Genomic DNA, 49140 nt, shown 5'->3' with positions numbered 1-49140 from the left:
GCTTCTTCAAAAACGACACCCACTCCATCGTCGTGAAGACCCTGCAACTCCTCGCGGCGAGGGGCGAGGTTGACCCGAGTGCGCCGTCGTACGCCATTGACCGGTACAAGCTCCTCGACGTGACTGCCGGAACCACCGGCGGTTCGGGGGGCGACTCCTAAACAGGTGCAAAAAGGAATCGGCGGTAGTGCTCCTTGAGCACTACCGCCGATTTGCTTTTACGCTCCGAGCGAGCGGTGATCCACCACGAATCCTGTGGCGGCATTCTCCCTGACTGCGTTGATACCGGCCACAAGGGCCGCAATATCCGGGAACTTTGGCGACACCGCCACTACCGTTCCATCATCAGCCTTCAACCGGAAACGGAACGATTGCTCCCCCGCCGTCAAGATTTCGAAAATGCCAGACATAAAACCTCTTTCCACCGCGGATGCGTCATTGCATCCCCTTCGATGACCACTGACTCTCGTGAAGTCCATAAGAGAATATCGGCCAAGGGAGCCTGCCAGAAGGCCTACCCACGGGTAATATTCAACCTTTTTCGGTAGACCTATATTGGAATGCAAGGTGAACCTAGAGACCTCGCGGGGGCGCATGGATAGTGTGAACCCCATGAACGATTCCAGCCCTGTTCCCACCACTGGTGTGCTGTTGGCCGGCGGCGCGGGGACACGCCTGGGCCTCGGCCCCAAGGCGCTGCTGCCCTTCCGCGGCCACACCTTGGTGGAGGTACTCGCCAGGACATTGCTCGACGGCGGATGCCTCAAGGTCGTCGTGGTGCTCGGGGCCGGAGCCGAGGATGTCCGACGCGGGACGGACCTGGGCGGGTATCTCGTGGTGGACAACCCGGAGTGGGCGTCCGGCATGGCCAGCTCGTTTCGTACGGGTGTTGCGGCGGCCACCTCTGGCCACAACGTCATGGTGGCTCTCGTGGACCAGCCCGGGTTGACCCCCGGCGTCGTCGCCAGGCTGCTGGCCGCGCACCAACCCGGCCGTGTGACCGCAGCAGGATACGCGGACACTGTCTACAAAGGCAGCAACACATCAAAACTCCGGCGCGGCCACCCCTTGATCCTCGACGCCACCCTTCGTGCCGACGTCGCCGAGTCCGCCGTCGGCGACGCCGGAGCACGCCGCTTCCTCAAGGCGCACCCCGGGCTCGTGGACGTCGTCGACTGCAGCGACCTCGCCGACGGTGCCGATGTGGACACGAAGGACAAGCTGCACCTCCTCAGCGACTAGCGCCCCCAACCGCCCAGCCACCCCAACTAGCTCGCAGTAGATGTCGTTATGAGGCTCCAAAACGACATTAAATGCGAGCTAGTTGGGTGGAGGCTTCGGCATCCTTGAGCGCCAGGTAGATCTTGTCCCGGGCGATGGGGAGCGCCGCGAACCTAACCCCGGTGGCATTCCGGATGGCGTTGGCCAGTGCGGGCGCCACGGGGTTGAACGGGCTCTCGCTCATGGACTTGGCACCAAGCGGCCCCATCTGGTCGTTCGTTTTCGCGAAGTACACCTCACTGCGTGGCACGTCCGCGAAGGAAGGGATGTGGTACTGCCGCAGGATGTCCGTGGTGACCTTGCCGGCGTCGTTCACGCGGACTTCCTCATACAGCGCGACACCCAACGCCTGGGCGATTCCGCCTTCCACCTGGCCGCGGCACTGCCGTGGATTGACCACGACGCCGGCATCGGCCGCCTGGACGCTCTGCAGGATCCGGAGTTCCCCCGTGCCTGTGTTTACGGCCACCCGGAATCCGTGGACGTTGAAGGCGACCGAACGCGGGGTTCCGCCCCAACGCCCTTCGGCGGCGAGTTCCATGCCCTGCTGCTGCGCGGCGTCGTACACCTCCGCGAGCGCCAAGACCCGCTCACCGCAGCGCGCCGCACCGTCCTCGAGCACGCAGTCCGCCTCCGGAACACCCGCGATTCCGGCCGCCACGGCCCGGATGCGCAGCGCGAGTTCCTGCGCCGCGAGCAAGGTTGCCTGCCCGGCCACCACGGTGCCTGCGGAGCCGAATGCCCCGGTATCGTGCTCCACGAGGTCCGTGTCGGACTGGCGCACGGCCACGTTCGGCGCCGTCGTGGACAGGGCGGTCGCCGCCAGTTGGGCGTGGACCGTGGTGGTGCCGTTGCCGAATTCGGCGGTCCCGACGGCGGCGTCGAAGGTGCCGTCCGGCAGGAGCCTAAGGCGAGTGTGGGCGAAGTGGCCGCGAGGCGGAACGGTGTCGATCATGGACAGCGCAGAACCGACGCCCGTGACCCACCCCGGGCCGAAGTTGTCGAGGCCGGCATCCCGGTAGCGTTTCTCGCCGCGCTCGAGGGCATCCCGGACCAACGCCACGCACTGGTCCAGTCCGTAGCTCCCGTAAAACACGTCCTCTTCCGGCTCGGGGTTCGTGGAGAGCATGTCGTCACCCGGCCGGACCATGTTTTTGAGCCGGAACTCCAAGGGGTCCATGCCGATACCAACGGCGAGTTCGTCCACGGCGGACTCGATCGCGAAGATCATCTGGCTCAGGCCGTAGCCACGGAAGGCACCCGCCGGAACCGTGTTGGTGTAGACGGCCTGCGCATCCACCTTCTTGTTGGCGCATTTGTAGACGGCCAACGACTCGCCGCAACCGTGGAACATCACTCCGGGCGCGTGGTTTCCGTACGCACCCGTGTTGGTGACCACGTCCAGCTGCATCGCCGTCAGGTGACCGTCCCGGCTCGCCCCGGCCTTGACCTTGATGGTGAAGGGGTGGCGTGTGGTGGTGGCAGTGAATTGTTCGGTGCGGGTGAACTCCACTTGCACAGGCCGGCGGAGCTTGAGGGCCGCCATGGCCACGAGGTCCTCGGTGAGTACTTCCTGCTTGCCGCCGAACCCGCCGCCCACGCGGCCGGCGACCACGCGGATGCGGTCCTCAGGAAGATCGAACACGCGGGCGAGGGTCCGCCGGACCAGGAAAGGGACCTGGCTGGAGGAACGGACCATGAGCCGGTCCTCTCCTGGATTCTCGGAGGGCTCCACCCACGCGATGGAACAGTGCGTTTCCATGGCGACGTGCTGTACGCGCTGGGTCTGGTACGTGTTCTCGTGGATGAAGTCGGCCGCTGCGAATCCGGCTTCAACATTTCCGAGCTCGGAATGGACCTCCGCCACGACGTTGTTCTGCGGGCGTGAAATCCGGGCCGTTTCCCCGTCCTTCTCGCCGTGGATCGCGGGTGCCCCGGGCAGCAACGCGTCCTGCGGCGAGAAGACAGCATCCAGGAGTTCGTACTCAACCTTGATGGCCCGGGCCCCGGCTTCCGCTGCGCCCACCGATTCGGCGACAACGGCGGCAACCCGCTGGCCGATGAAGCGCACCACGTTGTCGAGGACCCTGGTGTCGTCGGGATCATCGGTGTAAAGCTCGTGCTGGGCCGTTGAGAACAAGCGGGCCGGCGCGTCCTCATGGGTAAAAACCGCGACGACCCCGGGCACCTGGAGTGCCGCCGTCGTATCGATGGACACAATGCGGGCATGCGCGTGCGGCGAGCGCAGCAGCTTGAGGTGCAACAGTCCCGGGAGTTGTTCCGGGGGGACGTCGAGCGTGTACCGGGCGGTACCGGTGACGACGGCGCGTCCCGCAGGCGCGGGAACGTTGTCGCCGAGCTGGCCCGTGTGGGCTTGGGCGACCTCACCGCCGTCGGAGGTGTTTTGCCCGGTGCGGGCGTGACTGCCGCACACAGCGTCCGCAATGGAGCGGTAACCCGTACAGCGGCACAGGTTTCCCTTGAGGTTTCGCGGGAGGTTGGCTTTCTGTTCCTCGTCGAAGGTGGCGGCGGTCATCATCATGCCGGCCGTGCAGAAGCCGCACTGGAAGCCCTGGTGTTCCAGGAACTGCTGCTGCACAGGGTGCAGCTCTTCCCCGCTCGACAACCCCTCGATGGTGGTGACCGAGTGCCCTTCGGCGCGGACGGCCGGGTAGATGCAGCTGTGCACAGCTTTACCGTCCACGTGGACGGTGCACGCGCCGCAGTCGCCGCCGTCGCACCCTTTCTTGACGCCGAAGTTGCCCTGTTCGCGCAGGAACGTCCGAAGGCACTGTCCCGGGCGGGGTGCGGCCTCGGTGGCTGTTCCGTTGATCTCGATTGCCATGCTCAGGCCTCCTTCTGCTGCTCGGTGTTGAATGGTTCCGCTTGGGTGGACGGTTGCGGCGAGGTGGCGTGCGGTGGCCAGAAATCGCCAGAGACCGTGAGCGGTCCGCCCGGCTCCCCCGGGCCGCACAGCTCGGCGCGGATCTCCTCGGCAAGGCGGAAGGTCATGTCACGGCGCCATTCCGGAAGCCCGTGGATGTCGTCGTGGTACAGCTCCGAGGGGATCGAATGCCCGACGGCGGCGGCCAGCTGGCCGGCGTCTGGCAACTCGGCGGCGGCGAACCGCAGCTGCACGGGCCGCTTGGTGGCGGCGGTGATTGTGAGGACCAGGCCGCCATCGGCGTCGAGCCTTCCGATCAGCAGCACCCCCGACCGCCCGAGGTTGCTCAGCGAGAGCCGGCGGAAGGCCACCTTCGCCGCCAAAGCCGACGCCGGCAGCTGGATGCTGCGCAGGAGTTCGCCCGGTGCCAGGCAGTTTTTCCCGTCCCCGGTAACGAATTCGGCCACTGGAACGGTCCGGCTGCTGCCGTGCCGGCCAAGGATGGTGGCCCTCGCGTCCAAGCCTGCGCATAACGAAATCATCGGCCCGGCCGGGAGCGAGGTGCACACATTGCCGCCAACGGTGGACATGTTCCACACCTTGAAGGAGGCCACGAAAGAGTCGCAGCACGGGCGGAAAAGATCCAGTCCCGGCCAGTTCCGGCCGGCCACGGCGTCAGACACAGGAAGTGCGTAGAGCTCGGCGACGGTGCAGGTGGCGGCCAGCTCAACGCCGGCGTCGCTCACGGTGACGGCCGGCCAGCCTGCTTGGCCCAGATCCAAGAGTCGTATCAGCGGCTCTTCGCTGCCGACCGGACTGCCATAGGAGAACAAGACCGTACCGCCGGCGAGCCAGGCGTCGCCCTCGCGCCACTGGCCTGGATCCGTGGTCGCAACCACGGACTCGATGGTGTTCATGTCCATGGGGTCACCTTGCTTTGTTCGGGGTTGTTGTGTTCGGGAGCGTTCTGGTGGATCGGCCCTGTGCCGTCCTTGAGCGAACCCCAGCCGGAGGCTGGATAGGGTGCACAGGCCGAGGCCGGGTGCGGAGCGCGGGACGCGAGGATCTCGGCCGTAATGGACACCGCAACTTCGGCGGGAGTGACGGCACCAAGGTCCAGTCCGATCGGCGAATGCAGGCGTTCCAGGGCCTCGACCGGAATGCCGCGGTCCAGCAGTCCGTCGATGCGCTGCCGGTGGCTGCGCCTGGAGCCCATGGCTCCCACATAGGCGAGATCCAAAGCAAGGGCGGTTTCCAGCAGCGGAATATCGAATTTGGGATCGTGCGTGAGCACGCACACGACCGTGCGGGAATCGATCCGGGCTGCGGCTGCTTCCGCGGCAAGGTAGCGGTGCGGCCAGTCGGTGACGAGGTGGTCGGCGTCGAGGAATCGGCCCTGGCTCGAAAACACGGGCCTCGCATCGCACAAAGTGACCTCGTAGCCCAGGAGCTTCCCGGCGGGGAGCAAGGCCGCGCCGAAGTCGTTGGCGCCAAAGATCAGCATCCGGGCCGCCGGCAAGCGGCTTTCCACGAAGAGGGTAATGGGTTCGGCTTCCGGCCCGGAAACCCCGCAGCCTTCGGCCGGCGCGAGCCTCACCAGTCCTGTGCGGCCGCCATGCAGGAGAGGTTCGAGCTGGGCCGCGGCCGCGCTGATCAGGTAGTCATCCCCGCCGAGAAGGGCCGAAAGTTCCCGTGAACCAACAGCGGAGAACCGCGCCGGATCAGGAACGACGACGGCGCCTCCCGCGGAGTCGAGCCTGCGGATGAGTGCCAGGGAAGACTGCGGGCCGCTCGCGCTGTTCAACAAAGCCAGGTCCAAGCCGGCGGCCCCCGTCGGCTGGATGTGGACTTCCAGCTCGCCACCGCAGGTGAGCCCGACGGCGAACGCGTCCTCGGCGCTGTAGCCGAACGACTCAAGGCGACTGCCGCCGTCGTGCATTGCTTGAAGGGCAGCCTCCACCACGGCGCCTTCCACGCACCCTCCGGAGAGGCTGCCAAGAACATCGCCGTGTTCGGAAACCAGCATGGACGTGCCGAGGGGACGGGGCACGGAGCCTCCCGCGGCCACGATGGTGGCGACGGCGCATCGCTGGCCGGAGACCGCGGGCCGCCACGTGCCCAGCGAAGGCATCAAATCCAGCATGGCAACACCTCCTTTACCGAGGTCCCGGACCGGAGACCCGCCCGGGGCAGTGTGCGATCTTGCCTCATATTCTCATTCCTTGCGTCTGTACAGGAGAGCTTCGGGTAAACACGCACCCCGTTGCGTGAAGAGGACCGGGGCGGGCCTCTCATTTCCCACCCCGGTCCTTAGCGGAGCGGCCGCACCCCCACCGCCGCCCGCCGTCGTCGTCCGCTTGATGCGGTTGGTGACGATCGGCGGACGCCTATTCATTGCGGTGACTTGCGGCCGGACCGCCGTCTCAATGGCCGGCTACGCTAATGGCCGGCTACGCTCCCATGAGTGCGCTGATCGGCCCGCGGGCAAAGTAGATCAAGAAGCCCAGGGTCACCACCCACATGAGCGGATGGACTTTCCTGCCTTTCCCCGATGCCGAGTGGATGACGGCCCAGGAGATGAATCCGACGCCGATGCCGTTGGCGATGGAGTATGTGAGCGGCATGGTGACGATCGTGAGGAAAGCGGGCAGGGCCACGGAGAACTTGGAGAACTTGATCTCGCGGATCTGTGCCATCATCATGGCGCCCACCACCACCAGGGCCGCGGCTGCGACCTCGAGCGGAACCACGCTGGTGAGCGGGGTCAGGAACATCGAACCCAGGAACAGCAGACCCGTGACCACCGACGCCAGGCCGGTGCGGGCGCCTTCGCCAATTCCGGCAGCGGAGTCAATGTACACCGTGTTGGACGAGCCCGACGTCGCGCCGCCGGCTACCGCGCCCAGGCCTTCGACGATGAAGGCCGACTTGAGCTTGGGGAACGTCCCGTCGTTGTAGGCCACGCCGGCGCTCTTGGCGAGGCCGGTCATGGTGCCCATGGCGTCGAAGAAGTTGGTGAACACCAGGGTGAACACCAGCATCGTGGCCGCCAAGCCGCCGATCCGCGAGAACGAACCGAAGAGGTCGAAGTGGCCTACCAGGCTGAAGTCCGGGGCGGAAACCAGCTGGCCGGACAGTACAGGGGTGTTGAGGTGCCAGCCACCGGGATTGGCGGCGCTGCCAGGCCCGATATGCATGACGGCCTCGACGACGGCGGCGAGGACCGTGGTGGCGACGATTCCGATCAGGAGGCCGCCCTGGATCTTGCGGGCCACGAGGATTCCCATGACCAGCAGACCAACAATGAAAACAAGGGTAGGTATGGAGGTGATGGAACCATCGTTGCCTAGCTGTACCGGCGGTCCGCCTTTTGTGGCGCGGACGAAACCGGAATCGACGAAGCCGATGAAGGCGATGAACAGGCCGATGCCAACGGTGATGGCGGCCTTGAGTTCCTTGGGGACAGCCTTGAAGATCGCGGTCCGGGCACCCGTGACGCCGAACAGGACAATCAGGATGCCGTTGATGACCACCAGGCCCATGGCTTCCGGCCAGGTGACTTCATGGATGACGGCGACTGCGAGGAACGAGTTGATTCCCAAGCCTGCGGCGAGCCCGAACGGCAGGTTCGCGATGAGGCCGAAGAGGACCGTCATGACACCGGCGGTCAGGCCGGTGACTGCCCCCACCTGCGCTGCGGACAACCATCCGCCAGCCACATCCGTGGGTGCGTTCTGGGCCGAGAATCCGCCCAGGATCAGTGGGTTGAGGATGACGATGTAGGCCATCGTGAAGAACGTGACGATGCCGCCGCGGAATTCGCGGGCCAGCGTGGAGCCACGCTTGGTGATCTGGAAGAAACGATCCAGGAAGGAGTTCGACGCCGGGGGCCTGGGGCTGCTGCCCCGCTGTGCCAGTCCGGTTGCCGTGTGCTTTTCGCGTGCATCTGTCTGCCCTGCACCGGAAGGCACAGCCTGCTTTTCAGTTGCCGTTCGCATTTCTGCGGGGTCCAGGATTGTCATTTCAGCCACCGGGCCCTAGTAGTCAATCCTGGAGTCAAGCGTGTTCCAGGTGTTGAAGGGTTCCAGGATGGCCGGTGCCTGGGGGTCGCCCAGTTCCAGCTTGGTGACCGGCATGAGCGTGTCCCGGTCCTCGTTTTCGAAGTATTCGTAGAAGACGGCGTCGTCGAAGCCGACGGAGGCGGCGTCGTGCCGGTCGGCTGCGAAGACCACGTTGCCGATGCGGGCCCAGAGAGCCGAGGCCAGGCACATGGGGCATGGCTCGCAGCTCGTGTAGAGGGTGGCTCCGCTGAGATCGAAGGTGCCGAGCTCGCGGCAGGCATTGCGGATCGCGGTGACCTCGGCGTGCGCCGTGGGGTCGTTGCTTGCGGTGACCCGGTTGACGCCTTCGAAGGCGCGGCCATCCGCGGTGACAATGACGGCGCCGAACGGCCCGCCGCTGTTGAGGACATTGGCTGTTGCCAGCTCAATGGATGTGGCCAAGAAATGTTCGGCCGTGACGGTGGTACTCATGTGCGACTTCCTTAGTGCTGAGGAAGCCTGTAACCAGGGAGGCATCTGAACATGACAGACCAGTGCTGCGATTACCAGGCTTCAGCATGTGCTTGTGAAGGTTTCGCCTGGTAGATAGCTTCCCGGAAGTCCGGGTGCCCGCCTTTGGCAAATTGAGATTAGCACCGGAGATGTGAGCCGCGCCATAGTTTCTGGAAAAAAAGTTTCGACATGTGAAATTCGCGCTTGATGCCGGGCGGTAACCGGGCTTGGGGCGTCGGTCACATTGACGCACTTCGGCGAGCCACCTACGCTGGGTGCCATCGGCAGGGATGACCCGCCGGAACCTGGATCAGCAGACAGGAACCACTGAGCTGGAACGCAACTACGCCGACCAGACAAGGATTCCAGTGTCCCCTAAATCCGATTTCCAGCCGGCAGCCCCGGCAACAGATCCAGCCTCTTCCCGGCTCTGGATCAAGAATCCCCTCGATGTGTTCACCGCCAACGGGCTCGACGCCCGCGGCGGCATCGTAGTCAGCGATGGGAAAATCGCGGAGCTCGTCCCCGCCGGAAAGCGCCCTTCCGCGCCGTGCCATGAAACTTTCGACGCCGGCAGCCATGTCCTGCTGCCAGGTCTCATCAACACGCACCACCACTTCTACCAAACGCTCACCCGCGCGTGGGGTCCGGTGGCGAACGCTCCCCTGTTCCCCTGGTTGCAGAACCTGTATCCCGTGTGGGCGCGGTTGAAGCCGGACAGCCTCGAACTTGCCGTGAAAGTAGCGCTTGCGGAACTCCTGCTTTCCGGTTGCACCACGGCGGCCGACCACCACTACCTCTTCCCCGCGGGACTTGAGGACGCGATCGACGTCGAGGTCGGCGTCGTGCGTGAACTCGGCATGCGCGCCACGCTCACCCGCGGGTCCATGACGCTGGGCGAGGACGACGGCGGCCTGCCGCCGCGGTCCACCGTGCAGCGCCCGGAGGTGATCCTCGCAGACAGCGAACGGCTGATCGGGAAGTACCACGAACGGGGAGACGGAGCGGTCATCCAGATCGCCTTGGCCCCCTGCTCGCCGTTCTCGGTGACCAGGGAGATCATGGCCGAGAGCGCAGCCATGGCCGAACGGTTGGATGTCCGGCTGCACACGCACCTCGCGGAAACCATCGACGAGGAAGATTTCTGCCGCGAGATGTTCGGGTTGCGCACCGTGGATTATCTGGACAGCGTCGGCTGGCTCGGAAAACGCACCTGGCTTGGCCACGGCATCCATTTCGACGACGACGAGATCGCCCGGCTGGGTGCCGCGGGCACCGCCGTCGCGCACTGCCCGACGTCGAACATGCGGCTCGCGTCCGGCACCGCACGGGTGCTGGAACTTGAGGCCGCCGGGGTTCCGGTAGGGCTGGGAGTGGACGGTTCGGCGTCGAACGATGCCTCCAACATGATCCTCGAAGCGCGGCAAGCGCTGTATCTGCAGCGGCTGCGCTACGGTGCGCACGTCCCCGTGGAGCGCGCCCTCGGCTGGGCGACGCGGGGATCCGCTGCGGTGTTGGGCCGCACCGACATCGGCCAGATTGCTCCCGGAATGCAGGCAGACCTTGCCATGTTCAAGCCCGAGGGGCTGCGCTTCTCCGGGAGCCACGATCCCGTCGCGGCATTGTTGCTCTGCGCGGCAGACCACGCCGACCGCGTCATGGTGGGCGGCACATGGCGCGTTGTGGACGGCCAGATTCCGGATCTGGACATCCCGGAACTTATTGCCAAACACTCAGCCGCCGCACAGAAAATCATCAGCGGTTAGGAGTAGCCTCTCGATTAGGTCGTAGATCAGGAGGCACATCATGACCGTCCCCCAGCACAACTCGCCGACTCCTCCAGGTTGGTACCCGGACCCCTCGGGCTCCGGGCAACTACGGTGGTGGGACGGTAACGCCTGGACTGGAAACGCATGGAACCCACCCAGTCAGCCCGGCGCGGGCCAGCCTGGCACGGGTCAGCCCGGCGCGGGTCAGCCCGGCGCGGCGTGGCCCGCGGCCGCGCGGCCAGGGCAATACGGGGGGCCAGGGCAATACGGGGGGCCAGGGCAATACGGGGGGCCGGTCCAGCCCGCGCCGCGCCCGGAAATCAGCAAGCAGACGCCGGTCTACAATCCGTTCATCTGGCTCGTCACGCTGCTGCCGGTCATCACGCTGATTATCCTGCTGCTCTGGAATCCGGTCTTCCACCTGAGGTATGTCGGCGCCAGGCGCGTACCCACCCTCGATCCCAGCGCGTTCAGCGTTCCGTATTTCCTGCTGGTTATCTCATCTTGGCTCATCTACGGGGTCAGCGTTCTCTTGTCCTACCTCGACTGGCAAAAGCTGCAAAGGGACGGGGTGGTCCGCCCCTTCCACTGGGCATGGGCCTTCCTGGGCGCCGGAGTCTACGTCGTGGGCCGTTCAGTGATCGTCCACAAGGTCGCCCCGCAGCGCGGACTCGCACCGGTTTGGGCACTGATTGGCCTGACTGCCGTGAGCCTGATCCTGGTGTCCGTCAAAGTGAGCATGATCGTTTCGACTATCGCCAAGGCCCTGCCGATGTAGGGCTCTCCTCGCTCCACGTTGACCGAGATCGTGGGTGTGGCCCGGGTGCTGCGTTCTGGAACGCAGCACCCGGGCCACACTCACGTATTCGCCTAAGAAGAACGCTGCCGGCCGAATACCGGAAGGGCGCGCAGCCAACGGGAGAAAGTCCCGGGCATGCGGTCACAGTCGGCCGGAATATAGAAGTCAGGATCCGTAGCGCCGAACGGCAGGTACAGTTCCTGGCCGGGCGCCGGGAATTCCACGACGTTGTTCTTATCCTGCGAGTCCATCTGTCCTCCTACTTCATGCGCTCAAGTTCTCCGAGAATTTTCCGTATCTTGGAAAACATTTTTTGTTATATGGAAATGGTAGAGGGGATTCGCGAGCCTCGTCAAGGGGTGCCCACCGGACCACGCCCCCGCCACTAGTCGCCGTCGGTCACAATCAGAAAGTAGGTAACGATTCTCCGGAAGTGATGTACACCACTGGCAAACGTGGGCTACGCTTTCTTCAATTCGTGGCGCAGGTCACGTAACCTGGGAGCAGCAGGCAGGGTCGTAATGAGCTGGCATCAACGGATGCCGGCTCTTTTTTGTTGGGTCGGCTCCACCAGAAACGCGTATGAAACACGCGCTTAATTTCATTGGTGGACCTTAGTGGTTCCACCTCACAGAAGTTGGGATATGACCATGAGCAACAACATCGTCCTCGGCGACAACCAGTACGGCAAGGCAGAAGTCCGCGTCGTCAAAGTCACCCGCGACACCGACCGCCACCAGATCGAAGACCTTAACGTCACCTCGCAATTGCGTGGCGACTTCCAGGCTGCGCACCTCCAAGGCGACAACGCACACGTCGTCGCCACGGACACCCAGAAGAACACCATCTATGCCTTTGCCCGCGACGGCATCGGCTCCCCCGAAGCCTTCCTCCTGCGCCTGAGCGAACACTTCACCTCAGGCTTCGAGTGGGTCACGGGCGGCCGCTGGGAAGCCGAGGCCTACACCTGGGACCGCATCCAGGCACACGGCTCCGAACACGACCACAGCTTTGTCCGCAAGGGGCAGGAAGTCCGCACCGCCGTCGTGGTCCGTGAAGGCAACACAACGCACGTCATCTCCGGCCTCAAGGACCTGACCGTCCTCAAGACCACGCAGTCCGGCTTCGTGGGCTATCCCCGCGACCGGTACACCACCCTGCCCGAGACCACGGACCGCATCCTCGCCACCGATGTCTCGGCCCGCTGGCGCTACAAGACCGGGCTCGACGCTGCCGGAACCGACTTCAACAAGAGCTACGAGGACATCAAGGCACTGCTCTTGGAAGGCTTCACGGAGAACTACTCCCACGCCCTGCAGCAGACCCTGTTCGACATGGGCAAGAAGGTCCTGGAGGCCCACAGCGAAGTGGACGAGATCAAGTTCTCGATGCCCAACAAACACCACTTCCTGGTGGACCTCAGCCCGTTCGGCCTCGACAACCCCAACGAGGTCTTCTTCGCCGCGGACCGCCCGTACGGCTTGATCGAAGCCACGGTCCAGCGCGACAACACCACACCTGCCCCGGCTGCGTGGAACGGCATCGCCGGCTTCTGCTGACCCCGAGGTACCCGCCCAACTGACTCGCAGCAAGTGTCGTTTGGAGCCTCAAAACGACATCAAATGCGAGCCAGTTGGGCAATCACCCGCACCCAAAAACCACATTGTTAGCCAGACAAAGTTAGCCAGACAAAGACGTCTGCCATGAACCAAGAAAGTCTGCCATGAACACGAAGAATAAAACCCGCCCCGCAGCGTCCGGGCCTGCCCGCCCCGAGGACAAGCGCCTCTCGATCGGGAGCACGTTCGCCTACGGGTTCCAGCACGTCTTGACCATGTACGGCGGCATCATCGCCCCGCCGCTCATCATCGGAGCCGCCGCGGGCATGTCCTCGCAGGACATCGGGCTCCTGATCGCGGCCTGCCTGTTTGTCGGCGGCCTCGCCACCATTCTGCAGACTGTCGGCATCCCGTTCTTCGGATCGCAGCTGCCGCTGGTCCAGGGCGTGTCCTTCGCCGGCGTCTCCACCATGGTGGCGATCGTCCACGGCGGCGGCGGGATCCAGGCGGTGTTCGGCTCGGTCATCGTGGCGTCCCTGATCGGCCTGGTGATCACACCGCTTTTCTCCAAGATCATCAAATTCTTCCCACCCGTCGTCACGGGTACCGTCATCACCACCATCGGGCTGACACTCATGCCGGTCGCGGCGAACTGGGCCATGGGCGGCAACGCCGCCGCCCCCAACTACGGCAGCGTGGCGAACATCGGACTCGCCGCGGCCACGATGGGCATCGTCCTTCTCCTCAGCAAGGTTGGAAACGCGGCCATCTCGCGTCTTTCCATCCTCCTTGCCATGGTGATCGGGACCGTCATTGCCCTCGCCACGGGAATGGCCGATTTCTCCAAGGTCGGCCAAGGTCCGGTGGTGGCCTTCCCCACGCCGTTCGCGTTCGGTGCTCCCACGTTCGAGATCGCGTCCATCGTTTCGATGCTGATCGTCATCCTGGTCACCCTCACCGAGACCTCGGCGGACATCATCGCCGTCGGTGAAATCGTAGGCACCAAGGTCGATTCCAAGCGCATCGGCAACGGCCTGCGTGCGGATATGCTCTCAAGCGCCGTTTCGCCCCTCTTCAACTCCTTTACCCAGAGCGCCTTCGCCCAGAACGTCGGACTCGTGGCCATCACGGGCATCAAGAGCCGCTTCGTGGTCAGCGCCGGCGGGCTCATCCTGGTGGTGCTCGGCGTGCTGCCCATCCTCGGGCGAGTTGTCGCAGCAGTTCCGACGCCCGTCCTGGGCGGTGCCGGCGTCGTACTCTTTGGTACGGTGGCCGCGAGCGGCATCCGGACGCTTTCCAAAGTGGAGTACCGCAACAACATGAACCTGATCGTCGTGGCTGCGTCCATCGGCTTCGGTATGATCCCGATCGCCGCCCCGAAGTTCTACGACCAGTTCCCGTCCTGGTTCTCCACGATCTTCCACTCGGGCATCAGCTCGGCCGCCATCATGGCCATCCTGCTGAACGTGCTGTTCAACCACTTCAAGGCCGGCAACTCGGACAACCAATCGGTGTTCGTCGCAGGTACCGGCCGTGTGGTCAGCGAAGCGGACATTGCTTGCCTCGCGCACGGTGACCGTTTCGAGAACGGCAAACTGATCGACGCCGAAGGCAAGGAAGTGCCGCTCAAGTCGGACACACCGGCCGAGCACTGACACCTTTGCTCCGCCGAACTGGCAGGTGTTGCCCCTGATTCGCAGCAAGGAACGGGGCAGCACCTGCCAGTTCGCGCTGCATGCGTTTTTTGCCACCTCCACGTGAGACGGTTGTTTCATGAGGATCGATGAGCGAATCGAACAACACTATTCGGAACTTGGGCCGCAGGAGCAAAAGGCCGCAGACACCCTGCTGGACCGCCTCGGCGACTTGGCTGTCTACAATGCGGCCGAGCTCGCTCAGCTAAGCGGGGTCTCCAAGGCCACCATGAGCAGGCTCTTTCGCCACCTCGGATTCGCCGATTTCAACGAGGTGAAGGAACACACCCGGGGCCTGAGGTCCAGCGGAGTGCCGCTAGCCAAACAGGAGGCCGACGGCGGAATCCCCCTGCATCTGGCAACGGAACAGCAGAGCCTGAACCGGCTTTTCGAAACGCTCGACGACGGTCGCCTCCGCAAGGTGACGCAGCAATTGGCCGAGGCCAGCAAGGTCTTGCTGATCGGCTTCCGCAACAGTTTCCCTGTAGCCCTCCACCTACGGCAGCAGCTCCTGCAGTGCCGACCCTCGGTAAATCTGGCCCCACAGCCGGGCCAAAGCGTTGGTGAAGAACTGGCAGGGCTGGACGCGAACGACGTCGTGATCCTGCTGGGCTTCCGGCGCCGGCCGGACGGCTTCCACCAGCTCCTGAAGGCGGCCACCGCCACCGGCGCGAGCACCATCCTGATCGCGGACCCGAGCGCCCGATGGCTTGCCGTTGAGGCCTCCGTTTGGATCGAATGCCCTGTGGACGGCAGCGCCGCCTTTGACAGCTACGCCTCAGCCATGAGCCTCATGAGCGTCCTCGCGAACGGCGTACTGACCGCGCGGGGGCGTCCGGGAAGGGACCGCGTCAGGGAAATAACCGGCGTCTTCGACTCTCTGGGAGAGATCGAGCGGCGGTAAATCCACGCGACTCACGCGCGAACCGGCAAGTGTTGCCCCCAAAACGCGGGCAAAGGGGCACTAGCTGCCTCTTCGCGCGAGGAGGCAGCACCAAGCGTAAAGAAGAGTTAGCGGCCCGGAAACGGCGCTGAAACATCTGTTCCATTCAATTGAATCAGTGAAACGACTGCCCCTGTCGTGGATAACCCTGATTCGAGGAACCGATGGCCGAAGCACAACTCGCCCCAGAGCAAACGGGTGCACCCGGCACCTTCCTGGGCAGCCCGACTGACGAAGCCGCAGCACACCGCGATCCGCGGCTCAGCAACGAAGACCTGGCGCCCCTGAAGAACCAGCGCTGGAGCAGCTACAACCTGTTCGCCTTCTGGATGTCAGACGTCCACAGCATCGGCGGCTACGTGACGGCGGGCAGCCTCTTCGCCCTCGGCCTCGCCAGCTGGCAAGTGCTGGTCGCCCTGCTGGTGGGCATCGTGATCGTCCAGGTTTTCTGCAACCTCGTGGCGAAGCCCAGCCAAAAGACCGGCGTACCGTACCCCGTGATCAACCGAGCGGTCTTCGGCGTCAAGGGCGCCAACATCCCGGCTATCATCCGCGGCCTGATCGCCGTCGCTTGGTACGGAGTTCAAACCTTCCTTGCCTCCGAAGCCTTGGTGATCGTGTTCCTGAAGTTCTTCCCCGCCATGAAACCGTTGTACGACGTCCATCAGTACGCCTTCCTCGGCCTCTCTGCCTTGGGTTGGATTTGCTACGGAGTCCTCTGGGTGGCCCAGGCCGCATTGTTCTGGAACGGAATGGAAAGCATCCGCAAGTTCATCGACTTCGCCGGTCCAGCCGTATACGTGGTCATGTTGGTCCTTGCCATCTACTTGGTTTCCAAGGCCGGCATCAGCAACATCAGCCTGAACCTGTCCGCCGGCCAACCGCTCGACTTCGCTGCGTCCATCCCGGTCATGATCTCCGCGATCGCCTTGGTGGTGTCCTACTTCTCGGGTCCCATGCTCAACTTCGGCGACTTCGCGCGCTACGGCAAGAGCTTCAAGGCCGTCAAGAAGGGCAATCTCCTGGGCCTGCCGGTCAACTTCCTCTTCTTTTCGCTACTGACCGTCATCACGGCGTCGGCTACCATCCCGGTCTTCGGGCACCTCATCACGGACCCGGTCAAGACTGTTCAGGAAATCGATTCGGTGTTCGCCGTGTTGCTCGGCGGCCTGACCTTTGTCATCGCAACTGTGGGCATCAACATCGTGGCCAACTTCATCTCGCCGGCGTTCGACTTCTCCAACGTCAGCCCCCAGAAGATCAGTTGGCGCATGGGCGGCATGATCGCCGCGGGCGGATCCGTCATCCTGACCCCTTGGAACTGGTACTCGAACGACGACGCCATCCACTACACGCTCGGCGTACTGGGTGCGCTGATCGGCCCGCTCTTCGGCATCCTGATCGCCGGCTACTACCTGGTCGGCAAGCAGAAGGTGTGGGTTGAGGACATGTACACGATGAAGCCCAACGGCAAGTACTGGTTCCGCAACGGCTACAACCCCAACGCGGTGAAGGCAGTGGCCATCAGCGGCGTGGTGTCGATCGCTTCGGTCCTGATCCCCAAAGCGCTCCTGGACTCCGGAGCCACCACGGTCAACGCAACCTGGATCGGCAACTACAGCTGGTTCCTTGGCTGCGCACTGGGCCTGCTGACTTTCTGGTACTTCGAAAAGCGCTCCCCCATGATCAACCTGGAGCCGAACGGCGTCGAAGCGAACGACGGCGCCCTCGTCTAAGGAACCCCTCCGCCGAGCTGGCAGTTGTTGCCCCTAATTGCCGCAGGAAAAGGGGCAACAACTGCCAGTTCGCGCGAGAAAGGGGGCGTTAGTTCTGGTTCAGCTCGGCCGAGATCGCGAGGGCAGCCTCGCGCAGCAAGGGCACGGCGCGGTCGGCAAAGTGCTGGTCCACGCGGGACACCGGTCCGGAAACGGAAATGGCGGTCGGCGTCGGAGCGTTCGGGACGGCCATCGCGAAGCAACGGACGCCGATCTCTTGCTCTTCCTCGTCGATCGAGTAGCCGCGTTCGCGGATCCGGTTCAAATCGGCGAGGAGGGATTCGATGTCCCCGATGCTCTTTGCCGTGGGAGTCGGCATGCCCGTGCGGGCCACGATCCCGCGGACCACCTCGTCGTCCAGCTGGGCCAGGATGGCCTTCCCGACGCCGGTGTCGTGCGTATGGGCGCGGCGGCCTACCTCGGTGAACATGCGCATGGAGTGCAGCGACGGAACCTGGGCAACGTAGATGACCATGTCGGAATCCAGGACCGCCATGTTGGACGTTTCGCCAAGCCGGTCCACGAGGGACTTCAGCTGGGGACGGGCCAAGGCGCCGAGCTGCTTGTTGGCGCCTTCGCCAAGCCGGATGAGCCGGGGGCCCAGCGCGTAGCGACGATTGGGCAGTTGCCGGATGTAGCCGAGGGACACCAAGGTGCGCAGCAGGCGGTGGATGGTGGGAAGCGGCAGGTCTGTCGACGAGGACAGTTCGCTCAAGGTGACGTCTCCGCCGGCGTCGGTGATGAGTTCCAGCAGTTCGAAGACGCGCTCGACGGACTGCACGCCTCCCGAGGGCTTTTCAGCCATTCCGTTGTCTCCTATGGCTCGGAATCCGACAACTCTTATCCGCATCGTGAAAAGAATTGCTTAGAACACTCAAGATACAGCACGCGACGCCGGAATGCTTGCCCATCAATCAGGGCTTGTGTTTCCACTTTGTAGATAATAATATCCATAATACGAAAACATTCGGTTTGAGCGGAGGCCCACTACGGGCCTGTACGAGGAGGAAATTCAATGGCGAACCCGAGCCCCGGAAATTCGATCACCCTGCGCGTCGCCGCGCCGTCGAGCTTCACAGCCACGAGCGAGCTGGCCGCAGCCGTCGCCGCTGCCGGTGCGGCCGTCACCGCACTGGATGTGACCGAGTCGCACCACGACACCCTGGTTGTCGACGTCACCTGCAACACCACGGACGAAGACCACGCCAACCGCGTCAAGGACGCCCTCAACGCGCTTGACGGCGTCACGGTCCAGCACGTCTCGGACCGCACCTTCCTCATGCACCTGGGAGGCAAGCTCGAGGTCGTCCCGAAGGTGGCCCTGCGCAACCGCGACGACCTCTCGCGTGCCTACACTCCCGGCGTCGCACGCGTCTGCCTCGCCATCGCCGAGGACCCCGCCGCTGCCCGCAACCTGACGGTCAAGCGCAACACGATCGCCGTCCTCACCGACGGTTCGGCCGTCCTTGGCCTGGGCAACATCGGCCCGGCCGCAGCCCTGCCTGTCATGGAAGGCAAGGCCGCGCTGTTCAAGCAGTTCGCCAACGTCGACGCCTGGCCGGTCTGCCTCGACACCCAGGACACTGAAGAAATCATCATGATTGCCAAGGCCATGGCTCCGGTCTACGGCGGCATCAACCTCGAAGACATCGCAGCCCCGCGCTGCTTCGAAATCGAAAAGCGGCTCCGCGACGAGCTGGACATCCCCGTCTTCCACGACGACCAGCACGGAACGGCAATCGTCACGCTCGCGGCGCTCGTCAACGCGTTGCGCGTCGTGGACAAGAAGCTGTCCGAGGTCAAGATCGTGGTCTCCGGCGTCGGCGCCGCGGGCTCGGCGATCATCCAGCTCCTCAAGGCCCAGGGCGCGCAGCACATTGTCGCCGCCGGCCGCTCCGGCGCCATCCACTCGGGCGAAAAGTACGACGACGAGCACCGCTCCTGGATTGCCGCAAACACCAACGAGGCCGGCTTCTCGGGCACGCTGCACGACGCCCTCAACGGTGCGGACGTGTTCATCGGCGTCAGCGCTCCCCACGTGATCGGTGAAGAGCAGGTCGCCTCGATGGCCGAGGACGCGATCGTGTTCGCCATGGCCAACCCCACCCCGGAAATCGACCCGGTGATTGCCTCCAAGCACGCAGCGGTCGTCGCCACCGGCCGGAGCGACTTCCCCAACCAGATCAACAACGTGCTGGCCTTCCCGGGCTTCTTCCGCGGATTGCTCGACGCCGGAGCATCGGACATCATCCCGGAAATGCTCGTGGCCGCCGCAGAGGCTATCGCCAACCGGGTTGCAGATGATGAACTGAACGCGAGCTACATTATCCCCAGCGTCTTCGACCCCCACGTTGCCGCCGACGTCGCCGCAGCCGTTGCAAACGCAGCAAACGCAGCAAACGCGCGGCAGCAGCAAACGCAGGCCGCTAGCGCCCTCTAGGAAAGGACCATCCCATGGCTCTCACAGTCACAGACCCCCGGCCGATCGAACGAGCCGAGGAAATCCTGACTCCCAAGGCGTTGGCCTTCGTGGAGGAACTGCACCGCCGTTTCGCGGGCACCCGCACCGAGCTGCTGGCGGCGCGCGTCGCGAAGCGTGAAGAAGTGGCCCGCACCGGACGCCTCGATTTCCTGCCCGAAACGCAGGACATCCGCGACAGCGACTGGAAGGTTGCCGAAGCACCCCGCGCCTTGCAGGACCGCCGGGTCGAGATGACCGGCCCGGCTTCCCCGGCCAAGATGGCCATCAATGCCTTGAACTCCGGCGCCAAGGTATGGCTCGCCGACCTCGAGGACGCCAGCACCCCGACGTGGGCGAACGTCATTGACGCCATCCTCAACCTCCGCGACGCCGCCCAGGGCACGCTGAGCTACACCTCCCCGGAGGGCAAGGAATACCGGCTCCGCACGGACGCGCCGCTCGCCGTCGTCGTCGCCCGCCCCCGCGGCTGGCACATGGACGAACGGCACTTGCTGCTCGACGGCGAACCCACCGTGGGCGCGCTGGTGGACTTCGGCCTGCACTTCTTCCACGTGGCCAAGCAGCTCCTGCTCAATGGCCACGGCCCGTACTACTACCTGCCCAAGATGGAAAGCCACCTTGAGGCCCGCCTGTGGAACGACATCTTCGTCTTCGCCCAGGACTACCTCGGGATCCCGCAGGGCAGCGTGCGTGCCACGATGCTGATCGAAACCATCCCGGCAGCATTCGAAATGGACGAGTTCCTCTACGAACTGCGGGACCACGCGTCCGGCCTGAACGCCGGCCGTTGGGACTACCTCTTCAGCATCGTCAAGTACTTCCGCGATGCCGGCGAGTCCTTCATCCTGCCGGACCGCGCGTCCGTGGTCATGACTGCTCCGTTCATGCGCGCCTACACGGAACTGCTGGTCAAGACCTGCCACAAGCGCGGTGCGTTCGCCATGGGCGGCATGGCTGCCGTCATCCCGAACCGCCGCGAGCCCGAAGTCACGGCCCAGGCCTTCGAGAAGGTGCGCGCGGACAAGACCCGCGAGGCCAACGACGGTTTCGATGGTTCCTGGGTGGCGCACCCGGACCTCGTCTCCACATGCCGGGAAGTGTTCGACTCGGTCCTGGGCGACAAGCCGAACCAACTGGACAAGCAGCGCCCCGAGGTCTCCGTGACTGCCGAGCAGCTGTTGGACATCTCATCCGCTGGTGGCCACGTGACCGAGGGCGGGCTTCGCCTGAACCTCTACGTCGCCGTCGCGTACACCGCCGTATGGCTCTCCGGCAGCGGCGCCGTCGCGATCCACAACCTCATGGAAGACGCCGCCACCGCGGAAATCTCCCGTTCACAGGTGTGGCAGCAGATCCGCAACAAGTCCGTCCTTGCCGACACGGGCAACACGGTCACCCGCGAACTAGTCACCCGGATCCTCGGCGAAGAGACCGACCGCCTGCGCAGCGAGGTTGACGCCGAGTCCTTCGAGAAGTTCTACGAGCCCGCCAGCCGCCTGATCGCGGACATCTGTCTCTCCGAGGACTACACGGACTTCCTGACCACTCCCGCCTACGAGCTGGTGTAGGAATGGCCGCTTCCTCCTTCCCGGCTTCCCTGACTCCGTCGGATTTCGCCGCGATCGACTCCCAGCTGGCCGCCACCGACCAGCTCCTGGAGCGCAACTACCCCGGCGACGACGGCACCCGCCAGCCCGTGCACACGGTATACGTCCCGGCGGACCGTTTCACGCCGTCGCTCTCCGCGGAATGGGGCGCCCAGGCGATCACGACGGCGGAGGCCCACGGCGGTCTCGAAAGGCTCGGTGCGTTGCTGGGCCAGGAGCCCGAACTGGCTGCCTCCGTCGCCACCCGTGTGGCTGCCAAGCTTCGCAGCGAACCGATCGAGGACTTGCGACTCGACTTCGAGGACGGCTACGGCGACCGGGGCGACGAAGCAGAAGACGTCGCGGCCGTAGCGGCTGCGCAGGCTGTCAGCGAAGCCGTTGCGGCGGGTTCTGCCCCGCCGTTCATCGGCATCCGGTTCAAGTGCTTCGAGGCGCCCACCCGGGCACGTGGCCTGAAGACCCTGGACCTGTTCGTCTCCACTTTGGCCTCGGCCGGGGAGCTGCCCGAGGGCCTCATCCTGACCCTGCCGAAAGTCACCACGGTGGCCCAGGTACAGGCAATGGACTACGCGGTCTCCCGGCTCGAAGAGATCCACTCCCTTCCGGCGGGCCGGCTCCGTTTCGAGGTCCAGGTGGAGACACCGCAGCTGATCCTCGGCCCGGAGGGAACTTCCCCCGTGGCCCAGCTTCCGCACGCAGTTCCTGGCCGCATCAGCGCACTGCACTACGGCACCTACGACTACTCCGCTTCGCTGCAGATCTCCGCGGAGTACCAGTCCATGGAGCACCCGGTGGCGGATTTCGCCAAGGAAGTCATGCAGTTGGCCGTTGCGGGCACGGGGATCCGGCTCTCCGATGGCTCCACCAACATCATCCCGGTGGGCGACAACGTGGAAAATGCGTGGAAGCTGCACGGCCGGCTGGTCCGCCGTTCCCTTGAACGCGGCTACTACCAGGGCTGGGACCTGCACGCTGCCCAGTTGCCGAGCCGGTTCGCGGCAACGTATGCCTTCTACCGCGAGGGCCTGCCTGCTGCCGCGGCCCGCCTCCGCAACTACGTGGACCGCACCGAAGGCGGCGTCATGGACGAACCCGCCACTGCCCGCGCCCTCGCCGCCTTCGTCCTGCGCGGCGTCCAGTGCGGAGCGGTGGGTTCCGAAGAAGTGCTGGCGCTTGCCGGCGTCGAACTCTCCCGGCTGACTGCACTGGCGCATCCCCGGCTGGCACAATCCACCTCCAAGTAAGGATCCAATGATGGGAAAGTACTACTACCCCCAGGGCGGGCTGCCGCCGCAGACCCACCTCACCACGGAACGGGCCATCGTCACCGAGGCCTACACCGTGATCCCCAAGGGTGTCATGACCGACATCGTGACCAGCACCCTGCCGGGTTTCTCCAACACCCGTTCCTGGATCCTGGCCCGCCCGATTTCCGGATTCGCCACCACGTTCTCCCAGCTGATCGTGGAGATCGGCCCGGGAGGCGGCGCTCCGAAGGCCGAGTTCGAGGCAGGCGTCGAAGGCGTCGTCTTCGTCACCAAGGGCAAGGTCAACCTGACCCTCGACGGCGAACTGCACGAGCTCGAGGAGGGCGGATATGCCTACCTGGCCGCCGGCGCCTCTTGGGGCCTGGAAAACGTCTCCGACGACATCGTCTCCTTCCAATGGATCCGCAAGGCCTACGAACGGCTTGAGGGTTACGAGGCAAAGTCGTTCGTCACGAGTGACGCCGAGGTGGAACCCACGGCGATGCCGGACACCGACGGCGCCTGGAAGACCACCCGCTTCACGGATTCCAGCGACCTGGCCCACGACATGCAGGTGAACATTGTGACGTTCCAGCCGGGCGGGGTCATCCCGTTCCCGGAGACCCACGTCATGGAGCACGGCCTCTACGTGCTTGAGGGCAAAGCCATGTACCTGCTCAACAACGACTGGGTGGAAGTGGAAGCCGGCGACTTCATGTGGCTCCGCGCCTTCTGCCCGCAGGCCTGCTACGCCGGCGGCCCGGGCCAGTTCCGTTACTTGCTGTACAAGGACATGAACCGGCAGATCAAACTGACCTAGGGTTTCCCGTTTCCGTCTGAATCGTGGGTGTGGCCCGGGGGCTGCGTTTTGGAACGCAGCCCCCGGGCCGCACCCGCGTTCTCAACGTTGACCCCCGCGCTTCCGAAGAGGACGATCGAAACTACGGGGGCAAGGGCGCCAAGCCGTTGCCCGCAGCGTAGCTTCAGGAGGCAGCCATGGAGGCTGCGCGGGCCTCTCACACTTCCCGCGTATCCCGGGCGGGATTCCGGGTGGCCGTCGTCCTGGCTTTGACCTTGGCGTCCGGCGCTTGCACCTACCCTCTGACAAGTGAACCCCTGCCGGGTACCTCGACGTCCGATGCGCAAGCAGCACTTCCTGAATCCCCTGTTGCGGATTTCTTCGCGCATGAAATGCTCAACCGGGGCGCGCCTGCCGTTGTCGTCCAGATCAAAGTCCGGGGCCGGGAATGGTCCCAGGCCTACGGCAGCCAAGACGTCGAGACCGGCGAACCGGTAGCCGTGACCGACCGGATCCAGGCCGGCGGCATCACGCAGTCAATGGTGGCGGTCTCGGTGCTCAAGCTTGTCCAGGAAGGAAAGCTAGGCCTTGAGGACCCCGTCACGGAGTACTTCCCGGAATTCGAGCAGCTCGTCCACCCGCCCGGCCCCGTCACGATCCGCTCCTTGTTGAACCACAGCTCCGGCCTGCCCGACGCACCGCAAGCCATCTTGAAGGCCATGCCGCCCAAACAGGCCATCGACACCAGGTTCAGCATCGAGGAATATCTCCGGATGGCCGGGACCGTGCCTTGGGCACACGCCAACTTCCAGCTGTTCCGCTTCTCGGATGCCAACTACTTCGCCTTGGCAGCCATCGTACAAAAACTCCGCGGACAGCCGATCGAGGACGTCCTGAAGTCAGAGATCTTCGTACCGCTCGGAATGAGCCACACCTCGCTGTCTGCCGAGCCGGACCGGGATGCGCGCGACATGATCCAGAGCTATGAATTCATCGACGGCGAGCGCATCAATGCCTCGCAGCCGGAGTACCTGGTCGGTTCCCCCGCCGAGGGAGTCATCTCCACGGTGGGCGACATCAACACGTTCTATGCAGCGCTCATGCAGGGCCGGCTACTCACGGCGAACACCCTCCGCGACATGCAAACCCTGTGGCAGGCGAACCACGGCCTCGGGCTCCAGCGTTGGAATGACGAATGCACGAACGGCTTCTACTACGGCTACGGCGGCAGCACCTGGTTTGCGAGCATCGCGTTGTCCACGAGCGACGGGAGCCGCCAGATAACCATGAGCTTCGCGTATCCATCCGACACGGACAAACACATTGAATCGACGGACGGCAGCGGCCAATCGGAGTTCGAGCAGCTCCGGGAGGTGGCCATCGCGACCATGAACGGGCTCTGCTGAGTCGGGACCCTCAGCCCGTCGCTCGCCCGCCAGGTGCCCCTCCGCCTGCGAGCCGGTACGACTCCTGCAGCAGTTCGCCCAGTTCCTCGACGTCAATCCCCTCCAGGCGGACCAACACCAATTTCGGGGAGCGATCGTGGTGCGGCGTCCAGAAGTACGTGCCGGGATCGGTTCCTGCCAGCGCTTCCCGTTCCTCGGTTTTCACGGTGAGGACGCCGTCTTCCCAGATCCGAGCCATCAAGGTCTTACCGAACCACGCCGGTTGGCCCCAACTGGGCCGCTCGCTTATACCGGGCAATCCACGGCAAATCACGCGGACGTCTTCCTCCGTAGCCATGGTTTACTGTGGCACCGGCACCCCTGACCATGCAATGCCCCTCCTGCTAGGGTCTGTGCATGGATGAAAAATTGGGGAAATTCATCGAAGACTTCGCAACACTGACTCGGCTGGCCCAGTCCGGATTGGACCATGCCGATGACCGCGAGCAGCTTCTACAGGCGTTGACCGGGCACCTCGGTGTGCCCGCACATGAGCTATCCGTCGTGACGGAGGAGATTCCGCCGCACCGCTTGGTGAATGTGGACATCGTGATGGAAGGGCTGGCTGGCCGCGACCCGGACTGGCGACTGGTAGGAATCGGCGGCGGCGATCAGCGGCACCACATGTCCTTCAGCGACATGTTGCAGCAATCCATTAGCTACCCGCGTTTTCCCGTCGCCCAGGCGGACTACACCAACCTCGCCACTGGTCCGGACCAACAGCGCCAGGCCGTTGCACTGGGGCTCTGGCTGTTTAGCTACGCCGGATCACCCGTAGCGGTCCTCCAGCGCGGTGCCAAGTTGGATCGCGGCCGGCAGAATGCCTCGCTCGAAGTTCTGGCCACCCACCCTGACGTCGCTTCCGAGCTCTTGGGCGAGGTGCGGCGCGATATGGAGCACCAAAGTGTTTTCAAAGGCCAGATCATTGCCCTCGCAGTCAGCGATTATGGGCCGAGCATCAGTGGGGTGACCTTCATCAGGCGCCCGGAACTCGCCAGCAGCGATGTGGTCCTTCCGGATGGCCTCCTCGACAAAGTGGAGGGCCACACCCTGGGCATTGCCCGGCAAGCGGACATCTTGGCTGCGCACGGACAGCATCTCAAGCGCGGCCTCCTTCTCTACGGACCGCCGGGGACCGGCAAGACACACACGGTCCGGTACCTGCTAAGCCAAAGCGAGGGTACGACGGCGGTACTCCTCTCCGGCGGTTCGCTCGCCAGGATTTCCGAGGCGGCCAAGATCGCCCGGGCTTTGGCGCCGTCCATCGTGGTGCTGGAAGATTGCGATCTGATCGCCGAAGACCGCAGCTTCGGCCACGGGCCCAAACCGTTGCTCTTCGAGGTGCTAGACGCCATGGACGGGTTGGACAACGACGCCGACGTCGCGTTCGTGCTGACCACCAACCGCGTGGACCTTTTGGAGCGGGCGCTCGCCCAGCGGCCAGGACGCGTGGACCTGGCGGTGGAAATCCCACTTCCGTCCAAGCAAGAGCGGGTGGAACTTTTGCGTCTGTATTCGAACGGACTCGCGTTCTCCTCCGCGGCGATCGAAGCCGCGGCAGACCGGACGGCCGGCACCACGGCGTCGTTCGCGAAGGAGCTGATCCGACGCTCGGTGGTCGCGGCAGCGCTGGCGGGCGAGACTCCCGGCGACTCGCACCTGGGCTCCGCGGTGGGACAGCTCATGGCCGACGGAGAGGCCCTGACCCGTAGCCTGCTCGGAAGCAACGAGGGTGCGGGCGGACCTTGGGAGGGCGGCAACGGCCCTGGTGGCCACTCCGGCTTCCCCGGACCACACCCGGGCCCCTTACCCGTGGACGCAACAACACCATAAGCCGACGTTGTTCGCCGCCTAGGCATCCGTGGATTCGGGTTCCTGGTCCGCGGGCGTCCACGTGAGCTTGACCGTGGCTCCGCCGTTGTTCTCGTCGATCCTCATGCGTAGTTCCTCGCCATAGAGGAACTCGTGTTCAAAATGCCGTCCGTCAATGCGAGCCGCATCCAGGAGCTTCGTCATCGCCGTTGCCATTGCCCGGCCCCAGTCATGCGGATTCTTGCTGGACGCTTGTTCAAGGGCTGAATAGCTGACCATAAATCAATTGTTCTCCGGCGCGCGAACTTCTGCCAGCTTCAATCTTCGGTGGGCTCCGTCTTCGGTTGCCGTGGTGCAGGTGAGTTCGATGGCCATCGGCGCTCAGCCTGCGGACAACGCTTTGCCCAGTTTCCCGCTTCCCCCGGTTACCGCAATTCTCATGATGCGCTCCTCGGATCCGGCTGCAGGCGAAGTCCCGCTGCGGCCATGTCCGCCGCCAGTACACCACTGAGCTTGGCGTGCCCGGCAGCATTCAGGTGAACGCCGTCCACGAGGTCCCCGGCGACCTGATATTTGCTGATCCAGTCCCCGACGCTGAAGAAGGGAGCCCCGGCCTTGGCTGCAATATTGCCCAGTAGCGCGTCAACCTGGGTACGGCGCCCCCCGCCCGCGTTGGCACCCTTGGCAAGAGTCCCGATAATCACGATCTTCGCCTGTGGGTACCTCTTTTTGAGGGCAGCGAGGAGCCTGTTGGCGTTGGCGGTGATCTGCTCATCGCTGGCGGCATGGGAGGCATCGTTGCCTCCACCTTCGACAACGATGAGCGGCGGCGTCCCATAAGGCAGGACCCAGTCTCCTCGTTGCAGCGCATCGATGTAGTTGCCGCTCTTGCTCGTCGCGGCCACGTATCCCGTACCGCCCCGGGCCACGGAGTACACCTTGTAACCAAGCGAGCCCAAAGCCTCCCGCGGCCACGAGCCCATTGGCTCTGACTGGGAGTCCCCAATAAGGACGGCCGTGTGCCGGACATCCGCGAGGATGATTTCGTTCCGGTTGTTGCTTGGATTCTTGTACAAGGAACCCACGGGAAGCTTTGCCGGATCCGGCCCGGAATCAGGTTTCTTGGGACCTTGGCCCGCAGCCGCCGGACTACCCGACGGCGCAACGGGTGCCGCTGTCTGCCTGCCGCTGGATGAGTCGCTCGGTTCAGCGGGCGCCTGTGAACAGCCTGCCAAAAGCACTCCGGCGGCGATCACGGATGCAGCGGAGCGGAGTATGCGAGATTTGTGCATCGACCTGTCCCGGGCTTGCTTTCTGTTCGTTTAAGCGTTGTATACGCAACTTTGCATCGCTCATAGACCGGTGACGAAACGAGCCGGCAGCCTGCCTACGTCGGAGTCTATTGGATCGGGACCGGGAAGGTCACGGCAGCGTCGGAATTATCCTCGTCGGACGGCCAGTGTGGAAGAATTTCATTTCGCACCCCATCTTTCCGACGCACAGATAGGAACCCCGTGCACGCACCGGCGCCCGAGCCGGAAACCCACCCCGTCCCCGATGTCCGTTCGCGGCGATCATGGACGGGAAGACTGCGTTCAGCGCAGCTCACCTTGGGTTTTGTCATCGTTTTCTGGGGATTGGGAGCGCTGACCTCCAGTCTCGCCACGGGACCGGACGCGCAATTGCGGCTCAATTTCGCACTTACACCCCGCTCCGTACCTGATCACTGGTGGGCCGCCATGACTTCCGCCGTCTGGGCCAGGGACCTGACGGGCTACGTGCTGGAAACTGCTTTGGTGCTGCTGCTGGGCGTGCCTTTGGAACGACGAATGGGACGGCGGGCGTACGCAATCGCTGCTGTCTCCAGCCAGGTTCTGGGCGTTGGCATTGCCCTTGGATTCCTTGCCTTGGCCCAAGGATTGCTCGGTAGCTGGACTGCGGAGATAGGCAGCCACCTCTTCGTGGGTCCCAGTGCGTTCATCATCGGTACCGCCATGGCGGGAACTGCGTCCATGGCAACCCTGTGGAGGCGCCGGATCCGGCTCGTCGTCTTCGCCTTGTTGCTCCTCCTCGCCCTGTACAGCGGAGGGTTTGCGGACCTGGTCAGGCTCGGCGCCGCAGGTGCGGGTACGGTTCTCGGGCCGCTGCTGATGGGCCGTCGGCCGCGGTTTGCGCGCCCGGTCAGTTCCCGGCACGAGGGCCGGGTGCTGCTTTCGCTGCTCATTGCCGTATCGGCGATCGGTCCGGTAGTCGCCGGCCTCATCCCGCATGCGGTTGGACCGTTGTCCATCCTGCGTTTCCTGTTTACCAACATCCAGCCCGTCGATCCCCAAACGCTCCAGGGCCTCTGCTCGGATCCGGCGAAAGCGAAGGACTGTGCCGTCGCACAGCTGCAGTTGCGCGCCGGCGCCGGCGGGATCTTCATGGCCATTCTTCCGTCCTTCCTCCTGCTGCTGCTTGCGGAGGGCCTCCGCCGCGGACGGCGCTTTGCCTGGGTGGGAACCCTTTTGATCCAGGTGGGCCTTTCCGTCCTGGCCGGAATTGCACTCGCCGGAGTCCTGCAGCCGACTACTTCCGATACCGGTGCGAGCGAGGGGATTGCCGCAATCGAAGGATCGGCGCCCTCGCAGCCGTTCACCCTGGCCTTGCCGCTGCTCCTGCCCCTTGCGCTGACCATCATCCTGCTCGCGACCCGACGGCTGTTTCATGTCCAGGCGCCGAAAGGGACCTACAGACACCTCGCGGTCCGGGTACTTGCGATAGCGGCTGTGCTCAGTGTCGTCTATGTCGGTGCCGGGTTCTTCCTCGCGCAGGATTTCTCCCCTGTTCCGGGGCTGCCCGAGCTACTGGCGGATGTCCCTGACCGGTTCCTTCCGCTGGGCTTCGTCCTGGATGTGCCGCCGGCGATCTTCCCCCAAGGCACGGCCGCCGTTCTCGTGTACGAAGGCGTCGGGGTCGTCTTTTGGGCGATCGGGGGTGTCCTGATCTTCAGGACGTTCCTCCACCAGGCTCACACCCGGCACGACGCCAGTACTGAGCGTGCCCGGAAGGTCATCAAGACGTGGGAGGGAAGCTCGCTGTCCTGGATGACCACTTGGCCGGGAAACATGTACTGGTTCTCCGCTTCCGGACTGTCCTTTGTTGCCTACCGGGTCAGCACGGGGGTTGCGCTCACACTCGGCGGCCCGGTGGGACCCAAATCCGAGACGACCGCCGTCTTCGAAGAATTTGCCCGCTATTGCAGGGGCAACGGGTGGACGCCGTGTTTCTACTCCGTACCCCAGGAATTGCGCGACTACGCGGATTCCTCCGGATGGAGCTCTGCACAAGTAGCCCAGGAAACAGTCCTGCCACTGAATTCGGTCTCCTTCAAGGGAAAGAAGTTCCAGGACATCCGCACGGCGTTGAACAATGCCGCGAAGGCGGGCATTCGCTACGAATGGACGAGTTACGCCTCGGCTCCTTTCTCGGTCCAGGTCCAGATCGAGGAAATCTCCGAAGAATGGGTGGCAGACAGGAACATGCCCGAAATGGGCTTTACCCTGGGCAGCCTTGACGAACTCGACGACCCCGAGGTGCGCTGCCTGCTTGCAATCGACAAGCGCCACACAGTACACGCAGTCACCTCTTGGTTGCCCGTCTACCGCCACGGGCACATCGTTGGCTGGACCCTCGATTTCATGCGTCGCCGTAGCGGCAGCTTCCGTGCCAGCATCGAATTCCTCATCGCATCAGCGGCCCTCAGCCTCAAGGATGAAGGATGCGAATTCGTGAGCCTTTCCGGGGCACCCCTGGCACGTGTCGAAGAAGATCCTTCGGAGGTGCCGCGCCCAAGGCCACGATCCCGGCCGCCCGGCAGCCTCGACCGACTGCTCGACTGGTTGGGGGCGACTTTGGAACCGGTGTACGGGTTCAGGTCCCTCTTGGCGTTCAAAGCAAAATTCAGGCCCCGGTACGAGCCGCTCTACATGCTCTACCCCGATGCCGCTTCCCTGCCTGCCGTTGGGACCGCGGTGGCACGGGCCTACCTGCCAATGCTCAACCTCGGAGCGGGGCTGGCATTGGCAGGCCGGATCTTCCGCTGGCCCAAGCGCTCCGGAACGCCAGGTCAGAGCCGCCCCTGAAGCCGTCGAGGACGCCCCTCACGGGGAGCCTGACGGGGAGCCCGACCCTGCCGACGGCGAGCCCGACGCCGGGACCCCGCCGATCGGGACATTGCTGTGATGCGCTTTGCCGTGGTGAAGTTGCAAGGCACTGAGCACCAGGCCGAAATGACTGAAGGCCTGGGGCATATTGCCAAGTTGGCGGCCCGCATGTGCGTCCCATTCTTCGCTCAGCAGGCCCACATCATTGCGCAGGGCCAGGAGCCTCTCGAAGAGGGCTGTCGCCTCCGAACGGCGCCCTGCGCCCAAGAGCGCGTCCACCATCCAGAAGGAACACGCAAGGAAGACGCCCTCCCCACCCGGCAGTCCGTCGTCGCTGTCTTGCGGACGGTAGCGCAGCACAAAACCGTCTTCCGTCAGCTCACGCTGGATGGCGTCAATAGTGCCGATCACGCGCGGATCGTCGTGCGGTAGGAAGCCCACTTTGGGGATGAGGAGAAGGCTCGCGTCCAACTCCTTGCTCCCGTAGGACTGGACGAAGGTATTGCGGTCCGCGTCGAATCCGTGGGTCATGACTTCGTCATGGATGGTGTCCCGCAAAGCCTCCCAGCGATCTAGCGGACCGGGCATCCCGGATTCTCGGATTCCCCTGACCATCCGGTCAGCCGCAACCCAGGCCATCACTTTCGAGTGCACGAAGTGGCGCCGCGGGCCGCGTACTTCCCAAAGTCCGTTGTCGGGCTTGTCCCAGGTGCCCTCAAGGTGGCGCATCAAGGCGGTCTGGATAGCCCAGGACTCATCCCCGATGGTCATCAGCGATGCCCGGGTCAGGGACAGGCAGTCCAGGACCTCTCCCCAGACGTCCAACTGGAGCTGCTCGGCTGCCGCATTCCCGATTCGCACCGGCCTCGAACCCTGGTATCCCGCAAGCCACGTCAGTTCGGTCTCGGGCAATCGCCGGCGCCCGTGCAAGCTGTACATGATCTGGAGATCGGCCGGGTCGCCGGCCACTGCGCGCAGGAGCCAGTCCCGCCACGCGCTGGCCTCCTCGGTATAGCCCGCGGCCAGGAAAGCTTGAAGGGTCAACGTGGCATCGCGCAGCCAGCAATATCGGTAGTCCCAGTTCCGCGGTCCGCCGATCTGTTCGGGCAGCGAGGTGGTGGCGGCGGCAACAATGCCCCCGGTAGGCGCATACGTGAGGGCCTTCAGCGTGATCAAGGAACGCTGAACGGCCTTCCGGTAAGGCCCCCGGACGGTGCACCGCTTGGACCAATCGGTCCAGAATGCTGCGGTGTCCTCAAGCGCGATGTCTGCCTCGACCGTGCGTGGCCGCCGTTCGTGGCTGGGCGCCCAGGTCAGGACGAAGGGGATGTGGTCACCGGCGTTGACCGTGAACTCGCTGACCGTTGTGAAGTCCTTGCCTATCAACGGCGCCGGGGTCTTGAGGTAGACGGAGTCCGGACCGGCAACCGCGCGGAGGCCGTGCCTGTCACGGCGCACCCAGGGCACCACGTGTCCATAGTCGAACCTCAGGATCAGCTCCCCACGCATCTTGACCGTCCCGCGAATCCCTTCGACGATGCGCACGATGTCCGCGACGGCGTCGCGCGGCGGCATGAAGTCGATGACCCTGACGTGCCCTTCTTCGGTTTCCCACTCCGTTTCCAGGATGAGGGTTCCGTCCCGGTACTGGCGGCGCGTGCAAATGCCCCCCGATTCCGGCGCCAAGAGCCAGCGCCCGGCTTGAGGGCAATCCAGGAGCGCGGCGAAGCACGCAGGCGAATCGAAACGCGGGAGGCATAGCCAGTCCATGGAGCCCGCAGTGCTGACGAGGGCTGCGGTGTGCAGGTCCCCGATCATTGCATAGTCTTCGATTCTTTGGCCGGTAGCCGGTTGACCGTTCACAGTCCCTTTCCAAGTGCTGATTCAATGGCGGCTATTGCCTTGGCCGTGATCTCTTCCCGCTGGCCGGAGCCATCCACGGCGAGCACGATTCCGCGCTCGGAGTATCGCTCAACCACTGCCTGTGTCTCGTTACGGTAAAGCTCCAGGCGACGCCGGATCACCGGTGCTGTGTCATCGCTTCGGCCTTGCTCCTGCGCCCTGCGGAGCATCCGCGCGACGAGCTCGTCGTCGTCGACCGCCAGTTCGACGACGGCGTCCAGCTGCTGCTGGTTGCCGGCCAGAATCCCGTCCAATGCCTCAATCTGCGCCGTCGTGCGGGGATATCCGTCCAGGAGGAATCCGGCCACGACGTCGGCGTTGCCAAGCCGCTGACGGATCATGGCATTGGTGACGTGATCCGGCACGAACTCACCGCTGTCCATGTATTTGCTTGCTTCGGCTCCGAGTTCTGTCTTGCCGCCGACGTGCGCTCGGAAGATATCTCCGGTGGAAATGGCAGGTATGCCGAAATGCCCGGCGATGTGCTCAGCCTGGGTACCCTTGCCCGAGCCAGGAGGGCCCATGATGATCAATCGCAAATGTCACCTGTCCGTTCGTGAAGCGGTTTTGCGTGCCCCGGCATTGTGGCTAGAGCTTAGCAACTGTGGAGGGCTCGCGGCAGGGCCACGGCAGGCCGGTTCAGACTGTGGCGGGATCGGTATTGGCGCCACAGAGGATTACGGCCACGCGTTCCCCTTCTGCCGGAACATACGCTCCGGAGTTCACGGCCGCGAAAGCGGCGGCCGCGCCATGTTCCACGACAATCCGGTACTGCTCCCAGAGCAGGGAGCGCGCCGCGGCGATGTCGTCGTCGGACACCAGGACCGTCCGGACGCCAGTGCGGACGGCCACCTCGAAACCGATCCGGCCGATCTGCCGGGCCCCCAGGGAATCCGCGGCGATCCCGGAGACGGCAACGTCAACCGGTGCCCCTGCAGCGAGGGCCGAATAGAGAGTGGGAGCGTTGTCCGGCTCGACGCCGACAACCCGGGCGTGGCCTTCGACGGCGGCCGCGATTCCCGCCATGAGTCCGCCGCCTCCAACGGCCACCACCACGGTGTCTATCCCGCCCAGCTGCTCCAGGAGCTCCGAGCCGACGGTGCCGGCGCCAGCGGCGATTTCGGCTTGGTCGTAAGCGTGGCAGTAGACTGCGCCGGTTTCCGCGGCGTAGTCGAGGGCGGCCTCAAACGCTTCGGCGTACTCGGTTCCCCGCTGGACCACCGTGGCTCCGCTGGCCTTGAGCTTCTTGACCTTCACGGCAGGTGCGGTCTCGGGGACAAAAACGGTCGCGGGCACCCCGAGTTGCACCGCGGCATAGGCGTTCGCCAACCCGGCGTTGCCTCCCGAGGCGACGACGATTCCGACATCGTCCTTCAGCTCGCCGCGCTCCCGGGAAGCCAGCACGCGGTTGAAAGCGCCCCTCGCCTTGAACGTTCCCGTGTGCTGCATGAACTCGCATTTGAACCACAATTGCCCGGGCACCGTCCCGGCATCCGCCTCGAAAACGGGTGTGCGCCGGATCCTCCCCGCAATCCGGGCGGCAGCTTCATCGACGTCGACGCGTGTGATCATGGGAAGTCCTCGTTCCGTGCGGTCCGATCGTTGGTAGGCGCTAGCCTCAGGCTATCGCAGGGGCCCACGCCGGCGAGGGACCCGGCCTGGGGGCCCACCCCGGCGCGGGACCCGGCCTGAGCTTGCGAAGGCGGGGGAGCCGGTGGGGACTTGCGAAGGCTGGGAGCCGGTCGGGACTAGAGGGACTCGACGTCGGCCGTTCCGAGCTGCTGCCGGCGAGCCTGGCGGTTCCGCAACCAACGGCGGGCAAGGTCAACTGCGGCCCAGATTCCGGCGAGGGGAGACAGCACGACCACGCCGTAGATGAAGATCATCCACGTCAGGATGGCCAAGGGCTGCTGCGCTCCGCTCAACCAGGACAACCCGCCGAGCAAGCCGAGTGTCCAGAACAAAACCACGCCCAAGAGCACCGCTCCCGCCGGAAAATACTCGCTCCTCACAACAGCCATCAGTGTCTCCACCGGCTGCCACCTGCCTTCCATCACCGCGCCCGAATAACTTCAGTATGCATCCGGAAAAACGCCGGACAGGGTCAGCGCGCGGGCGAAGTGACGAACATAACCGCGGTGGGCGTGTCGCCACGGATTTCGGGGCCTATGTGACGCGTCGAATGGCGGCGTAGTCTATAAACACGCACGGTTGATAGCTGGAAAAATGGCGCCGAAGAACAACCCGAAAAGTGGTTTGGCCAGGGTCCTGCGAAGGGTCTTCGGATTCTTTCTTGTGAGTGCGGTTTGCGGCGTATTGGCCGCCGGGCTAGTAGTCCCCGGTGTGGCGTCGGCCGGGATGGCCGTCAGCGGTTCGATCCAGTACTTCGACAACCTCCCGGGTGATCTGGTGGTCAACGCGCCGTCACAGTCGACCAAAGTACTCAGCGCAGACGGAAAGACGATCGCCACCTTTTATGCCGAGAACCGTGTTCGGGTCAGCCTGGACCAGATGTCGCCCTACATCAAGGAAGCGATTGTCGCCGTCGAGGACAACCGCTTCTACGAGCACGGCGGTATCGATCCCCAGGGGATCCTCAGGGCATTGGCGTCCAACCTCACCAAGGGCACCAACGAGGGTGCATCGACCCTGACCCAGCAGTACGTGACCAACGTACTCAACGAGTCCCGTTTGGCGGCAGGCCAGACCGGACAAGTGGTGCTCAGCGGTCAGAAAACCCTGGGTGACAAGGTGCGCGAAATGAAACTCGCCGTCGAACTCGAGAAGAAATTCACGAAGGACCAGATCCTGGAGGGCTACCTCAATATCGTGTTCTTCAACCGGGACGCGTATGGCATCGAAGCTGCGGCGCAGCACTTCTTCAGCGTTTCCGCCAAGGACCTGAGCCTTCCGCAGGCGGCCCTGCTCGCCGGCTTGGTCAACAGTCCCAGCTACTTCGACCCCTCTGTCCATCCGGACAACGCCATCCAACGCCGCAACCTGGTGCTGTCCGACATGCTCGCTCAGGGCAAGATCCAGCAGGCAGCGTATGCGGCCGCCGTCGCCACCCCCCTCAAACTCAACATCACGCCGGGGAAGCAGGGCTGCGCCGCCGCGAACATTGCCGTGTACTTCTGCGACTACATCTCCCACCTCATCCTCAACGACCCCGCATACGGTGCCAGCGTCACGGACCGGGAACAGCTTCTGTACCGCGGCGGCCTGACGATCACCACCACCTTGGACAGCCGCCTGCAGGCAGTGGCACAGCAGCAGGTCGATGCCACGGCAGGTGCGAACCCGGACAAATGGGGCGCCTCATTGGTCTCAGTGCAGCCCGGCACGGGCAAGATCCTGGCCATGGCACAGAACACGGTGTTTCTGGCCGAGCCCGGCAAATTCGATACCCAACTCAACTTCAACGTTGATTCCGTGGACGCCAACGGCAATGACCTCAACGGAGCCGGAGGCTTCCAGCCAGGTTCGGCCATGAAGCCGTTCACTTTCACTGAGTGGCTCAACGAAGGCAAGTCCTTGACCACCGTGGTGGACGCGTCGCGGAGGGTGTATCCGCTCGGATTCCCTTGGAGGGACAGCTGCGGGAAGGTACTCGGCGGGTACAGCACGGCCCAGAAAATCGCCGGCCTTGGCACGGCCGACGATCTCCGCAACAACGACGAGGGATACTACCGCCCGATGCCCGTCAACTATGGGCTCTACAACTCCATCAACACCGCAACCTTCGCCGAGGCGGCCCAGCTCGACTTCTGCGGCATTCAGAAAGTGGTCGATGCGGTGGGTCTCCACAGCGGCGTGGACAACGCACCCGTGAACATGCACCAACTGGGCAACCTCCTTGGCGGCACCGAAATATCGCCGCTCGTGATGGCCGACGCCTTTGCCACGTTCGCCAACGACGGCACGTACTGCGCGCCGATCGCCATTGTGGGCATCACGGATCTATCCGGCGGGAAGCTGCCCGCCCAAGCCAGTTCATGCCGCCCGGCCATCAAGCCCGAGGTTGCCCGCGGCGTCGACTCCGTGCTCCAGGACGTCCTGAAACGGGGATCCGGCATCTACATTCAACCGAAGGTCCAGGACCTGTTCCCTACCGCGGCAAAAACGGGAACGAACAACAGCAACGGCTCTACCTGGGTGGTCGGATTCACCACCGGGCTCGCCACGGCGTCCTTCTTCGGCGACACCATGGCCGGGCAGAGCCGGGCCGGACAGAACGTCACCATCAACGGCAAGTTCTACACCGCCATCGACGGCTACATGCTGGCCGGTCCGCAGTGGGCCAACTACATGACCCAGGTCGGCGGGCTGTACCCGGCAACAGCCTTCCCTGCGCCGCCGGCGTCCATGGCGGGGACACCTACGCCGACTTCTTCGCGCTGAGCTTCAGAATTCCTGTCCAGTGAAGAACCCACCACCAGCCCGCCGGCGGGGGTACGCGGATTTCCTGCGAGTTTCGGAAGAGTTCGGCTACCCGCAATTGAACCTGTCGTGAACGTTTCCGCGGTGAGGCCCAATAGGCGAGACGGAGAGCCTCCCCGCAACAAGAATCATCCGGGGACGCATTCTCGATCGATAAGAACGCAATAGCGAAGGGTCTTATTTTGATGAAGACAGCCAAGAAAAACGGGCTTGCCATGGCAGCGGTCCTGGGGGCCGTGCTCATGGCCGGATCCGCGGTGGCTCCGGCGGTGGCCGACGACGTTTCACGCGGCGGCCAGGACGTCCATGGCCAGCAGGGATCAGACAGCAACAAGGACCAGGGCGGTCAGGGTGAAACCTCCAAGCATGTCCTGCTGCTTTCGGTGGACGGCCTCCACCAGAAGGATCTGGACTTGTACGTGAAGAACCACCCGACGTCGGCCCTCGCGGCGCTGGTCAACCACGGCACCAGCTACACGCACGCCCAGACTCCGGTGCCTTCGGATTCCTTCCCGGGCATGGTCGGCCAGCTGACCGGCGGCAATCCCGGGACCACAGGCGTCTACTACGACGACACCTTCAACCGGGCACTGCTTCCCGCGGGCACAACGGACTGCAAGAACACTGCGCCCGGCGCCGAAGTGGCATTCACTGAAGCCGCAGACAAGAACCAGAACGCGCTCGACGCCGGCCAAGGCTTGCCTGGTCTTCCGGCAAGCCTCCTGAACATGACGGGACAGCCCGGCACGCTCCTTGACCCGGCCGCCCTCCCGGTTGACCCGGCCACCTGCAAGCCGGTCTATCCGCACCAGTATTTGAAGGTAAACACGGTCTTCGAAGTCGCCAAGAGCGCTGGCCTGACCACGGCGTGGTCGGACAAGCACCCGGCCTACGAAATCCTGAACGGCCCTTCAGGCAAGGGCCTGGATGACCTGTTCACCCCGGAAATCAACAGCAAGGCCGCCGCTCCGTTCACCGGCGACTGGACGCAGGACAACGCCGCGACCCAGCAGTACGACGGCTACAAGGTCCAGGCCGTGCTGAACGAAATCGACGGCAAGGACCACTCAGGTACCAGGACGGCCGAAGTGCCGGGCATCTTCGGGATGAACTTCCAGGCCGTCTCGACGGCACAGAAGCTCCCGACGTCGGACGGCCTCACCGGCGGTTACCTTCAGGGCGGCACCGTTCCCGGTCCGCTCTTGAGCAAAGCCCTGGACTTCGTCAACGCTTCCGTGGGGAAGTTCGAGTCCGCACTGGCCCCTTCCGGCCATGCCAAGGACACAACAGTGATCCTTTCTGCCAAGCACGGTCAGTCACCGATGGACTCTTCGACGCTGACGAGGGTCCCTGACAGCGCAATCATCGACGGCCTGAACGCGGCGTGGAAGTCCGCACACCCGGGCTCCGCAGACCTCGTCGCGTTCTCTACCGACGACGACATCATGCAGCTGTGGCTTTCGGACCACTCGCAGTCGGCAGCGCAGTTCGCCAAGGACTACCTGGCAGCGCACTCTGCCGCCGGTAACGACATCAACGGAGCTGCCAAGACCGTGACAACCTCGGGGTTGAGCAAGGTCTACGCGGGCAGCGAAGTTGCAAACTACTTCGGCACCCAAACCAGCGATGCACGCTACCCGGACATCCTGGGCATCGCCCAGACCGGCGTGGTTTACACCGGCGGCAAGGCCAAGATCGCCGAACACGGCGGAGCCAGCGCAGACGACCGCGATGTGCCGCTCGTGATCTCCGGCGCCAACGACGAACACGCCCGGACCGTAACCACCGCTGTCGAGACGACGCAGATTGCGCCGACCATCCTGAAGACCCTTGGCTTGGATCCGAACAAGCTGCAGGCCGTGCAGATCGAGGGGACCAAAACCCTCCCCCAGCGCTGATCCAGCGCGCTTCAAACACTGGATGGGCGCCTCGGCCGGACGGCCGAGGGGCCCCTCCCTTGTACTCATCTGACCCCCGGGCTGTACGAAATGGATCGTTCCGCTGGCTAAGCCCGCATTGGGCGCCACGCCCCGTCTGCTTACAATCAAACGTCAGCAACTACTGAGGGAACCATGAAGAAAATCACCACAACCCTGCTCGCGGCCGGGCTCCTCCTCTCCGCTTCAGCCTGCTCCGCATCGCAGCAGCTGAGCACCGCGGACACCTGCAGCCGGGTCAAGACCGTCATCTCGAACCCCACGAACACCACGGACAAAACGGGAACCATCCGCGTAGCCAACCAGCTCCGCCCGATCGAAGCCGTGTCCTCGGATGAGCTGAAGCCCACCCTGAAGACGCTTGTGGACTACCTGGACGAGTCCTCGAAGGACAACCCTGATACCGCGAAGCTCAATGCCATGAAGAACGATTACCAGAACGCGGGCACCAATTACAGCAAGTACTGCGGCGGCTAAAGGCAGTTTGCATTCCATACCCGAGGGCTGGCCGTGGATGCCCAGCCCTCGGGAGGCCGGCGCCGGCCGGGACGTCCGCTTTGTCGGCTTTAGCCTGCCCCTGAACGGACTCCGAACCCCATGGATGGTCCGAACCCGCGGGACGTTTTCCGGATTCCCGGCTACCTGGCTTTCTGGTCGGCCTACACCGTGTCGGGTTTTGGAACCTACATCACCACCTTGGCACTGAGTCGCACGTGCCCTTGTCGACAGACGGCCACGGAAGCCCGTGCTCGTGGGAACCGACCTCGCGGCAGCCTCGTTATTCCTTGCGGCCTCGCCGTTCCACTCGGCACGACACGGAGACGCTGCTCAGGGCAGCCGCCAGTAGGGCTGCAGCTCCGCGCCCCGCAGCCGGCGCACGTTTTACAGCGCGGTGTGCTTCCCGAACGGATGGTGGCCCGTGGCTGGCTGTCCGTGGCTCCCGAGCCATTCGGACAGGGCCTCGCGCAGGATCTCGCTGGGCGTGAGACTGAGCGTTTGTGAAGCCGACTCCAGGGCGCGGTCCAGTTCATCAGGGATCTGGAAATCCAAGGGCGAGGGACGGCTGTCTTCCTGCAGCTCGGAAGGCATACCTTCGCCGCGCAACAGCTTGCCGACGGCTGGCTTCATGTCGTTTTCGGTCCACGCCGATAGGTGCTCGAAATGACTCACATCTCGTGTCATGATTTTCCCTCCCACCAATCAAGCATCCTCCGTTGGCGGGTCGCAGTCACCATCTACGAGTAATTACTCTCTAACTATCGCTGCAATCGCACTGCGGGCGCGGTCCCACTGTCATTTCCCGCTTCGGCGGCCTGCCAGGCGCCGGAATACAGCCACGATTTTGGGTGGCCCAGGCTGCTTGACGACGCCCAACTGGAGCATCGCCTGGGGGCCGACGACGGCGCCCGGCTCGGTAGTCCCGAACGGGGCTTGAGCGTGTTCCACATATGAGTCGGCCATGATTTCGTCGCAGACGTCCAGCTGTCTCTGGTTCCTGATTTCCTGGAAGTGGCGCCGCACGAGTACCTTGTTGGCTTCGCTCATGGAGGGCTCCTCTGGATAGGTGGTCCAAGCGGAGGCCGACCGGGCCCGTTCGAAGACCCAGGAGTCGCGGAACGGACCCGGCGCTCACGCTGAGGGTGAGACCGCGACGGACATCGATCAGCGCAGGGCTGGTGCCGTCAGAGTGATCTTAGGGCTTGGGCCGATTCCGGTCTAGGGAATCGGACGCCTGACGGTGCAAAAACTCATCGTCCTGAGAGGTAGTCGGCAACCCCCGCCGGATTCGACAGCCCAAGAAGATGTCCGCCGTGCAGGACATCCGGCTCAAGCCCAAGGCGATCGCGCGCCACTCTGCGCTGGAACTCGAGCGGGAAGAACCGGTCACCCTCACCGCTAAGTACGCTGATGGCACGGCCGGCCACTCCACGAAGTCGCACCTCGACGCAAAGACTGCGTTTGCTTCGGGCCGCTGGTACGGTTCCCCCTCTGACGCAACCTCTGGTGGAACGTCATGCAGGAAGTACTCGTTCACATCGAACTCTTCGCTGTATCCACCGGCCGCGGCAGCACGCTTCCGCGCGTCCTTCCAGCCTGTGTTGTCCCACCATGCACCGGGGGTCTCGCCTGGGTTGGGAATCATCGCGTTGACAAGGACGAGCTCTGCAACGCCGGTCCGGGCACCCACCATGGGCGCCGTGAAGTCATCAACAAACGGACCACGGTTCGGCGTCGAAGTCATGCCCACATTCTTTCCCAGATCGCGGCGCCCGCAAGGGACCCGCCGCACATGCACTGGGCCGGCCTTTCCCTGCAGCAGGCCTAGTGGGAGGATGCCTATAGGTGCGGACCAGATACGAGAAGGACGGGAAACGACATGTCGACCCAGGAATCCGTGGAAACAGAACGCAAGTACGACGCTGACTTGGAAACCCCCCTCCCCGCGTTCGTGGACATCACCGGCGTCGAACAGGTCGCTGACCCTGCCGATCATCAACTTGAGGCCGTCTACTTCGACACGGACGGCCTCGTCCTTGCCAAGCACCGCATCACCTTGCGGCGCCGCACTGGCGGCACCGATTCAGGTTGGCATCTGAAGCTGCCGGCAGACCGGGACACCCGTGTGGAAATCCATGCGCCGCTAGGGCAGCCTGAGACCGTTCCCGAGGAGCTGGCGGAGAGGCTCCTCGTATTCACCCGCGGCGAAGAGCTCAGGCCCGTGGCCCGGATCCATACCCGCCGCACTTTGCATCGCCTGCACGGAAGCGAGGACGTCACCCTAGCCGACTTCGTGGATGACCATGTGACGGCCGAGACCTTGCACCCAATGCAATTGGAGCGGCGATGGCGGGAATGGGAAATCGAACTGGTCCACGGCGATGAAGCTCTGTTTGAGAGTGCGGAGCGCGTTCTGTCAGGGGCCGGCGCAACCCCTTCCGGACATGCTTCAAAACTGGCCCGTGCGTTCGGGACCGCCTGGCCATCCGCAGTGCCGACACCACCAAGAGCCCGCCCGAAGGGTTCTGCGGGAGACGCAGTGGTTGCCTACATTGCCGCGCAAATCGCTGAAATCACGGCACTGGACTCCGGAGTCCGGCAAGGCGCCGACGACGCCGTTCACGGCATGCGCTCAGCCGCCCGCAGGCTCCGCTCGACTTTGTCCGCCTACGCCAAGCTCTTCGACGCCGAGGCCGGGGATCAACTCAAGGCCGAACTGAAATGGCTGACCAAGGTGCTGGGCAAGGCCCGGGATGCAGAGGTGCTGCGCGACCGGATCGGGGAACTGCTGAATGACCAACCCGATGGCGTCGTGCCCGCTTCAGCTGCCACCAAGATCAATGACGAACTCGAGGCAGCTTTCAACTCCGGGTACCGCGAGATGCTCCGCTCCTTGGGAACGAAACGCTATTTCCGGCTCCTGGACGCGCTTGAGGAATTCCGCGACGAGCCTCCTACAAGACCTCGCGCCAGGAAGAAGGCCCGTCCCGTCACGGCCAAGCTCGCCGCGAAAGCGATCAAGCGGGTGCGCCGGTCCCAGAAGACGGCGACCCAGCAGGCTGGCGCACAACATGACACGGCATTGCACCAAGTCCGCAAAGATGCGAAACGGCTGCGGCATGCGGCCGAGGCCCTGCGGGACGTCCACGGTAAACCCGCTGCGAAGTTGGCCCGTCGCGCCCAAAAGATCCAGAAAATCCTAGGAGAGCACCAGGACAGCGTCGTAAGCCGTTCGGTGCTGCTCCGCCTCGCAAACGATACTGGCGGATCGGTGGAGGACAACTCGCCTTATGGCCCCCTGCTCGCTGCCGAAGAGCAGCGAGCCGCGGACTCCGGGGCCCGCTATGAAAAGCTCGCCAAGAAGAAGCGCTTGACTCCCCTGTGAGGAACGCAACTGTGAGGACGGGATTGTGACGGACGGCGCTGGGCGTCAGAGGCTCAGCCTTCGCACTCTACGCAGTACGCGTGGCCGTTCTTTTCACGGGCAATCTGGGAGCGGTGACGGACGAGGAAACACGAGTAGCACGTGAACTCGTCTTCCTTCTGTGGAACGACCGCAATGATCAGTTCCTCGGCCACGAATTCGCCGCCTGGTACCTCGTTGCCTTCAAAAGCATCGGCCTCGTCCAGCTCCCGTACAACGCTGCGAGCGTCCGGAGCATTGGCAGACTGCAGGGCCTGAAGTGACGTGCTTTGGGATTCCGCGACGTCGGAGCGGAGTTCGTCGTAATCGGTTGCCACCTGGGGTTATCTCTTCTCTTGTGTATTTGCTGGCGAATGTGCAACATACACCATGCGGCTGCTATTCCCCACAATGTGGCAAAATCAGCGCACGTGCGTCATTGCTTCCGCGGTGCGCATTGCCCTGACCATCCGCTCCACTGTGGCCGGATGCGTCACCGAGCGTACGCCATCCCCGCCGCCTGGCCCGGACGGGGCCGAATCGACCATGAGCTTACGTCCCGAAAAGTGTATGGCACGGACTCCCGTGGCCAAAAGCCCAGGTACGGCCTCTTCAGTGACGCCGCCGCCGGCCATGACGGAAACTTCGGCCGGGAGGCCCGCAACCATGCGCTTGAGCATGTCGATTCCGTCGCCCGCGGCCCGGGCTGCGCCCGAGGTGAGAATGCGCCGCGCACCCAGCCGGGCGGCGTCGTCCACTGCTCGGAGCGGATCCCGGGCCGCATCCACCGCGCGGTGGAACGTGACGAAAGTCCCATCCGCTGCATCGATCAGCGCCTCGGCGCCGGCCGCGTCGACGTCGCCTGAAGGGGTCAGCAGTCCGACGACGACGCCGTCGGCGCCGAGGGCAAGCAACTGCCGGACGTCCCGCCGCATGACCTCGACTTCACCCGGCGAATAGACAAAGCCGCCCGGCCGCGGCCGAATGAGCACGTGGACGAAATCCTGGCGACCGGCGTCGCGCGCGAGCTCCGCGGCGGTCTCAACGAGGCCGGCGCTCGGGGTGAGGCCGCCGGCCTCAAGCGCTGAGCAGAGCTCGACGCGGTCCGCGCCGGCTTCGATGGCACAGCGAACACCGTCCAGGTCCTGGACGCATATTTCAATCTTCATGGTTCCCCCGTTGGATGGGCCGAATGCTCACGACGCAAGCACGGTGCGCAGGCATAGCTGTCCCGCGCCGAGAAGGCCTGCCTGCGAACCGGCGAGCGACGCTTCGATCACGATGTTCTTAGTCGCAAGCGGATGGCAGCTTTCGTAAAGCTGCGAACGGACAGCGGCGACGTACGGCTCCAATTGCGAAAGTCCGCCACCCAGGACCACCACATCCGGGTTCACGAAATTCACAACAATGCTGAGGGTCTGCCCCAGTATCCGGCCGGCCGTACGGACTCGCGTTGTGGTGTGCGGGTCGCCGTTGTTGACCTGCAGGACGATGTCGTTGACGTCCGCTGCATCGATCCCGACCGCAGCCAGGTCGCGGATGATGGCGGACCCGCTGGCGACCGTCTCCAAGCAGCCGCGGTTGCCGCAAGAGCATGGCGCATCGCCCGCAGCCGGGATCTGAACGTGGGCGATGTCTCCGGCAGCGCCGGTGGCACCCCGGTAGACCTGTCCGTCAATGATGAGCCCGCAGCCAATCGCGGCCCCTGCTTTGAGAAACAGGGTGTTCTGCCGGACCTTGGAATCGGGTGATTCCCGCTGGCGTAGCGTGTGCTCACCCAAAGCCATCATGTTGGCGTCGTTGTCCACAACCGCCAAAGTCCCGAATTCCTCGGCAAGCCAGTTCCGGACTTTGAATTCGTGCCAGCCGCGCATTCTGGATGGCGAGTCGAGCGCACCCAAGGCAAAGTTGACCGGTCCGGGCAAGGACATCCCCACGCCCCGCAGCGGAGGGTCGACGGCCGGATCGCTCAGGGCACGCATCATCGCCGCGGCCTGGGGCAAAACCACTTCGGGCCCATCGTTGATATCGATGGTCCTGATTTCGGAGACAAGCAGATTGCCGGAGAGGTTGAGCCTGCCGACCCACAAATGATGGGCGCCCAAGTCCGCCGCCAGGATGAAGCCCGCGTCAGGGACCAACTCCAGGAGCGTGGGCCTCCGGCCTCCGGTCGCCGAACCTGAACCGCTCTCGCTGATGAGTCCGGCTTCCATCAGCTCGTTCACCTTGATGGTGATGGTGGACGGGGCAAGGTTCAGGGTGCGGGCAAGATCTGCCCGCGAGTTCGCCCGGCCACTGGCGATCATGGACAGGATGCTGGAGGAGTATTCGGTCAGCGCGATGTCGCGGGGACCGGTTCTTTTCACGGTTTTGGCGTAGGAAGGCTTGTAACCCAAAGTCAGTCTCTCCAGGGGCTCGGTGTCTGCCGCCCGCCATTGGGCTGCTCTTTGCAGAGTAGCTGACGGGCCTGCACTGCGCCGCCGAAAAGCCCCGCCGAAGAGCCGAACCGCGCTGGCAGGAGCCGGGGCCTACGGTGGAAACTCAGGATAGACTCCAGCCGCCCCGCCACCGGGAGAAGGAGGGCGTCGCCGGCATTGGACAGGCCGCCTCCGAAGATAACGGCTTGCGGTGCCAGAAGTGCGACGCTCTGCGCGATCGCCAGGGCGAGCCCGTCATATGCCTGGTTCAGGACCCCGACGGCGGCCGGGTCACCCGCGGCCGCGGCCTCCATCACTTCCTTCGCACCAACCACGGGCGCGCCGGACACGGCTGAATAGTTGCGCGCGATGGCGTACGCCGAGGACACCGTCTGGAGGCATCCTGACGCGCCGCAAGTGCACAGGATGGCCGTTGTGCTCGTGAGTGGCTCCATGCGGGCATGGCCGATTTCTCCGGCGTACCCGTCGCCGTCGTACACCTCGCCGTCCAAGATGACTGCACTGGCGATCCCGGTGCCGATGACCAACACCAGGGCGTTCCGCAGCCCCTTCGCGGCCCCCAGTCGATGCTCTGCCAAACCTGCCATCTGCACGTCGTTGCCGAGCACCACAGGAAGTCCGACCCGCGCTTCCAACGCGGAGGAGAGCGGGAAGTCGCTCCAGCCTAGATTCACGGCGGAGACCACGACGCCCGTGCTTGCATCCACAATCCCCGGCGCGTTGACGGCGATTGCCTGAGGCCGTTGCTCCGGGGGCTCAGCTCGGTAGGTGGCGACGAGGTCGGACAGTTGGTCCAGGAACTCCCCCGGCGAACCTATGGCCGTTGGCGTGGTTCCCTGGTGCGCGAAGCGCCCGGTGGAATCCACGACGCAGTATTTGAGGTCGGTTCCGCCGACGTCGAAAACCATCACCGGAGCGCCCGGTCCCAGAACCAAAGACGTCGTCGGGGAACCGGCGGTTTGTACGCTCAACTGCATGTCAGCCTTTCACCGCCCCAGCAACGAGGCCCTGGGCCATCTTCTTCTGGACGATGACGAAGAGAATGATCACCGGCAGCGCCATGAGGGTGGACCCGGCCATGATGCCGCCCCAGTCCGTTGCCTGGTTCTGGCCGCTGAAGCCTTGGATCCATAGCGGGAGGGTTTTGCTGTTGTCGCTGCTCAGCAGTACCAGCGCCAATGTGTATTCGTTCCAGGCGGCCAGGAAAGCGAAAATCCCGGAGGCCACCAGTCCGGAGCCCAGGAGCGGAAACGTCACCCGGAAGAATGCGCCCACCCGGGAGCAACCGTCGATCATGGCAGACTCTTCGAGCTCTACCGGGACCCCGTCAACGAATCCCTTGAGCATCCAGATAGTGAAGGGAACGGACGCCCCGACATACAGCAGGCTCAGGCCGAGCACGGAGTTGAGCAGGTGCCAGCTGTCGATCATCTTGTACTGGGATATGAACATGGCTTCAGCGGGGATCATCTGGATCACGAGCACCGAGATGATGATGAGCTTCCGGCCTTTGAATCGAAAGCGGCTGAGCGCCATGCTCGCGAAGAAGGCGAAAAGCAGTGCGGCCACCACCACAATCAGGGCAACCCCGAAGCTCATCCGCAGGGCGGACCAGAAGCGGCTGTCGTGGAGCACTGTCTCGTAGTGCGCCCAGGTAAAGTCGAGCGGCAGGAACGACGGCGTGCGGGACTGCAAGGCCTCGTCCGTGACGAGCGAATTGTTGACCAGCCAGTAGACCGGGAAAATCCACAGCAGACCGAAGACCAGGCCGGTGATGTTGGCCGCCGAGCGGCGGACGGGGCTGGATTTGAGGGCCATTCAGACTTCTCCCTGCTTCAGGAATTGGGTGACATAACGCCAGGTCAGGAGCAATGTGATGAGCAGCATGATCAGGGCGGTCGCGGAAGCCACACCGTAGTCTCCGCCGGACAAGCCCACCTGGTAGACGTAGGTGCCAAGGACATTGGTCTGCTCGGTGATGCCGCCGTTTTTCTGCAGGATGAAGATCTGCGTAAATACCCGCAGGTCCCAGATGATTTCAAGAATCGTGACCAGCAGGAGGACCGGGGCGATGGTGGGGACCGTGATTTCGCGGAATTGCTTCCAGCCGTTGGCGCCGTCGAGCGTTGAGGCCTCCAGCATGGACTCATCGATCTGGGTGACCGATGCGTAGACCATGAAGACCACCAGCGGCACGCTCATCCAGATGACAAGGATGGCCGCGACGGCGAAGAAGGTCAGGGGGTTGGAAAACCAGTTGTAACCGGCCATCCCTTGCATGCCCAGCCCCGCCAGTGTCCAGTCGACCACCCCGGACCTGGAATCGAAGATCCACTGGAACACCTGGAGCGAGGACAACACGGGCATCGCCCATGCCAGCAGCATGGCGGCCTGGACGAAAACGGAAACCGGTCGGGAGAGTTTGGTGAGCAGAAGCGCGCCCCCGATCCCGATGGCCATTGTCAGTGCGGCACAGACGAGGCAAAAAGCAAGGGACCTGCCCAGGGTGAGCCAGAATGCCGAATCGCCCAGTACCCGGGTGAAATTGTCGAGCCCGACGAAATCCGCGGGTTTGCCGAACTGCTGCTCAAGGGAAAAGTGCTGGAACGCCATGGTGATTTGACGGAGCAAGGGGTAGCCCATGTCCACCAGGACAATGAGCACCGCGGGAAGCAGAAGGATGTACGGGAGGGGGTTGCGCCTGCGTTTCCTGGGGGCCGCTGGTTTAGTCCGGTCAGGCAGGATCCCTTCCGGCTTCGCACGCGTACTGGTTACGGTCATGGCTTCGGTCCTTTCTGCTTCCCGCCGGGGCTACTTGCTGTTGAGGATTTCGGTCATTTTGGCGTCGGCCGTCTTGGCCAGCCCAACGGGGTCCTTCAGTGCGCCCATGGCCACGAAGAAGTCGTCAACCACCTTGGCGCTCTCCACCAATGCCCAGTTCTTGGCCGCCGGGGTGCCCACGGAACTCCTGACGGCTTCGACGGTGACCTTGGACAATTCGTCCTGCCCGAGGGCCGCGGCGTAGTTCAGGTTTCCGGGGACCCAGCCGCCCTCGGTTGCGAAGAACTCCTGGAACGGCTTGCTGAAGATGAGTTTGAGGGCTTCCTTGGCGAGCCCCCGTGCCTTGCTGTTGTTCGAGATGGCCACATTGGAGCCGCCGGCAAAAGGGTTGCCCACGGCGTCACCCTTAGGCGAAGGGAAGTTGAAGTACCCCACATTGCCGGCGTCCAGGAGTTCCTTCTTGATCTTTTTCAGATGGAAGTTGAAGCCGAAGAACATTCCCGCCTCGCCCGTGTTGAACGCGGTGTACGGCTGGGAACCGATGGTGGAGTCGGTGATGGTTCCGGTGGTGGAGCCCGTCCTCCACAGTTGCTGCAGCTGGGCGATGGCCTTCTGGCTCTCCGGCGAGGACAAGCTGCCTTCCCATTTCCCGTCCTTCTGCACGGCCAACCGCCCGCCATTGCTGAAGACCCAAGCGAACGCGGATTGTGATGAAATCCCGGGCAGGAACATCCCGGAAAAGTGTGCGTTCTTCTCGGGGTTGCCGGCCTGGATCTTCGTTGCGACGGCAGTCAGCTCATCAATGGTCTTCGGTATCGCGAGCCCAAGCTGCTGGAACATGTCCTTCCGGTAAAACACGATCCGGCTTCCCGCGTAGAAGGGCGCGGCGTACATCTTGTTCTCAAAGCTGCCCAGTTCCACGAGCGATTTGGTCAGGTTTGCACCGC

At 64.0% G+C, this 49140-nt stretch carries 43 protein-coding genes (1 of these 43 running past the window's edge); 18 read left to right on the top strand and 25 right to left on the bottom strand.

The features are described from left to right. Positions 1-218 precede the first annotated feature (218 nt). The gene (locus QRN59_RS19880) at positions 219-410 is read right to left on the bottom strand and encodes a YegP family protein (protein ID WP_284984182.1); all 192 of its coding nucleotides are present in this window, start codon (positions 408-410) and stop codon (positions 219-221) included. Between the two features lie 202 nt (positions 411-612). Between QRN59_RS19880 and nboR the strand changes: the two genes are divergently transcribed. After that, positions 613-1242 carry a nicotine blue oxidoreductase gene (gene nboR / locus QRN59_RS19875; RefSeq protein WP_284984181.1) on the top strand — a complete coding sequence of 210 codons (630 nt, stop codon included), beginning with the start codon at positions 613-615 and terminating at the stop codon, positions 1240-1242. A gap of 67 nt (positions 1243-1309) precedes the next feature. On the opposite strand, the gene QRN59_RS19870 is transcribed toward nboR, so the two are convergent. The 5 genes from QRN59_RS19870 to QRN59_RS19850 all read right to left on the bottom strand — a co-directional run bounded on the left by QRN59_RS19870 (position 1310) and on the right by QRN59_RS19850 (position 8697). Beyond that, entirely contained in the window at positions 1310-4126 is a 2817-nt protein-coding gene (locus QRN59_RS19870) for a molybdopterin-dependent oxidoreductase (protein WP_284984180.1), read from the bottom strand. A 2-nt stretch (positions 4127-4128) separates the two neighbouring features. Then, complete coding sequence (locus QRN59_RS19865) at positions 4129-5088, bottom strand: FAD binding domain-containing protein (RefSeq protein ID WP_284984179.1); 960 nt, start codon at positions 5086-5088, stop codon at positions 4129-4131. After that, positions 5079-6308 carry an XdhC family protein gene (locus tag QRN59_RS19860; protein ID WP_284984178.1) on the bottom strand — a complete coding sequence of 410 codons (1230 nt, stop codon included), beginning with the start codon at positions 6306-6308 and terminating at the stop codon, positions 5079-5081. Before QRN59_RS19860 ends, QRN59_RS19865 begins: the two co-directional genes overlap by 10 nt. A gap of 307 nt (positions 6309-6615) precedes the next feature. Beyond that, the gene (locus tag QRN59_RS19855) at positions 6616-8187 is read right to left on the bottom strand and encodes an NCS2 family permease (protein WP_502871094.1); all 1572 of its coding nucleotides are present in this window, start codon (positions 8185-8187) and stop codon (positions 6616-6618) included. Positions 8188-8202: 15 nt separating this feature from the next. Then, positions 8203-8697 (bottom strand): nucleoside deaminase, encoded by a 495-nt coding sequence (locus QRN59_RS19850; RefSeq protein WP_236812822.1) that lies wholly within the window; start codon positions 8695-8697, stop codon positions 8203-8205. A 311-nt stretch (positions 8698-9008) separates the two neighbouring features. Here QRN59_RS19850 and QRN59_RS19845 point away from each other — a divergent pair, with 311 nt between their 5' ends. Both QRN59_RS19845 and QRN59_RS19840 read left to right on the top strand, forming a co-directional pair. Beyond that, positions 9009-10484 (top strand): 8-oxoguanine deaminase, encoded by a 1476-nt coding sequence (locus QRN59_RS19845; RefSeq protein WP_284984176.1) that lies wholly within the window; start codon positions 9009-9011, stop codon positions 10482-10484. Positions 10485-10524: 40 nt separating this feature from the next. Beyond that, positions 10525-11265 carry a DUF2510 domain-containing protein gene (locus tag QRN59_RS19840; RefSeq protein ID WP_284984175.1) on the top strand — a complete coding sequence of 247 codons (741 nt, stop codon included), beginning with the start codon at positions 10525-10527 and terminating at the stop codon, positions 11263-11265. Between the two features lie 92 nt (positions 11266-11357). Here the strand turns inward: QRN59_RS19840 and QRN59_RS19835 are convergent, their stop codons facing one another. After that, the gene (locus tag QRN59_RS19835; RefSeq protein WP_236812825.1) at positions 11358-11537 is read right to left on the bottom strand and encodes a hypothetical protein; all 180 of its coding nucleotides are present in this window, start codon (positions 11535-11537) and stop codon (positions 11358-11360) included. 393 nt (positions 11538-11930) lie between these two features. Between QRN59_RS19835 and pucL the strand changes: the two genes are divergently transcribed. From pucL to QRN59_RS19815, 4 genes are all read left to right on the top strand, one after another. Continuing rightward, complete coding sequence (gene pucL / locus QRN59_RS19830) at positions 11931-12845, top strand: factor-independent urate hydroxylase (RefSeq protein WP_284984174.1); 915 nt, start codon at positions 11931-11933, stop codon at positions 12843-12845. 164 nt (positions 12846-13009) lie between these two features. Continuing rightward, positions 13010-14500: a nucleobase:cation symporter-2 family protein gene (locus QRN59_RS19825; RefSeq protein ID WP_284984173.1), complete on the top strand. Its 1491-nt coding sequence runs from the start codon at positions 13010-13012 to the stop codon at positions 14498-14500. A 118-nt stretch (positions 14501-14618) separates the two neighbouring features. Further along, positions 14619-15443, top strand: a complete 825-nt coding sequence (locus tag QRN59_RS19820; protein WP_284984172.1) for a MurR/RpiR family transcriptional regulator — start codon at positions 14619-14621, stop codon at positions 15441-15443. A 203-nt stretch (positions 15444-15646) separates the two neighbouring features. After that, positions 15647-17218 (top strand): NCS1 family nucleobase:cation symporter-1, encoded by a 1572-nt coding sequence (locus QRN59_RS19815; RefSeq protein ID WP_284984171.1) that lies wholly within the window; start codon positions 15647-15649, stop codon positions 17216-17218. 88 nt (positions 17219-17306) lie between these two features. On the opposite strand, the gene QRN59_RS19810 is transcribed toward QRN59_RS19815, so the two are convergent. Beyond that, positions 17307-18062 carry an IclR family transcriptional regulator gene (locus QRN59_RS19810; protein ID WP_184741615.1) on the bottom strand — a complete coding sequence of 252 codons (756 nt, stop codon included), beginning with the start codon at positions 18060-18062 and terminating at the stop codon, positions 17307-17309. Between the two features lie 210 nt (positions 18063-18272). On the opposite strand from QRN59_RS19810, the gene QRN59_RS19805 reads away from it, so the two are divergent. The 5 genes from QRN59_RS19805 (at position 18273) to QRN59_RS19785 (ending at position 24798) form a co-directional block, all read left to right on the top strand. Beyond that, positions 18273-19697 carry an NAD-dependent malic enzyme gene (locus QRN59_RS19805; protein WP_284984170.1) on the top strand — a complete coding sequence of 475 codons (1425 nt, stop codon included), beginning with the start codon at positions 18273-18275 and terminating at the stop codon, positions 19695-19697. A 14-nt stretch (positions 19698-19711) separates the two neighbouring features. Further along, complete coding sequence (aceB, locus tag QRN59_RS19800) at positions 19712-21307, top strand: malate synthase A (RefSeq protein WP_284984169.1); 1596 nt, start codon at positions 19712-19714, stop codon at positions 21305-21307. Positions 21308-21309: 2 nt separating this feature from the next. After that, the gene (locus QRN59_RS19795) at positions 21310-22590 is read left to right on the top strand and encodes a DUF6986 family protein (protein WP_284984168.1); all 1281 of its coding nucleotides are present in this window, start codon (positions 21310-21312) and stop codon (positions 22588-22590) included. A gap of 10 nt (positions 22591-22600) precedes the next feature. Continuing rightward, positions 22601-23413 carry a bifunctional allantoicase/(S)-ureidoglycine aminohydrolase gene (locus tag QRN59_RS19790; RefSeq protein WP_078107582.1) on the top strand — a complete coding sequence of 271 codons (813 nt, stop codon included), beginning with the start codon at positions 22601-22603 and terminating at the stop codon, positions 23411-23413. A 176-nt stretch (positions 23414-23589) separates the two neighbouring features. Further along, positions 23590-24798 (top strand): serine hydrolase domain-containing protein, encoded by a 1209-nt coding sequence (locus QRN59_RS19785; RefSeq protein ID WP_284984167.1) that lies wholly within the window; start codon positions 23590-23592, stop codon positions 24796-24798. 10 nt (positions 24799-24808) lie between these two features. On the opposite strand, the gene QRN59_RS19780 is transcribed toward QRN59_RS19785, so the two are convergent. Then, on the bottom strand, positions 24809-25135 hold the full coding sequence (locus QRN59_RS19780; protein WP_284984166.1) for an MmcQ/YjbR family DNA-binding protein: 327 nt from the start codon (positions 25133-25135) through the stop codon (positions 24809-24811). A 59-nt stretch (positions 25136-25194) separates the two neighbouring features. On the opposite strand from QRN59_RS19780, the gene QRN59_RS19775 reads away from it, so the two are divergent. Next, on the top strand, positions 25195-26670 hold the full coding sequence (locus QRN59_RS19775) for an AAA family ATPase (protein WP_284984165.1): 1476 nt from the start codon (positions 25195-25197) through the stop codon (positions 26668-26670). An 18-nt stretch (positions 26671-26688) separates the two neighbouring features. Here the strand turns inward: QRN59_RS19775 and QRN59_RS19770 are convergent, their stop codons facing one another. Both QRN59_RS19770 and QRN59_RS19765 read right to left on the bottom strand, forming a co-directional pair. Continuing rightward, positions 26689-26928 (bottom strand): hypothetical protein, encoded by a 240-nt coding sequence (locus QRN59_RS19770; protein WP_284984164.1) that lies wholly within the window; start codon positions 26926-26928, stop codon positions 26689-26691. Positions 26929-27086: 158 nt separating this feature from the next. After that, a complete protein-coding gene (locus QRN59_RS19765) occupies positions 27087-27941 on the bottom strand; it encodes an SGNH/GDSL hydrolase family protein (protein ID WP_284984163.1) in 855 nt (284 codons plus the stop codon). Between the two features lie 222 nt (positions 27942-28163). On the opposite strand from QRN59_RS19765, the gene QRN59_RS19760 reads away from it, so the two are divergent. Continuing rightward, a complete protein-coding gene (locus QRN59_RS19760; RefSeq protein WP_284984162.1) occupies positions 28164-30773 on the top strand; it encodes a bifunctional lysylphosphatidylglycerol flippase/synthetase MprF in 2610 nt (869 codons plus the stop codon). An 18-nt stretch (positions 30774-30791) separates the two neighbouring features. Here QRN59_RS19760 and QRN59_RS19755 read toward each other — a convergent pair whose 3' ends face one another. From QRN59_RS19755 to QRN59_RS19740, 4 genes are all read right to left on the bottom strand, one after another. Next, positions 30792-32612: a glycoside hydrolase family 15 protein gene (locus tag QRN59_RS19755; protein WP_502871092.1), complete on the bottom strand. Its 1821-nt coding sequence runs from the start codon at positions 32610-32612 to the stop codon at positions 30792-30794. Positions 32613-32653: 41 nt separating this feature from the next. Next, positions 32654-33229 (bottom strand): adenylate kinase, encoded by a 576-nt coding sequence (locus QRN59_RS19750; protein ID WP_284984160.1) that lies wholly within the window; start codon positions 33227-33229, stop codon positions 32654-32656. A gap of 106 nt (positions 33230-33335) precedes the next feature. Then, positions 33336-34268, bottom strand: a complete 933-nt coding sequence (locus QRN59_RS19745; RefSeq protein ID WP_284984159.1) for a threonine/serine dehydratase — start codon at positions 34266-34268, stop codon at positions 33336-33338. Positions 34269-34444: 176 nt separating this feature from the next. After that, positions 34445-34717, bottom strand: coding sequence for a hypothetical protein (locus QRN59_RS19740; protein ID WP_284984158.1), 273 nt, complete (start codon positions 34715-34717; stop codon positions 34445-34447). A 205-nt stretch (positions 34718-34922) separates the two neighbouring features. Between QRN59_RS19740 and QRN59_RS19735 the strand changes: the two genes are divergently transcribed. The 3 genes from QRN59_RS19735 (at position 34923) to QRN59_RS19725 (ending at position 39550) form a co-directional block, all read left to right on the top strand. Beyond that, entirely contained in the window at positions 34923-37097 is a 2175-nt protein-coding gene (locus QRN59_RS19735) for a transglycosylase domain-containing protein (RefSeq protein ID WP_284984157.1), read from the top strand. 224 nt (positions 37098-37321) lie between these two features. Beyond that, positions 37322-39034 carry an alkaline phosphatase family protein gene (locus QRN59_RS19730; protein ID WP_284984156.1) on the top strand — a complete coding sequence of 571 codons (1713 nt, stop codon included), beginning with the start codon at positions 37322-37324 and terminating at the stop codon, positions 39032-39034. A 174-nt stretch (positions 39035-39208) separates the two neighbouring features. Continuing rightward, entirely contained in the window at positions 39209-39550 is a 342-nt protein-coding gene (locus tag QRN59_RS19725; RefSeq protein ID WP_059389438.1) for a hypothetical protein, read from the top strand. Positions 39551-39955: 405 nt separating this feature from the next. Here the strand turns inward: QRN59_RS19725 and QRN59_RS19720 are convergent, their stop codons facing one another. The 3 genes from QRN59_RS19720 to QRN59_RS19710 form a co-directional block, all read right to left on the bottom strand. Then, complete coding sequence (locus QRN59_RS19720) at positions 39956-40255, bottom strand: ribbon-helix-helix domain-containing protein (RefSeq protein ID WP_284984155.1); 300 nt, start codon at positions 40253-40255, stop codon at positions 39956-39958. 111 nt (positions 40256-40366) lie between these two features. After that, positions 40367-40618, bottom strand: a complete 252-nt coding sequence (locus QRN59_RS19715) for a hypothetical protein (RefSeq protein ID WP_284984154.1) — start codon at positions 40616-40618, stop codon at positions 40367-40369. 148 nt (positions 40619-40766) lie between these two features. Continuing rightward, positions 40767-41315, bottom strand: coding sequence for a hypothetical protein (locus tag QRN59_RS19710; RefSeq protein ID WP_284984153.1), 549 nt, complete (start codon positions 41313-41315; stop codon positions 40767-40769). Positions 41316-41450: 135 nt separating this feature from the next. Between QRN59_RS19710 and QRN59_RS19705 the strand changes: the two genes are divergently transcribed. Next, a complete protein-coding gene (locus tag QRN59_RS19705; RefSeq protein WP_284984152.1) occupies positions 41451-42956 on the top strand; it encodes a CYTH and CHAD domain-containing protein in 1506 nt (501 codons plus the stop codon). A 53-nt stretch (positions 42957-43009) separates the two neighbouring features. Here QRN59_RS19705 and QRN59_RS19700 read toward each other — a convergent pair whose 3' ends face one another. The 7 genes from QRN59_RS19700 to QRN59_RS19670 form a co-directional block, all read right to left on the bottom strand. Next, positions 43010-43312, bottom strand: a complete 303-nt coding sequence (locus QRN59_RS19700) for a DUF4193 domain-containing protein (protein WP_059389433.1) — start codon at positions 43310-43312, stop codon at positions 43010-43012. A gap of 84 nt (positions 43313-43396) precedes the next feature. Then, on the bottom strand, positions 43397-44143 hold the full coding sequence (locus QRN59_RS19695) for a copper homeostasis protein CutC (protein ID WP_284984151.1): 747 nt from the start codon (positions 44141-44143) through the stop codon (positions 43397-43399). 27 nt (positions 44144-44170) lie between these two features. Beyond that, positions 44171-45340, bottom strand: a complete 1170-nt coding sequence (locus QRN59_RS19690) for an ROK family transcriptional regulator (protein WP_284984150.1) — start codon at positions 45338-45340, stop codon at positions 44171-44173. A 32-nt stretch (positions 45341-45372) separates the two neighbouring features. Beyond that, positions 45373-46389, bottom strand: a complete 1017-nt coding sequence (locus QRN59_RS19685; protein ID WP_284984149.1) for an ROK family protein — start codon at positions 46387-46389, stop codon at positions 45373-45375. Position 46390: 1 nt separating this feature from the next. Further along, complete coding sequence (locus tag QRN59_RS19680) at positions 46391-47230, bottom strand: carbohydrate ABC transporter permease (RefSeq protein WP_284984148.1); 840 nt, start codon at positions 47228-47230, stop codon at positions 46391-46393. Beyond that, positions 47231-48193 (bottom strand): carbohydrate ABC transporter permease, encoded by a 963-nt coding sequence (locus QRN59_RS19675; protein ID WP_284984147.1) that lies wholly within the window; start codon positions 48191-48193, stop codon positions 47231-47233. A gap of 30 nt (positions 48194-48223) precedes the next feature. Continuing rightward, positions 48224-49140: the 3' portion of an extracellular solute-binding protein gene (locus QRN59_RS19670; protein WP_284984146.1), read on the bottom strand. 382 nt of this gene lie beyond the right edge of the window; the window shows 917 of its 1299 coding nt (coding positions 383-1299); the start codon falls outside the window, past its right edge; the stop codon is at positions 48224-48226.

Source organism: Arthrobacter sp. efr-133-TYG-118 (assembly GCF_030209755.1).
In the GTDB taxonomy this organism is placed as follows: domain Bacteria; phylum Actinomycetota; class Actinomycetes; order Actinomycetales; family Micrococcaceae; genus Arthrobacter.
The sequence above is the reverse complement of the archived record's forward strand: the minus strand, read 5'-3'. Positions and strand labels throughout refer to the sequence as shown.

Bases quoted from the DNA above. Each gene is read 5' to 3' on its own strand.
- QRN59_RS19710 (WP_284984153.1), bottom strand. From the start codon at position 41,315: ATGACTTCGACGCCGAACCGTGGTCCGTTTGTTGATGACTTCACGGCG.
- QRN59_RS19695 (WP_284984151.1), bottom strand. From the start codon at position 44,143: ATGAAGATTGAAATATGCGTCCAGGACCTGGACGGTGTTCGCTGTGCC.
- QRN59_RS19840 (WP_284984175.1), top strand. From the start codon at position 10,525: ATGACCGTCCCCCAGCACAACTCGCCGACTCCTCCAGGTTGGTACCCG.
- aceB (WP_284984169.1), top strand. From the start codon at position 19,712: ATGGCTCTCACAGTCACAGACCCCCGGCCGATCGAACGAGCCGAGGAA.
- QRN59_RS19880 (WP_284984182.1), bottom strand. From the start codon at position 410: ATGTCTGGCATTTTCGAAATCTTGACGGCGGGGGAGCAATCGTTCCGT.
- QRN59_RS19770 (WP_284984164.1), bottom strand. From the start codon at position 26,928: ATGGTCAGCTATTCAGCCCTTGAACAAGCGTCCAGCAAGAATCCGCAT.
- QRN59_RS19820 (WP_284984172.1), top strand. From the start codon at position 14,619: ATGAGGATCGATGAGCGAATCGAACAACACTATTCGGAACTTGGGCCG.
- QRN59_RS19845 (WP_284984176.1), top strand. From the start codon at position 9,009: ATGACCCGCCGGAACCTGGATCAGCAGACAGGAACCACTGAGCTGGAA.
- QRN59_RS19780 (WP_284984166.1), bottom strand. From the start codon at position 25,135: ATGGCTACGGAGGAAGACGTCCGCGTGATTTGCCGTGGATTGCCCGGT.
- QRN59_RS19720 (WP_284984155.1), bottom strand. From the start codon at position 40,255: ATGACACGAGATGTGAGTCATTTCGAGCACCTATCGGCGTGGACCGAA.
- QRN59_RS19790 (WP_078107582.1), top strand. From the start codon at position 22,601: ATGGGAAAGTACTACTACCCCCAGGGCGGGCTGCCGCCGCAGACCCAC.
- QRN59_RS19855 (WP_502871094.1), bottom strand. From the start codon at position 8,187: ATGACAATCCTGGACCCCGCAGAAATGCGAACGGCAACTGAAAAGCAG.
- QRN59_RS19825 (WP_284984173.1), top strand. From the start codon at position 13,010: ATGAACACGAAGAATAAAACCCGCCCCGCAGCGTCCGGGCCTGCCCGC.
- QRN59_RS19685 (WP_284984149.1), bottom strand. From the start codon at position 46,389: ATGCAGTTGAGCGTACAAACCGCCGGTTCCCCGACGACGTCTTTGGTT.
- QRN59_RS19870 (WP_284984180.1), bottom strand. From the start codon at position 4,126: ATGGCAATCGAGATCAACGGAACAGCCACCGAGGCCGCACCCCGCCCG.
- QRN59_RS19730 (WP_284984156.1), top strand. From the start codon at position 37,322: ATGAAGACAGCCAAGAAAAACGGGCTTGCCATGGCAGCGGTCCTGGGG.
- QRN59_RS19795 (WP_284984168.1), top strand. From the start codon at position 21,310: ATGGCCGCTTCCTCCTTCCCGGCTTCCCTGACTCCGTCGGATTTCGCC.
- QRN59_RS19815 (WP_284984171.1), top strand. From the start codon at position 15,647: ATGGCCGAAGCACAACTCGCCCCAGAGCAAACGGGTGCACCCGGCACC.
- QRN59_RS19850 (WP_236812822.1), bottom strand. From the start codon at position 8,697: ATGAGTACCACCGTCACGGCCGAACATTTCTTGGCCACATCCATTGAG.
- QRN59_RS19810 (WP_184741615.1), bottom strand. From the start codon at position 18,062: ATGGCTGAAAAGCCCTCGGGAGGCGTGCAGTCCGTCGAGCGCGTCTTC.
- nboR (WP_284984181.1), top strand. From the start codon at position 613: ATGAACGATTCCAGCCCTGTTCCCACCACTGGTGTGCTGTTGGCCGGC.
- QRN59_RS19785 (WP_284984167.1), top strand. From the start codon at position 23,590: ATGGAGGCTGCGCGGGCCTCTCACACTTCCCGCGTATCCCGGGCGGGA.
- pucL (WP_284984174.1), top strand. From the start codon at position 11,931: ATGACCATGAGCAACAACATCGTCCTCGGCGACAACCAGTACGGCAAG.
- QRN59_RS19755 (WP_502871092.1), bottom strand. From the start codon at position 32,612: ATGATCGGGGACCTGCACACCGCAGCCCTCGTCAGCACTGCGGGCTCC.
- QRN59_RS19805 (WP_284984170.1), top strand. From the start codon at position 18,273: ATGGCGAACCCGAGCCCCGGAAATTCGATCACCCTGCGCGTCGCCGCG.
- QRN59_RS19765 (WP_284984163.1), bottom strand. From the start codon at position 27,941: ATGCACAAATCTCGCATACTCCGCTCCGCTGCATCCGTGATCGCCGCC.
- QRN59_RS19775 (WP_284984165.1), top strand. From the start codon at position 25,195: ATGGATGAAAAATTGGGGAAATTCATCGAAGACTTCGCAACACTGACT.
- QRN59_RS19725 (WP_059389438.1), top strand. From the start codon at position 39,209: ATGAAGAAAATCACCACAACCCTGCTCGCGGCCGGGCTCCTCCTCTCC.
- QRN59_RS19735 (WP_284984157.1), top strand. From the start codon at position 34,923: ATGGCGCCGAAGAACAACCCGAAAAGTGGTTTGGCCAGGGTCCTGCGA.
- QRN59_RS19745 (WP_284984159.1), bottom strand. From the start codon at position 34,268: ATGATCACACGCGTCGACGTCGATGAAGCTGCCGCCCGGATTGCGGGG.
- QRN59_RS19705 (WP_284984152.1), top strand. From the start codon at position 41,451: ATGTCGACCCAGGAATCCGTGGAAACAGAACGCAAGTACGACGCTGAC.
- QRN59_RS19680 (WP_284984148.1), bottom strand. From the start codon at position 47,230: ATGGCCCTCAAATCCAGCCCCGTCCGCCGCTCGGCGGCCAACATCACC.
- QRN59_RS19835 (WP_236812825.1), bottom strand. From the start codon at position 11,537: ATGGACTCGCAGGATAAGAACAACGTCGTGGAATTCCCGGCGCCCGGC.
- QRN59_RS19865 (WP_284984179.1), bottom strand. From the start codon at position 5,088: ATGGACATGAACACCATCGAGTCCGTGGTTGCGACCACGGATCCAGGC.
- QRN59_RS19675 (WP_284984147.1), bottom strand. From the start codon at position 48,193: ATGACCGTAACCAGTACGCGTGCGAAGCCGGAAGGGATCCTGCCTGAC.
- QRN59_RS19860 (WP_284984178.1), bottom strand. From the start codon at position 6,308: ATGCTGGATTTGATGCCTTCGCTGGGCACGTGGCGGCCCGCGGTCTCC.
- QRN59_RS19715 (WP_284984154.1), bottom strand. From the start codon at position 40,618: ATGAGCGAAGCCAACAAGGTACTCGTGCGGCGCCACTTCCAGGAAATC.
- QRN59_RS19740 (WP_284984158.1), bottom strand. From the start codon at position 34,717: ATGGCTGTTGTGAGGAGCGAGTATTTTCCGGCGGGAGCGGTGCTCTTG.